51 protein-coding genes and 1 tRNA gene (1 of these 52 only partly in view) are annotated in these 55,768 nt (G+C 68.3%); 32 read left to right on the forward strand and 20 right to left on the reverse strand.

Going from position 1 to position 55,768, the window contains the following annotated elements; translation table 11 throughout:
• Positions 1-632 carry the final stretch of a TonB-dependent receptor gene (locus tag FB547_RS19620; protein WP_261380342.1) on the forward strand. The gene continues 1,666 nt to the left of window position 1, outside the view, so only the last 632 of its 2,298 coding nucleotides appear in the window; the start codon falls outside the window, past its left edge; it ends in the stop codon at positions 630-632.
• Between the two features lie 18 nt (positions 633-650).
• On the opposite strand, the gene FB547_RS19625 is transcribed toward FB547_RS19620, so the two are convergent.
• Positions 651-1,628, reverse strand: a complete 978-nt coding sequence (locus FB547_RS19625) for a LysR family transcriptional regulator (RefSeq protein WP_145745100.1) — start codon at positions 1,626-1,628, stop codon at positions 651-653.
• A gap of 120 nt (positions 1,629-1,748) precedes the next feature.
• Between FB547_RS19625 and FB547_RS19630 the strand changes: the two genes are divergently transcribed.
• From FB547_RS19630 to fba, 10 genes are read left to right on the forward strand one after another with little or no spacing between them, the layout of a single operon-like run.
• Positions 1,749-3,215, forward strand: coding sequence for a form I ribulose bisphosphate carboxylase large subunit (locus FB547_RS19630; protein ID WP_145745102.1), 1,467 nt, complete (start codon positions 1,749-1,751; stop codon positions 3,213-3,215).
• Positions 3,216-3,245: 30 nt separating this feature from the next.
• On the forward strand, positions 3,246-3,665 hold the full coding sequence (locus tag FB547_RS19635) for a ribulose bisphosphate carboxylase small subunit (protein WP_145745104.1): 420 nt from the start codon (positions 3,246-3,248) through the stop codon (positions 3,663-3,665).
• 36 nt (positions 3,666-3,701) lie between these two features.
• Positions 3,702-4,625: a CbbX protein gene (gene cbbX / locus FB547_RS19640; RefSeq protein WP_145745106.1), complete on the forward strand. Its 924-nt coding sequence runs from the start codon at positions 3,702-3,704 to the stop codon at positions 4,623-4,625.
• On the forward strand, positions 4,622-5,425 hold the full coding sequence (locus tag FB547_RS19645; protein ID WP_145745108.1) for an HAD-IA family hydrolase: 804 nt from the start codon (positions 4,622-4,624) through the stop codon (positions 5,423-5,425). Before cbbX ends, FB547_RS19645 begins: the two co-directional genes overlap by 4 nt.
• The gene (rpe, locus tag FB547_RS19650) at positions 5,426-6,133 is read left to right on the forward strand and encodes a ribulose-phosphate 3-epimerase (RefSeq protein WP_145745109.1); all 708 of its coding nucleotides are present in this window, start codon (positions 5,426-5,428) and stop codon (positions 6,131-6,133) included.
• A complete protein-coding gene (locus FB547_RS19655; protein WP_145745111.1) occupies positions 6,130-6,861 on the forward strand; it encodes an HAD-IA family hydrolase in 732 nt (243 codons plus the stop codon). Before rpe ends, FB547_RS19655 begins: the two co-directional genes overlap by 4 nt.
• Before the next feature lie 18 nt (positions 6,862-6,879).
• On the forward strand, positions 6,880-7,953 hold the full coding sequence (locus FB547_RS19660; protein WP_145745112.1) for a class 1 fructose-bisphosphatase: 1,074 nt from the start codon (positions 6,880-6,882) through the stop codon (positions 7,951-7,953).
• A gap of 47 nt (positions 7,954-8,000) precedes the next feature.
• Positions 8,001-8,879, forward strand: coding sequence for a phosphoribulokinase (locus FB547_RS19665; RefSeq protein WP_145745114.1), 879 nt, complete (start codon positions 8,001-8,003; stop codon positions 8,877-8,879).
• Between the two features lie 55 nt (positions 8,880-8,934).
• Complete coding sequence (gene tkt, locus FB547_RS19670) at positions 8,935-10,974, forward strand: transketolase (protein WP_145745116.1); 2,040 nt, start codon at positions 8,935-8,937, stop codon at positions 10,972-10,974.
• Positions 10,975-11,029: 55 nt separating this feature from the next.
• Positions 11,030-12,046 carry a class II fructose-bisphosphate aldolase gene (fba, locus tag FB547_RS19675; RefSeq protein ID WP_145745118.1) on the forward strand — a complete coding sequence of 339 codons (1,017 nt, stop codon included), beginning with the start codon at positions 11,030-11,032 and terminating at the stop codon, positions 12,044-12,046.
• 5 nt (positions 12,047-12,051) lie between these two features.
• Here the strand turns inward: fba and FB547_RS19680 are convergent, their stop codons facing one another.
• Genes FB547_RS19680 through FB547_RS19700 form a run of 5 tightly spaced genes read right to left on the reverse strand, consistent with a single transcriptional unit; the run spans position 12,052 to position 18,040 of the window.
• On the reverse strand, positions 12,052-12,276 hold the full coding sequence (locus FB547_RS19680; RefSeq protein ID WP_145745121.1) for a formate dehydrogenase subunit delta: 225 nt from the start codon (positions 12,274-12,276) through the stop codon (positions 12,052-12,054).
• Between the two features lie 11 nt (positions 12,277-12,287).
• Positions 12,288-13,124: a formate dehydrogenase accessory sulfurtransferase FdhD gene (fdhD, locus tag FB547_RS19685; RefSeq protein WP_145745123.1), complete on the reverse strand. Its 837-nt coding sequence runs from the start codon at positions 13,122-13,124 to the stop codon at positions 12,288-12,290.
• Positions 13,121-15,994 carry a formate dehydrogenase subunit alpha gene (gene fdhF / locus FB547_RS19690; RefSeq protein WP_145745126.1) on the reverse strand — a complete coding sequence of 958 codons (2,874 nt, stop codon included), beginning with the start codon at positions 15,992-15,994 and terminating at the stop codon, positions 13,121-13,123. The genes fdhD and fdhF overlap by 4 nt, the downstream gene beginning before the upstream one ends.
• 28 nt (positions 15,995-16,022) lie before the next feature.
• On the reverse strand, positions 16,023-17,579 hold the full coding sequence (locus tag FB547_RS19695) for a formate dehydrogenase beta subunit (RefSeq protein WP_145745128.1): 1,557 nt from the start codon (positions 17,577-17,579) through the stop codon (positions 16,023-16,025).
• Positions 17,576-18,040 (reverse strand): formate dehydrogenase subunit gamma, encoded by a 465-nt coding sequence (locus FB547_RS19700; RefSeq protein ID WP_145745130.1) that lies wholly within the window; start codon positions 18,038-18,040, stop codon positions 17,576-17,578. The genes FB547_RS19695 and FB547_RS19700 overlap by 4 nt, the downstream gene beginning before the upstream one ends.
• Positions 18,041-18,162: 122 nt before the next feature.
• Between FB547_RS19700 and FB547_RS19705 the strand changes: the two genes are divergently transcribed.
• Complete coding sequence (locus FB547_RS19705) at positions 18,163-19,278, forward strand: substrate-binding domain-containing protein (protein ID WP_145745132.1); 1,116 nt, start codon at positions 18,163-18,165, stop codon at positions 19,276-19,278.
• Positions 19,279-19,413: 135 nt separating this feature from the next.
• The gene (locus tag FB547_RS19710) at positions 19,414-20,085 is read left to right on the forward strand and encodes a hypothetical protein (RefSeq protein WP_145745135.1); all 672 of its coding nucleotides are present in this window, start codon (positions 19,414-19,416) and stop codon (positions 20,083-20,085) included.
• A gap of 15 nt (positions 20,086-20,100) precedes the next feature.
• On the opposite strand, the gene FB547_RS19715 is transcribed toward FB547_RS19710, so the two are convergent.
• Genes FB547_RS19715 through FB547_RS19730 form a run of 4 tightly spaced genes read right to left on the reverse strand, consistent with a single transcriptional unit; the run spans position 20,101 to position 23,494 of the window.
• Positions 20,101-20,907 carry a PPK2 family polyphosphate kinase gene (locus FB547_RS19715; RefSeq protein ID WP_145745136.1) on the reverse strand — a complete coding sequence of 269 codons (807 nt, stop codon included), beginning with the start codon at positions 20,905-20,907 and terminating at the stop codon, positions 20,101-20,103.
• A gap of 49 nt (positions 20,908-20,956) precedes the next feature.
• Positions 20,957-21,391 carry an RNA-binding S4 domain-containing protein gene (locus FB547_RS19720; protein ID WP_186454205.1) on the reverse strand — a complete coding sequence of 145 codons (435 nt, stop codon included), beginning with the start codon at positions 21,389-21,391 and terminating at the stop codon, positions 20,957-20,959.
• 4 nt (positions 21,392-21,395) lie between these two features.
• Entirely contained in the window at positions 21,396-22,817 is a 1,422-nt protein-coding gene (locus FB547_RS19725; protein ID WP_145745138.1) for a sensor histidine kinase, read from the reverse strand.
• Positions 22,814-23,494: a response regulator transcription factor gene (locus tag FB547_RS19730; RefSeq protein WP_145745140.1), complete on the reverse strand. Its 681-nt coding sequence runs from the start codon at positions 23,492-23,494 to the stop codon at positions 22,814-22,816. The genes FB547_RS19725 and FB547_RS19730 overlap by 4 nt, the downstream gene beginning before the upstream one ends.
• Positions 23,495-23,621: 127 nt before the next feature.
• On the opposite strand from FB547_RS19730, the gene FB547_RS19735 reads away from it, so the two are divergent.
• From FB547_RS19735 to FB547_RS19745, 3 genes are all read left to right on the forward strand, one after another.
• Entirely contained in the window at positions 23,622-24,581 is a 960-nt protein-coding gene (locus tag FB547_RS19735; RefSeq protein WP_145745141.1) for a tripartite tricarboxylate transporter substrate binding protein, read from the forward strand.
• Between the two features lie 97 nt (positions 24,582-24,678).
• Positions 24,679-25,215: a tripartite tricarboxylate transporter TctB family protein gene (locus tag FB547_RS19740; protein ID WP_145745143.1), complete on the forward strand. Its 537-nt coding sequence runs from the start codon at positions 24,679-24,681 to the stop codon at positions 25,213-25,215.
• Positions 25,216-25,304: 89 nt separating this feature from the next.
• Positions 25,305-26,819, forward strand: a complete 1,515-nt coding sequence (locus FB547_RS19745; RefSeq protein WP_145745145.1) for a tripartite tricarboxylate transporter permease — start codon at positions 25,305-25,307, stop codon at positions 26,817-26,819.
• Between the two features lie 151 nt (positions 26,820-26,970).
• On the opposite strand, the gene FB547_RS19750 is transcribed toward FB547_RS19745, so the two are convergent.
• The 4 genes from FB547_RS19750 to FB547_RS19765 are packed head-to-tail and all read right to left on the reverse strand — an operon-like array spanning position 26,971 to position 33,519.
• Positions 26,971-30,081 (reverse strand): efflux RND transporter permease subunit, encoded by a 3,111-nt coding sequence (locus FB547_RS19750; protein ID WP_145745147.1) that lies wholly within the window; start codon positions 30,079-30,081, stop codon positions 26,971-26,973.
• Positions 30,078-31,307, reverse strand: a complete 1,230-nt coding sequence (locus FB547_RS19755) for an efflux RND transporter periplasmic adaptor subunit (RefSeq protein ID WP_145745149.1) — start codon at positions 31,305-31,307, stop codon at positions 30,078-30,080. The genes FB547_RS19750 and FB547_RS19755 overlap by 4 nt, the downstream gene beginning before the upstream one ends.
• Positions 31,304-32,800, reverse strand: coding sequence for an efflux transporter outer membrane subunit (locus FB547_RS19760; RefSeq protein ID WP_145745151.1), 1,497 nt, complete (start codon positions 32,798-32,800; stop codon positions 31,304-31,306). The genes FB547_RS19755 and FB547_RS19760 overlap by 4 nt, the downstream gene beginning before the upstream one ends.
• Positions 32,797-33,519, reverse strand: a complete 723-nt coding sequence (locus FB547_RS19765) for a CerR family C-terminal domain-containing protein (RefSeq protein ID WP_145745153.1) — start codon at positions 33,517-33,519, stop codon at positions 32,797-32,799. Before FB547_RS19765 ends, FB547_RS19760 begins: the two co-directional genes overlap by 4 nt.
• A gap of 15 nt (positions 33,520-33,534) precedes the next feature.
• On the opposite strand from FB547_RS19765, the gene FB547_RS33630 reads away from it, so the two are divergent.
• The 11 genes from FB547_RS33630 to FB547_RS19815 all read left to right on the forward strand — a co-directional run bounded on the left by FB547_RS33630 (position 33,535) and on the right by FB547_RS19815 (position 43,686).
• On the forward strand, positions 33,535-33,669 hold the full coding sequence (locus FB547_RS33630) for a hypothetical protein (RefSeq protein ID WP_261380343.1): 135 nt from the start codon (positions 33,535-33,537) through the stop codon (positions 33,667-33,669).
• A 19-nt stretch (positions 33,670-33,688) separates the two neighbouring features.
• Positions 33,689-35,233 (forward strand): sigma-54 interaction domain-containing protein, encoded by a 1,545-nt coding sequence (locus FB547_RS19770; RefSeq protein WP_145745154.1) that lies wholly within the window; start codon positions 33,689-33,691, stop codon positions 35,231-35,233.
• Positions 35,234-35,279: 46 nt separating this feature from the next.
• A complete protein-coding gene (locus FB547_RS19775; RefSeq protein ID WP_145745155.1) occupies positions 35,280-35,555 on the forward strand; it encodes a hypothetical protein in 276 nt (91 codons plus the stop codon).
• A 144-nt stretch (positions 35,556-35,699) separates the two neighbouring features.
• Positions 35,700-36,887: a substrate-binding domain-containing protein gene (locus FB547_RS19780; protein WP_145745156.1), complete on the forward strand. Its 1,188-nt coding sequence runs from the start codon at positions 35,700-35,702 to the stop codon at positions 36,885-36,887.
• A gap of 165 nt (positions 36,888-37,052) precedes the next feature.
• A complete protein-coding gene (locus FB547_RS19785; RefSeq protein ID WP_145745157.1) occupies positions 37,053-38,510 on the forward strand; it encodes a PHB depolymerase family esterase in 1,458 nt (485 codons plus the stop codon).
• Between the two features lie 38 nt (positions 38,511-38,548).
• Complete coding sequence (locus FB547_RS19790) at positions 38,549-39,316, forward strand: ABC transporter ATP-binding protein (RefSeq protein ID WP_145745158.1); 768 nt, start codon at positions 38,549-38,551, stop codon at positions 39,314-39,316.
• A gap of 139 nt (positions 39,317-39,455) precedes the next feature.
• Complete coding sequence (locus tag FB547_RS19795) at positions 39,456-40,184, forward strand: ABC transporter ATP-binding protein (protein ID WP_145745159.1); 729 nt, start codon at positions 39,456-39,458, stop codon at positions 40,182-40,184.
• Positions 40,181-41,161, forward strand: coding sequence for a branched-chain amino acid ABC transporter permease (locus FB547_RS19800; RefSeq protein ID WP_145745160.1), 981 nt, complete (start codon positions 40,181-40,183; stop codon positions 41,159-41,161). The genes FB547_RS19795 and FB547_RS19800 overlap by 4 nt, the downstream gene beginning before the upstream one ends.
• 13 nt (positions 41,162-41,174) lie before the next feature.
• On the forward strand, positions 41,175-42,242 hold the full coding sequence (locus FB547_RS19805; protein WP_145745161.1) for a branched-chain amino acid ABC transporter permease: 1,068 nt from the start codon (positions 41,175-41,177) through the stop codon (positions 42,240-42,242).
• On the forward strand, positions 42,239-43,126 hold the full coding sequence (locus tag FB547_RS19810; protein WP_145745162.1) for an alpha/beta fold hydrolase: 888 nt from the start codon (positions 42,239-42,241) through the stop codon (positions 43,124-43,126). Before FB547_RS19805 ends, FB547_RS19810 begins: the two co-directional genes overlap by 4 nt.
• A 53-nt stretch (positions 43,127-43,179) precedes the next feature.
• Positions 43,180-43,686, forward strand: coding sequence for a DUF1993 family protein (locus FB547_RS19815; RefSeq protein ID WP_145745163.1), 507 nt, complete (start codon positions 43,180-43,182; stop codon positions 43,684-43,686).
• On the opposite strand, the gene hemH is transcribed toward FB547_RS19815, so the two are convergent.
• On the reverse strand, positions 43,668-44,732 hold the full coding sequence (gene hemH / locus FB547_RS19820; RefSeq protein ID WP_145745164.1) for a ferrochelatase: 1,065 nt from the start codon (positions 44,730-44,732) through the stop codon (positions 43,668-43,670). The genes FB547_RS19815 and hemH overlap by 19 nt on opposite strands.
• A gap of 15 nt (positions 44,733-44,747) precedes the next feature.
• On the opposite strand from hemH, the gene FB547_RS19825 reads away from it, so the two are divergent.
• On the forward strand, positions 44,748-45,479 hold the full coding sequence (locus tag FB547_RS19825; RefSeq protein WP_145745165.1) for an HAD family hydrolase: 732 nt from the start codon (positions 44,748-44,750) through the stop codon (positions 45,477-45,479).
• Position 45,480: 1 nt separating this feature from the next.
• Here the strand turns inward: FB547_RS19825 and FB547_RS19830 are convergent, their stop codons facing one another.
• From FB547_RS19830 to hpnC, 5 genes are read right to left on the reverse strand one after another with little or no spacing between them, the layout of a single operon-like run.
• Entirely contained in the window at positions 45,481-45,786 is a 306-nt protein-coding gene (locus FB547_RS19830) for an NIPSNAP family protein (RefSeq protein WP_145745235.1), read from the reverse strand.
• A gap of 29 nt (positions 45,787-45,815) precedes the next feature.
• Entirely contained in the window at positions 45,816-46,118 is a 303-nt protein-coding gene (locus FB547_RS19835; protein WP_145745166.1) for a hypothetical protein, read from the reverse strand.
• Complete coding sequence (gene hpnE / locus FB547_RS19840) at positions 46,115-47,374, reverse strand: hydroxysqualene dehydroxylase HpnE (protein WP_261380344.1); 1,260 nt, start codon at positions 47,372-47,374, stop codon at positions 46,115-46,117. Before hpnE ends, FB547_RS19835 begins: the two co-directional genes overlap by 4 nt.
• Complete coding sequence (gene hpnD, locus FB547_RS19845) at positions 47,371-48,210, reverse strand: presqualene diphosphate synthase HpnD (RefSeq protein ID WP_145745168.1); 840 nt, start codon at positions 48,208-48,210, stop codon at positions 47,371-47,373. Before hpnD ends, hpnE begins: the two co-directional genes overlap by 4 nt.
• Complete coding sequence (gene hpnC, locus FB547_RS19850; protein ID WP_145745170.1) at positions 48,207-49,118, reverse strand: squalene synthase HpnC; 912 nt, start codon at positions 49,116-49,118, stop codon at positions 48,207-48,209. Before hpnC ends, hpnD begins: the two co-directional genes overlap by 4 nt.
• Before the next feature lie 73 nt (positions 49,119-49,191).
• Here hpnC and FB547_RS19855 point away from each other — a divergent pair, with 73 nt between their 5' ends.
• The 4 genes from FB547_RS19855 to FB547_RS19870 all read left to right on the forward strand — a co-directional run bounded on the left by FB547_RS19855 (position 49,192) and on the right by FB547_RS19870 (position 55,760).
• Complete coding sequence (locus tag FB547_RS19855; RefSeq protein ID WP_410000807.1) at positions 49,192-51,114, forward strand: potassium transporter Kup; 1,923 nt, start codon at positions 49,192-49,194, stop codon at positions 51,112-51,114.
• 96 nt (positions 51,115-51,210) lie between these two features.
• A complete protein-coding gene (locus tag FB547_RS19860) occupies positions 51,211-52,404 on the forward strand; it encodes an efflux RND transporter periplasmic adaptor subunit (protein WP_145745171.1) in 1,194 nt (397 codons plus the stop codon).
• Positions 52,401-55,559 (forward strand): efflux RND transporter permease subunit, encoded by a 3,159-nt coding sequence (locus FB547_RS19865; protein WP_145745172.1) that lies wholly within the window; start codon positions 52,401-52,403, stop codon positions 55,557-55,559. The genes FB547_RS19860 and FB547_RS19865 overlap by 4 nt, the downstream gene beginning before the upstream one ends.
• 114 nt (positions 55,560-55,673) lie before the next feature.
• Positions 55,674-55,760: transfer RNA gene (locus tag FB547_RS19870), tRNA-Leu, on the forward strand.
• Positions 55,761-55,768: the final 8 nt, after the last annotated feature.

Genomic DNA, 55,768 nt, shown 5'->3' on the forward strand with positions numbered 1-55,768 from the left:
GGCTCTCGCGCGGCTACTTCAGCAACTTCGGGCGCACCCTGCGCCAGGGCGTGGAACTCGGCCTTTCGCAGCACACGGACCGCGTCGACTGGTCGCTGTCGTACAGCTACCTGCGCGCGAGGTACGACTCGCCGGCCTGCCTCGTGGCCGAAGCGAACAGCAGCGCCGAGACCAGCCCCGCCTGCACCGGCGAGGGCGAGATCGCGGTGCGCCGCGGCGACCGCCTGCCGGGGCTGCCGGCGCATTCGCTCAAGCTCAATGTCGACTGGCGCGTGACCCCCGAGTGGACGCTGGGCGCGCAGTACCGCGTGTACTCGAAGCAGACGGTGCGCGGCAACGAGAACGGCCTGCACGCACCCGACGGGGCCGATTTCAGCGGCAGCGGCCGCATCGGCGGCTACGCGCTGCTCGACCTCACGACGCGCTGGAAGCTCGGGCGCAACCTCGAACTCTTTGCCAAGGTGGCGAACGTGTTCAACCGCCGCTATGCCACGGCGGGCCAGCTGGGCCGCAACGGCTTCGATGCGAGCGGCGCGGTGGCGGCGCCCGATGCATGGCGCAATGCGCAGTTCGTGGCGCCGGGCGCGCCGCGCGCGGTGTGGATCGGCATGCGGGTGCAACTGGGCGTCTGAGACCGCGCGCCGAAAAGCTCAGGGCGCGCGCCGCACGCTGCGCTTCCTCGCAGCGGTGCGAGGTGCCGGCAGCGTGCCGAGCTGCTGCTGGATCTGCGCCTGGCCATGTGTGCGCAGGTAGTCCTCGAAGGCCAGCGCCACCTGCGGCAATTGGCGCGACGCCAGGTGCATCACGTACCAGTCGCGCACCACCGGATTGCCCGGCACCGGCAGCACGCCCAGCAGGCCCGCGTTCATCTCGAGCACGCAGGTGTGCATCGACAAAAACGCAATACCGAAGCCCGCGGCGCACATCTGCTTGATGGCCTCGTTGCTCGACAGCTCGGAGCCGATGCGCAGCGGCAGGCCGTGGTCCTTGAAGAAGCGTTCGACCGTGGTGCGCGTGCCCGAGCCGCGCTCGCGCACCAGCATGCGCGTGTCCGAGAGCAGGGCGATGCTCGGCTTGGCCGCAGACATCAGCGGATGCGAGGGCGCCGCGAGAAAGGCCATCGGGTGCTTGGCGAAGGCGCTGGAGTCGGTCTTCAGCTCCGCGGGCGGGCGGCCCATGATGGCGATGTCGATCTCCTGGCCCGCGAGCATGCGCACGATCTCGTCGCGGTTGCCGACCTGCAGCTTGACCTTCACCTTCGGGTGCTCCTTGGCGAAGTTCACGAGGATGGGCGGCAGCAGGTACTCGGCCGTGGTGATGGCGCCCACGCGCAAGGTGCCCGAGAACACCCCCTGCAGCATGGCCATTTCGTCGCCGGCCTCGCGCCACAGGTCGAGGATGCGGCCGGCATAGCCCGCGAGCAATTCGCCTGCCTCGGTCAGCCGGATGCCGCGGCCCGTGCGCTGCAAGAGCGGCGTGCCGGCCGACTCCTCGAGTGTGCCGATCTGTATCGACACCGCGGGTTGCGTCAGATGCATTTCGTCTGCAGCAAGCGAAACGCTGCCGAGCCGCGCCACGGCGTGGAAGGTGGCGAGCTGGCGAAAGCTCGCGTGCTTGGAAAGAGGCATGAAGTGATATTAGGTTCGGCAAATGTGAATGTCAAAAGATTTAATTTTTCTTTATCTTTCACGAGGCCTACATTCACTTCACCAGACAGCACCAAACCCCTTCTTTTCGAGAGGCACTCCATGGGCAACATGAACGAAGCAATCCAGATCACCGACGCCAAGAAGCGCTACTCGGCCGGTGTGCTCAAGTACGCGCAGATGGGCTACTGGGACGGCGACTACGTGCCCAAGGACACCGACATCCTCGCGCTCTTCCGCATCACGCCCCAGGAGGGCGTGGACGCCATCGAGGCCGCCGCTGCGGTGGCGGGCGAATCGTCCACCGCCACCTGGACCGTGGTGTGGACCGACCGCCTCACGGCCTGCGACATGTACCGCGCCAAGGCCTACAAGGTCGAGCCGGTGCCCAACAACCCGGGCCAGTACTTCTGCTACGTGGCCTACGACCTCTCGCTGTTCGAGGAAGGCTCGATCACCAACGTGACGGCTTCCATCATCGGCAACGTCTTCAGCTTCAAGCCGCTGAAGGCCGCGCGGCTGGAAGACATGAAGTTCCCGGTGGCCTACGTCAAGACCTTTCCCGGCCCGCCGACCGGCATCGTGGTGGAGCGCGAGCGGCTCGACAAGTTCGGCCGGCCCCTGCTCGGCGCGACCACCAAGCCGAAGCTCGGACTCTCGGGCCGCAACTACGGCCGCGTGGTGTACGAGGGCCTGCGCGGCGGGCTCGACTTCATGAAGGACGACGAGAACATCAACTCGCAGCCCTTCATGCACTGGCGCGACCGCTTCCTGTTCGTGATGGACGCGGTCAACAAGGCCAGCGCCGCCACCGGCGAGGTCAAGGGCAGCTACCTGAACGTCACGGCCGGCACCATGGAAGAGATGTACCGCCGCGCACAGTTCGCCAAGGAGCTCGGCTCGGTGATCGTGATGATCGACCTGGTCGTCGGCTACACGGCCATCCAGTCGATGAGCCACTGGTGCCGCCAGAACGACATGATCCTGCACCTGCACCGCGCGGGCCACGGCACCTACACGCGCCAGAAGAACCACGGCGTGAGCTTCCGCGTGATCGCCAAGTGGATGCGCCTGGCGGGCGTGGACCACATCCACGCGGGCACGGCCGTCGGCAAGCTCGAAGGCGACCCGATGACGGTGCAGGGCTACTACAACGTCTGCCGCGACACGCGCACCAAGGTCGACCTGCCGCGCGGCATCTACTTCGACCAGGACTGGGGCGCGCTGCGCAAGGTGATGCCGGTGGCCTCGGGGGGCATCCATGCCGGCCAGATGCACCAGCTGCTCGACCTGTTCGGCGACGACGTGGTGCTGCAGTTCGGCGGCGGCACCATCGGCCATCCGCAGGGCATCCAGGCCGGGGCCACGGCCAACCGCGTGGCGCTCGAAGCCATGGTGCTGGCACGCAACGAGGGCCGCGACATCGCCAACGAGGGCCCGCAGATCCTGCGCGACGCGGCCAAGTGGTGCACGCCGCTGGCGGCCGCGCTCGACACATGGGGCGAGATCTCCTTCAACTACGCCTCCACCGATACCTCCGACTACGTGCCGACGCCATCGGTGGCCTGAACCCGCTTTCCAGTTCCAGGAGCAACAGACATGCGAATCACACAAGGCACCTTTTCCTTCCTGCCCGACCTGAGCGACGAGCAGATCAGCCGCCAGGTCGACTACTGCCTCGACAAGGGCTGGGCCATCGGCCTCGAATACACCGACGACCCCCATCCGCGCAACACCTTCTGGGAGATGTTCGGCAACCCGATGTTCGACATCAAGGATGCGGCCGGCGTCATGCTCGAACTCGCGGCCTGCCGCAAGACCTTCCCGCAGCAGTACATCCGCGTGACGGCTTTCGATTCGACGCACGGCACCGAGTCGGTCGTGATGTCCTTCATCGTCAACCGGCCGTCGAACGAACCGGGCTTCCGCCTGATCCGCACCGAGGAGCCGGGCCGCACGATCCGCTACAGCATCGAGAGCTATGCGGCGCAGGCGCGGCCCGAAGGCAGCCGCTACTGATCGAACCCTTTCGCACGCGCATTGCAAGAGGCACGCATGGACGCCACCGAATCCCCCGCCGCAACGGCCACGGCGCCGAGGCAGCTCTTCGAGTCTTCGGGCGTGAAGGCGCTGCTCGACCAGCTCGACGCCGAGCTGATCGGGCTGGCGCCGGTCAAGGGCCGCATCCGCGACATCGCGGCGCTGCTCTTGATCGACAAGCTGCGCCAGGCGCAGGGGCTGCAGTCGCAGCCGCCTTCACTGCACATGTCGTTCACGGGCAACCCGGGCACCGGAAAGACCACGGTGGCGATGCGCATGGCCGAGGTGCTCAAGCAGCTGGGCTATGTGCGCAAGGGCCACCTGGTGGCGGTGACGCGCGACGACCTGGTGGGCCAGTTCATCGGCCACACGGCGCCCAAGACCAAGGAAGTGATCAAGAAGGCGATGGGCGGCGTGCTGTTCATCGACGAGGCCTACTACCTCTACCGGCCCGAGAATGAACGCGACTACGGGCAGGAGGCCATCGAGATCCTGCTGCAGGTGATGGAGAACCAGCGCGACGACCTGGTGGTGATCCTCGCAGGCTACAAGGACCGCATGGAGACCTTCTTCGGCAGCAACCCGGGCATGGCCTCGCGCATTGCGCACCACATCGACTTTCCGGACTACAGCGAGGCCGAGCTGATGCAGATCGCGCAGCTCATGCTGGGGCGGCTGAACTACAGCTTCGACGACGGCGCGGCCTCCACCTTCTCGCGCTACGTGAGCCTGCGCCGGGGCCAGCCGCACTTTGCCAATGCGCGATCGATCCGCAACGCGCTCGACCGCATCCGGCTGCGCCACGCCACGCGCCTGTTCGGCAGCGACGAGGCCCTGACGCGCGAGCAGCTCTGCACGCTGCAGGCGCAGGACATCCTGGCCAGCCGTGTCTTCAATGCGCCGGCGGACGGCCCGCAGGCCGAAGGAGAAAAGAGATGAGCATCGAAGCCCTGGTCTTCGACGTCGACGGCACCCTGGCCGACACCGAGGAAGTGCACCGCATGGCCTTCAACCTGGCTTTCGAGCAGCTCGGGCTCGGCTGGCACTGGAGCCAGGCCGAATACCGCGCGCTGCTGGCGGTCACGGGCGGCAAGGAGCGCATGAAGGCCTACATCGATTCGCTGCCGCTGGGTGCATCCGAGAAGAAGCGGCTGCATGAACGCGTGCCGGCCATCCATGTGGCCAAGACGCAGCACTACACCGACATCGCGCGGCGCGGCGGCATCGAGCTGCGCACCGGCGTGCTGCGGTTTCTGGAGGAGGCTCAGCGCGCCGGCCTGCGCCTGGCGATTGCCAGCACCACCACCGCCGTCAACATCGACGCGCTGCTGCAGGCCACGCTCGGCCCGCGCGGCCTCACGATGTTCGACGTGATCGCCTGCGGCGACCAGGTGCGCGCGAAGAAGCCGGCGTCCGACATCTACCTGCTGGCGCTCGACACGCTGGGCGTGCCGCCCGAACGCGCCATCGCCATCGAGGACTCGCCCAACGGGCTGCGCTCGGCGCTGGGCGCCGGTCTCTGGACGCTGGTCACGCCGACCTTCTGGACCGAGGGCAGCGACTTCAGCGGCGCCGGCCTGGTGCTGCCGAGCCTGGGTGATCCTGCCCAGCCGCTGGCCGGCGAGCCCGGCGGGCGCCTTGCATCCGCGGCATGGCTCGGCATCGACGAACTGTTGCGGATGGCCACCGTGGCCCCGCCATTGAATGCCGTGCAGGCGCTCTACCGCGAGGACTCCTAGATGCAGAACCAGGAAAGAAACACCATGCGGATCGCGCCCAGCCTGCTGTCGGCGAACTTCGCACGGCTCGGCGAGGAGGTCACGGCGGTCATCGAAGCCGGTGCCGACCTGATCCATTTCGATGTCATGGACAACCACTATGTTCCAAATCTGACAATCGGTCCGCTGGTCTGCGAGGCCATCAAGCCCTATGCGACGGTGCCGATCGACGTGCACCTGATGGTCAAGCCGGTCGATGCGCTGATCCCGATGTTCGCGCAGGCCGGCGCCTCGATCATTTCGTTTCATCCCGAGGCCAGCGAGCACATCGACCGCACGATCCGGTTGATCAGGGACAGCGGCTGCAGGGCCGGCCTGGTGCTCAACCCCGCCACGCCGCTTGCGGTGCTCGACCATGTGCTGGACCAGCTCGACCTGGTGCTGCTGATGTCGGTCAATCCCGGCTTCGGCGGCCAGAGCTTCATCGAGAGCGTGCTGCCGAAGATCGAGGCGGTGCGCCGCCGCATCGATGCCAGCGGGCGCGATATCTGGCTGGAGGTCGATGGCGGCGTGAAGCCCGGCAACGCCGCGCGCATCGGCGCCGCGGGTGCCGACACCCTGGTGGCGGGCTCGGCCGTGTTCAACGGTGGCCGCTACCGCGAGGCCATCGGCGCCATCCGCGCGCAGGCGCTGCAGGGCCGGCATTCAATGGAAGGGCGTCCCGCATGACGAAAGAAGAGTTGCACGGCATCGATGCGATCGCCTTCGACCTCGACGGCACGCTGGTCGACAGCGCGCCCGACATCCGGCATGCGCTGAACTGCGCGCTCGAGGAGGGCGGACTGGCGTGCTTCGAGCTGGACACCGTGCGCGCATGGATCGGCGACGGCCCCGACGCGCTGATCCTGCAGGCGCTGCGCGAGCACGGGCTCGGCGGCAGCGAGGCGCTGCGCGGCCGGCTGCGCAAGTCCTTCGATGCCGCCACGCTGGCGGCGCCATTGAAGTTCGGCAGCGTGTTCGAGGGCATTGCCGCACTCGTCTCCGGCCTGCGCCGCACGCTGCCGATGGTGGTGGTCACGAACAAGCCGACGCCGCTGGCACGCGCCGTGCTGGATGCAGCAGGTCTGCTGCCGGCGATGGCGGGGGTTCACGGCGCCGACACCGCGGCGCAGCGCAAGCCCGCGCCGCTCCTGCTGCAGGCCGCGGCGCGCCAGCTGGGCGTGGAACCCGCGAGGCTGCTGATGGTGGGCGACGGCCCGGCCGACCTGCTCGCGGCACAGGCAGCGGGCTGTCCGGCCGCGCTGGTGGCCTGGGGCTATGGCGGCCATGCGGCGGCGAATGCGGGCGAAGCGGCGCGCGCATGGCGCGTCTCGACGCCGCAGCAACTGCTGCTGAGGGCATGCGAGTCGCGCGCTGCGGGCCGCCGAGACGAAGAAATGACGACCCGGATTTTTTGATTCAACCAGGAGACGATCATGCCCATTGCAGGCAAGGCCACGCTGACCCAGTACATCATCGAGGAGCGCCGCCGCCACCCCGGTGCCACGGGCGCGCTCAACGCGCTCATCACCGACGTCTCCCTTGCCTGCAAGGCGATCTCGCGCAAGGTGGCGCTCGGCGCCCTCGGCGACGTGCTCGGCAGCGCGAGCACGCAGAACGTGCAGGGCGAGGAACAGAAGACGCTCGACGTGCTGAGCAACGACATGTTCCTGCGCGCCAACGAGTGGGGCGGCCACGTGGCGGGCATGGTCTCGGAAGAGATGGAAGAGCCCTACCTGCCGCCGCAGCAGTACCCGCGCGGCAAGTACCTGCTGCTGTTCGACCCGCTCGACGGCTCGTCGAACATCGACGTCAACGTGGCGGTGGGCAGCATCTTCTCGATCCTGCGCGCGCCCACGCCCGAGGCCGACGCCAGGCCCGAAGACTTCCTGCAGCCCGGCACCGAACAGGTCGGTGCCGGCTACGCGATCTACGGCCCTTCGACCATGCTGGTGCTGACGCTGGGCAACGGCACGCATGCCTTCACGCTCGATCCGCAGCTGGGCGAATGGGTGCTGAGCCATCCGAACCTGAGCATTCCGCGGCAGACCAGCGAGTTCGCGATCAACGCCTCGAACAGCCGCTTCTGGGAGCCGGCCGTGAAGCGCTACGTCGACGAATGCCTGGCCGGCAGGGAAGGCCCGCGCGGCATCGATTTCAACATGCGGTGGATCGCCTCGCTGGTGGCCGAAACGCACCGCATCCTGATGCGCGGCGGCGTCTTCATGTATCCGCGCGACAGCAAGGAATCGGGCCGCGACGGCCGCCTGCGGCTGCTCTACGAAGCCAATCCGATCTCGTTCTTGATCGAGCAGGCCGGCGGCATGGCCAGCACGGGGCGGCGCCGCCTGATGGCGGTCGAGCCGGAGTCGATCCACCAGCGCATCGGCTTCGTCTTCGGCTCGTCCGACGAGGTGGCGCGCGTGGAGGCCTACCACAGCGAGGAGCCGCAGGACACCTACCAGGCGCCGCTGTTCGGCAAGCGCGGCCTCTTTGCAACCGCCGCCTGAACGAGACCCCGCCGCCCGCACGAATTCTTCATCTCCCCGAGGCCACCATGTCAGCCAAACATCCCATCGTTGCCATCACCGGCTCGTCCGGCGCGGGCACCACGTCCGTCACGCGGACTTTCGAGAACATCTTCCGCCGCGAGAGCGTCAAGGCGGCCATCGTGGAGGGCGACAGCTTCCACCGCTACGACCGCAATTCCATGAAGGTGGCCATGGCCGAGGCCGAGGCCGCCGGCAACCGCAACTTCAGCCACTTCGGCGAGGACGCCAATCTGTTCGCCGAACTCGAGGCGCTGTTCCGCGACTACGGCGAGGCGGGCGTCGGCCAGAGCCGCAAGTACCTGCACGATGCGCAGGAGGCCGCGCCCTACAAGCAGGAGCCCGGCACTTTCACGCCGTGGGAAACGCTGCCCGACAGCGAGCTGCTGTTCTATGAGGGCCTGCATGGCGGCGTGACCACCGGGAAGGTCGACATCGCGCGCCACGTCGATCTGCTGATCGGCGTGGTGCCGGTGATCAACCTCGAGTGGATCCAGAAGCTGCACCGCGACAAGAACACGCGCGGCTATTCGACCGAGGCCGTGACCGACGTGATCCTGCGCCGGATGAACGAGTACGTGCACTACATCTGCCCGCAGTTCACGCGCACGCACATCAACTTTCAGCGCGTGCCGGTGGTGGACACCTCCGACCCGTTCATTGCGCGCACCATCCCGAGCCCGGACGAGAGCCTGGTCGTGATCCGCTTCGCCAACCCCACGGGCTTCGACTTTCCCTATCTGCTGAGCATGCTGCACGACTCCTTCATGTCGCGGGCCAACACGCTGGTGGTGCCGGGCGGAAAGATGGAGCTCGCGATGCAGCTGATCTTCACGCCGATGATCCTGCGCCTCATGGAGCGCCGCAAGAAGGCCTATGCGATCTAGCGCGCGCCCGCCGCGGCCGAACACCTCACGCACAACGAACCCACCGGAACCTCGCATGACGACTGACAACCTCGCCTTGCGCACGCAGTGCGCCAACGCCATCCGCGCGCTGGCCATGGACGCGGTGCAAGCCGCCAACTCGGGCCACCCGGGCATGCCGATGGGCATGGCCGACATCGCCGAAGCCCTGTGGCGGCATCGCCTGCGGCACGATCCCGCCGATCCGCGCTGGATGAATCGCGACCGCTTCGTCGTTTCCAACGGGCACGGCTCGATGCTGCTGTATGCGCTGCTGCACCTGAGCGGCTATGCGCTGCCGATGGAGGAGCTGCGGCGCTTCCGCCAGCTGCATTCGCGCACGCCGGGCCACCCCGAGGCCGGCGTCACGCCCGGCGTGGAAACCACCACCGGGCCGCTGGGGCAGGGCATCAGCAATGCGGTGGGCATGGCGCTGGCCGAGAAGCTGCTGGCCGAGGAATTCAACCGCCCCGGCCACGAGGTGATCGACCACCGCACCTACGTGTTCCTGGGGGACGGCTGCCTGATGGAAGGCATCAGCCACGAGGCCTGTTCGCTCGCGGGCACCTGGCGCCTGCGCAAGCTGGTGGCGTTCTACGACGACAACGGCATCTCGATCGACGGCGAGGTCGGCGGCTGGTTCAGCGACGACACGCCGGGCCGCTTCGAAGCCTACGGCTGGACCGTGCTGCGCGACGTCGACGGCCATGACGCCGAGGCGCTCGACGCAGCCATTGAAAGCGCCACGGCCGCGGACCGCCCGGTGCTCGTGTGCTGCAAGACGCGCATCGGCCAGGGTTCGCCGAACCGCGCCGGCACCGCGAAGGCGCATGGCGAGGCATTGGGCGAGGCCGAGATCGCGTTGACGCGGCAGGCGCTCGGCTGGAGCGCCGCGCCCTTCGAAGTGCCGGCGGCCATTGCAGAGGCGTGGTCGGCGCGCGAATCGGGCGCCGCGCTGCACAAAGCCTGGCAGGAGCGCTTTGCCGCCTACGCACAGGAGCATCCGGCGCTGGCGCGCAAGTTGCTGCGACGCCATCGCACCGACGCGCCGCTCACTGCAAAAGCCGAGGCAGCCCTGGCTGCGGCCGCGTCGGGCGCCGAGCAGCGCAAGGCATCGGTCGCCACGCGAAAGGCCTCGCAGCAGGTGCTCGACGAAGTCGGCCCGGCGATGCCCGAACTGATCGGCGGTTCGGCCGACCTCACGGGTTCGAACCTCACCGACTGGAAGGGCCACCGCGCGCTCAAGGGCACGGGCACCGGCAACCACGTGCACTACGGCGTGCGCGAGTTCGGCATGGCGGCCATCATGAACGGGCTCGCGCTGCACGGCGGCTTCCGTCCCTTCGGCGGCACCTTCCTGACTTTTTCCGACTACGCGCGCAACGGCGTGCGCATGTCGGCGCTGATGAAGCTGCCGGTCATCTATGTCTTCACGCACGACTCGATCGGGCTCGGCGAGGACGGCCCGACGCACCAGCCGGTGGAGCATGCCTCGAGCCTGCGGCTGATTCCCGATGTCGACGTGTGGCGCCCGGCCGATGCCACCGAGACGGCCGTGGCCTGGCGCCAGGCCCTGCGCCGCGTCGACGGGCCGAGCTGCCTGCTGCTGACGCGCCAGGCGCTGCCGCATGCCGGCGACGCCGGCGAGCGCATCGAATCCATTGCGCGCGGCGCCTATGTGCTGCGCCGTCCGGAGGCGGAGTGCGTCTGCCTGCTGGCAAGCGGCTCCGAGGTGAGCGTGGCGCTGGCCGCCGCGGCCCTGCTGGCGCAGGACGGCATCGAGGCGCGCGTGGTGTCCGTGCCGTGCATGGACGTGTTCGAACGGCAGGACAAGGATTGGCGCCACGCGGTCATTCCGCGCCACCTGCCGCGCGTGGCGGTGGAGGCCGGCAGCACCGGCCTGTGGTGGAAGTTCGTCGGCGAATACGGCGACGTGGTCGGGCTCGACCGCTTCGGCGAATCGGCGCCGGCTGGCGAGCTCTTCAAGCTGTTCGGACTGACCGCCGAAGTGGTGGCCGAGCGCGCCCGCCGCCTGCTTGCGAACGCCGCGCCGGCCGGCCTGAAAGAGGCCGCATGAGCTTCGAAACGCGCGACCTGCCCACGCCCATTTCCAACTTCACAGGAGAGCTCCCATGGCCATGATTTCGCTGCGCCAATTGCTGGACCACGCCGCCGAGCACCAGTACGGCGTGCCGGCGTTCAACGTCAACAACCTGGAGCAGATCCAGGCCATCATGCAGGCCGCGCGCAAGACCGACAGCCCGGTCATCCTGCAGGCTTCGGCCGGCGCTCGCAAATACGCGGGCGAACCCTTCCTGCGCAAGATGGTCGAGGCGGCGGCCGAGATGTACCCCGGGATCCCGATCGTGATGCACCAGGACCACGGCGCCAGCCCGTCGATGTGCATGCAGGCCATCCGTTCGGGCTTCACCAGCGTGATGATGGACGGCTCGCTGATGGAAGACGCGAAGACGCCCGCGAGCTATGACTACAACGTGGGCGTGACCAGCCGCGTGGTGGAGATGGCGCATGCGGTCGGCGTCTCGGTCGAGGGCGAGCTGGGCTGCCTCGGGTCGCTCGAGTCGGGCATGGCCGGCGAGGAAGACGGCAGCGGGGCCGAGGGCGTGCTGTCGCACGACCAACTGCTGACCGATCCGCAGCAGGCGGTCGATTTCGTGTCGCGCACCGGCGTGGATGCGCTGGCCATTGCCATCGGCACTTCGCATGGCGCCTACAAGTTCAGCCGCAGGCCGACCGGCGACATCCTTGCGATCGACCGCATCAAGGAGATCCATGCGCGCATTCCGAAGACGCACCTCGTGATGCACGGCTCTTCGTCGGTGCCGCAGGAATGGCTGGCCGTGATCCGCGAGTTCGGCGGCGACATCAAGGAGACCTACGGCGTGCCGGTGGAGGAGATCCAGGAAGGCATCCGCCATGGCGTGCGCAAGGTCAACATCGACACCGACATCCGGCTGGCGATGACCGGCGCGATGCGCCGCGCCATGGGCCAGGACCGCAGCGAATTCGATCCGCGCAAGTTCCTGAAGGAGGCGACCGCGGCCGCGCGCGATGTCTGCATCGACCGCTTCCAGGCCTTCGGCACCGCGGGCATGGCGTCGCGGATCAAGCCGGCGCCGCTGCAGTAGCGCTGCTATTCGAGCAGCGCCCGGTGGACGCGGATCGCCTCGGCCGACACGGGGTTCAGTTCCCCCGGTCCGCCGGTGTCCAGGTGCGCCAGCAGCTCGCGCCGCATGCGCGGTTCCCAGAAGCGTTTCAGGTGCAGCGCCAGGTCATGCAGGGCTTCGCTGCGGTCGGGCATGGCTTCGAAGAAGCTGCCCATCTGGTTCACCATGCGGATCAGCTGGTCGACGTGCATTGCAGGAAACCTCAGGCGTTGGAGGGCAGGCCGTTCAGCCGCCACGGGTGGGTGTAGATGACCAGGTCGTCGCCGCGCACGAAGCCTGCCAGCGTCAGGCCCGCGTCCTGCGCAACCGCCGTGGCCAGCGAGGTCGAGGCCGATACCGCGGCCAGCAGCGGCACGCCGGCGGCAACGGTCTTCTGCACCATCTCGAAACTCGCCCGGCTGGTCACCGCGATGAAGCCGGTGGAGGCGGGCACGCTGCTTCTTGCGAGCGCGCCGACGAGCTTGTCGAGCGCGTTGTGGCGGCCGACGTCCTCGCGCACCAGCAGGGCTTCGCCCTCGACGCTGCACCAGGCAGCCGCATGCACGGCACCCGTCACCTTCTGCAGCACCTGCAGCGAGGCCAGCTCCCGCATGCCGCGCGCGACGGCGCGGGTCGAGAGCGCCGGGCCCTCGGGCAGGGGCGGCAGCGCGCGCGTGACATGCGCCAGGCTCTCGGTGCCGCACAGGCCGCAGCCCGTGCGCCCGGCCATCGAGCGGCGGCGCGCCTTCAGCCGCGCGAAGGCCGCGCTCGCCACCTCGAGCTTGAGCGTGATGCCTTCGGGGGCGTACGCTTCCTCCACGCCGTAGAGCTCGCCGCGTCCGAGCAGGATGCCCTCGCTGAGCGCGAAGCCCAGCGCGAAGTCGGCCAGGTCGGTGGGCGTCGCAAGCATCACAGCGTGCGCAATGCCGTTGAACTCCAGCGCGACCGGCACCTCCACGGCCACCCAGTCGCGGTTGTCGAAGGCCCGGCGGGCGCGCACGCCGCGCACGGGCAGAAGTTCCGCGCTTCCGGGACGCAGTGGGACGTCGGACAGGTTCACTTGGCGGCCGCCGTTTCTTCGATGCGCCTGCTCAGCAGCTCTTCCTGCAGAGCGTTGAACCGGCTGTACTCCTGCTGCCATTCGGAAGGCTGCATCACCGGCATCACCTGCACCGCGGTCACCTTGAACTCGGGGCAGTTGGTGGCCCAGTCGGAGTTGTCGGTGGTGATCACGTTGGCGCCCGATTCGGGGAAGTGGAAGGTGGTGTAGACCACGCCCGGCTGCACGCGCTCGGTGATGGTGGCCCGCAGCACGGTTTCGCCGGCGCGGCTGCGGATGCCGACCCAGTCGCCCTCGGCGATGCCGCGGTCCTCGGCGTCGGCCGGGTGGATCTCGAGGCGGTCCTCGCTGTGCCACTGGTTGTTGTCGGTGCGGCGGGTCTGCGCGCCCACGTTGTACTGCGACAGGATGCGCCCGGTGGTCAGGATCAGCGGGTACATGCGCGTGACCTTCTCGTCCGTTGGCACGTACTGCGTGATGATGAACTTGCCCTTGCCGCGCACGAACTCGCCGACGTGCATGGTCGGTGTGCCTTCGGGCGCAGCCTCGTTGCAGGGCCACTGCACGCTGCCGAGCTTCGCGAGCTTGGCGTAGCTCACGCCCGCGAAGGTGGGCGTGAGTGCGGCGATTTCGTTCATGATCTCTTCGGCGCTCGCATAGTTCATGGGATAGCCCAGCGCGTTGGAGAGCAGCTGCGTCACCTCCCAGTCGGCATAGCCGGCCTTGGGTGGCATGACCTTGGTGACGCGCGAGATGCGGCGCTCGGCGTTGGTGAAGGTACCGTCCTTCTCCAGGAACGACGCGCCCGGCAGGAACACGTGGGCGTACTTGGCGGTTTCGTTCAGGAACAGGTCCTGCACCACGATGCATTCCATCGCCATCAGGGCCTCGGCCACGTGCTGCGTGTTCGGGTCCGACTGGACCACGTCCTCGCCCTCGCAGTACAGGCCCTTGAAGCTGCCGGTGATGGCGGCATCGAACATGTTGGGAATGCGCAGCCCCGGCTCGGCGCGCAGCGCCACGCCCCAGGCGTCTTCGAAGCTGCCGCGCGCGGTGCTGTCCGACACATGGCGGTAGCCCGGCAGCTCGTGCGGGAACGAGCCCATGTCGCAGGAGCCCTGCACGTTGTTCTGGCCGCGCAGCGGATTCACGCCCACGCCTTCGCGGCCCACGTTGCCGGTGGCCATGGCGAGGTTGGCGATGCCCATCACCATGGTCGAGCCCTGGCTGTGCTCCGTCACGCCCAGGCCGTAGTAGATGGCGGCATTGCGCTTGCCGCCGTGGCCCTTGGCAAACAGCCGCGCGGCGGCGCGCAGCTCGGCCGCCGGCACGCCGGTCACTGCTTCCATGGCCTCGGGCGAGTTGGCCGGGCGCGCAACGAACTCCCGCCACTCGTTGAACGACTTGGGCTCGCAGCGCTCGGCCACGAAGGCTTCGTCGACCAGGCCTTCGGTCACGATCACATGCGCCATGGCGCTGATCACCGCCACGTTGGTGCCGGGCTTGAGCTTGAGATGATGGTCGGCCTTGACGTGGGGCGACTTCACCAGGTCGATGGTGCGCGGGTCGATCACGATCAGCCGTGCACCGGCGCGCAGGCGGCGCTTCATGCGCGACGCGAACACCGGGTGGCCGTCGGACGGGTTGGCGCCGATCACCATGATCACGTCCGACTTCTCGACCGACTTGAAAGTCTGCGTGCCGGCCGATTCGCCCATCGTCTGCTTCAGGCCATAGCCGGTGGGCGAGTGGCACACGCGCGCGCAGGTGTCGACGTTGTTGTTGCCGAAGGCCGCGCGCACCAGCTTCTGGACCAGGTAGCCCTCTTCGTTGGTGCAGCGCGAGGACACCAGCCCGCCGATGGAATCGGTGCCGTACTTCGCCTGGATGCGGCGGAACTCGCTGGCGGCGTGGTTGACGGCTTCGTCCCAGCTCACCTCGCGCCACGGATCGGTGATCCTGCTGCGGATCATGGGCTTGAGCACGCGGTCCTTGTGGGTGGCGTAGCCCCAGGCAAAGCGGCCCTTCACGCACGAGTGGCCTTCGTTGGCCTTGCCGTCCTTCCAGGGCACCATGCGCACCACTTCGTTGCCCTTCATCTCGGCCTTGAAGCCGCAGCCCACGCCGCAATAGGCGCAGGTGGTGATGGCGCTGTGCTCGGCCTGGCCCAGCCAGATCACCGATTTTTCCTGCAGCGTGGCCGTGGGGCAGGCCTGCACGCAGGCGCCGCAGCTCACGCATTCGGATTCCATGAAGGGCTGGTCCTGGCCCGCCGATACGCGCGACTCGAAGCCGCGGCCGCTGATGGTGAGCGCGAAGGTGCCCTGCGTTTCTTCGCAGGCGCGCACGCAGCGGTTGCAGACAATGCACTTGGCCGGGTCGTAGGTGAAGTAGGGGTTGGACTCGTCCTTGGCGCTCTTCAGATGGTTGGCGCCGTCATACCCGTAGCGCACGTTGCGCAGCCCGGTGACGCCCGCCATGTCCTGCAGTTCGCAGTCGCCGTTGGCGGCGCAGGTGAGGCAGTCGAGCGGATGGTCGGAGATGTAGAGCTCCATCACGCCCTTGCGCAGCTCCTGCAGCCTCGGGCTCTGCGTGCGCACCTTCATGCCGGCCTCGGCCGGCGTGGTGCACGACGCCGGATAGCCCTTGCGTCCGTCGATCTCCACCAGGCAGAGCCGGCAGGAGCCGAAGGGCTCCAGGCTGTCGGTCGCGCACAGCTTGGGCACCTGCACGCCCGCATCGACCGCGGCGCGCATCAGCGAGGTGCCCTTGGCCACCGTCACCGGCATGCCGTCGATCTCGAGCGTGACTTCCTCGGTGGATTCGCGCCTGGGCGTGCCGTGGTCGATGTCTTGCGATGGGTTCAGCATGGGATGTCTCCTCTGTTCGTCTCGTCGGTCAGGCTGCGGCGCGGTCGGGGGCTTCGATGCCGAAGTCCTCGGGGTAGTGATTGATGGCCGACAGCACGGGGTAGGGCGTCATGCCGCCCATGGCGCAGAGCGAGCCGTGCAGCATGGTGTCGCACAGGTCGCGCAGGAGAACGACCTGCTGCGGCCGGTTCTGGTTGCTGGTGATCTTGTCGATCACTTCCACGCCGCGCGTGGAGCCGATGCGGCAGGGCGTGCACTTGCCGCAGGACTCGATCGCGCAGAATTCCATCGCGTAGCGGGCCAGCTGCGACATGTCGGCCGTGTCGTCGTGCACCACGATGCCGCCGTGCCCGACCACCGCGCCCACGGCGGCATAGGCCTCGTAGTCCAGCGGCAGGTCCCACTGCGATTCGGGCACGTAGGCGCCCAGCGGACCGCCCACCTGCACCGCCTTGATCGGCCGGCCGCTCGCGCTGCCGCCGCCGAAGTCGTAGAGCAGTTCGCGCAGGCTCAGGCCGAAGGCCTTCTCGACCAGGCCGCCATGCCTGATGTTGCCGGCCAGCTGGAACGGCAGCGTGCCGCGGGAGCGGCCCATGCCGTAGTGCTTGTAGAAGTCCGCGCCGCGCGCCAGGATGAGGGGCACCGAGGCCAGCGTGATCACGTTGTTGATCACGGTCGGCTGGCCGAACAGGCCCTGCAGCGCCGGCAGCGGCGGCTTGGCGCGCACGATGCCGCGGCGGCCTTCCAGGCTTTCGAGCAGCGCGGTTTCCTCGCCGCACACATAGGCGCCGGCCGCCTTGCGCACGGTCAGGCGGAAGCTGCGGCCCGAGCCCAGGATGTCGTCGCCCACGAAGCCGGCTTGCTCGGCATGGCGGATGGCCTCGTTGATGGTGGCAATGGCATGCGGGTATTCCGAGCGCACATAGACGTAGCCCTCGGTCGCGCCGGTCGCAAGGCCCGCGATGGCCATGCCTTCCACCAGCATCAGCGGATCGCCTTCCATCGTCATGCGGTCCGAGAAGGTGCCCGAGTCGCCTTCGTCCGCATTGCAGACGATGTATTTCTGCGGCGCCTCCGCGGCCAGCACCGTCTTCCACTTGATCCCGGCCGGGAATGCGGCGCCGCCGCGGCCGCGCAGGCCGGAGTCCAGCACCTGCTGAACGATCTCGGCCGGAGCGAGGGTGAGCGCGCGGCGCAGCCCCGCGAAGCCTTCGTGCGCCTCGTAGTCGGCCACGGACACCGGATCGGTCACGCCCATGCGGGCGAAGGTCAGGCGCTCCTGTTTCTTCAGGTACGGAATCTCTTCGGTCAGGCCCAGGTTCAGCGCATGCGCGCCGCCCGAAAGAAAGCTGGCGTCGAACAGGCCGGCGACGTCGGCACCCGTGACCGGGCCGTAGGCCACGCGGCCTTGCGGCGTGGCCACTTCGACCAGCGTCTCCAGCCAGAACAGGCCGCGCGAACCGTTGCGCACGATGCGCACATCGGCGTTGCGTGCACGGGCTTGCGCCGCGATCTGCCGGGCCACCCGGTCGGCGCCGACCGCCAGCGCCGCGGAGTCGCGGGGGACATAGACGGTGGTGGTCATGAGGCGCTCCGCGCTTCCTCGACGATGCCGTCGAACCGTGCCGGCGTGATGCGCGCATGCACCTCATCGTTCACCGCGATGGCGGGCGACGAGGCGCACAGGCCGAGGCAGAACACCGGCTCCAGCGAGTACTGGCCGTCCGCCGACGTGCCGTGCACACCGCAGCCCAGGCGTTGCTCGGCATGCGCGAGCAGCGCATCCGCACCCATGGCCTTGCAGGCCTCTGCTCGGCAGACCTGCACCAGCAGCCGGCCTGCCGGGGCCGAGCGGAAGTGGTGGTAGTAGCTGACCACGCCATGCACCTCGGCACGCGACAGGTTGAACTGCTCGGCGATGAGGGGGACGGCGTCGGGCGGAACATGCCCCAGCGCGTCCTGGATGCCGTGCAGCGCAGGAAGCAGCCCGCCCGGGGTGTCCTTGTGCGCAGCGGCGATGGATGCCGCGATGCCCAGATTGTTCATATGCTTTGAATCTCCTAATGTTGGAGCTGCAATACCGTGGTGGCGCGAGTCTATGGAGAGGCATCGAATGCCACAATATGAGGCGTTCAGCCCAATAAATATGCTTTGGAAAGCCGAAACTCATGCATGAAGTGCACATCAGGCCGCAATGGACCATCCGCCAGGCCGACGGCGCGGCGCTGGCGCCGCGGGTGATCGAACTGCTGGTGCAGGTGCTGGAGCACGGCAGCCTGTCCAGCGCCTGCACCGTTTCCGGTGTGTCCTACCGCCACGCCTGGGAGCTGATCCGGCAGGGCGAAGCCATGTTCGGCCAGCCGCTGGTGGCGATGCAGCGCGGCAAGGGTTCCAGCCTCACGCCACTGGGTGAAAAGCTGGTGTGGGCCGACCGCCGCATCACCGCGCGCCTGTCGCCGCTCCTGGATTCGCTGGCCTCCGAACTGGGCGCGGAAATCGAGAAGCTGATTCCCACCGCGCCCACGCTGCTGCGCATCCACGCGAGCCATGGCTTCGCCATCGAGGCGCTGCATGGCTTCCTGGCCGCGGCGCAGGTGCCGGGCGACCTGCGCTACTGCGGCAGCGAGGAAGCCGTGGCCTCGCTGCACCACGGCAGCTGCGACGTGGCGGGCTTCCATGTGCCGCTGGGCGCGTTCGAGGCCGAAGCCGTCGCGCACTACGGTTCCTGGCTCAACGCCGATACGCAGAAAGTCATCGGCATGGCGACGCGGCACCAGGGCCTGATGGTGGCGCCCGGCAACCCGAAGAAGATCTACACGCTGGCCGACCTGGCGCGCCCCGATGTCCGCTTCATCAACCGGCAGGCGGGCTCGGGCACACGCTATCTGTTCGACCTCCAGTTGCGCGAGCAGGGCATCGCGCCCGAAGCCATCAAGGGCTACGAGCAGTGCGAGTTCACGCACGCGGCCGTCGCGGCCTTCGTGGCCAGCGGCATGGCCGACGCGGGCTACGGCGTGGAAACGCCGGCGCGCCAGTTCAAGCTCGACTTCATCTCCAACCAGGTGGAGCGCTATTTCCTGCTGTGCGAGGAGCGCTCGCTTGCCGCGCCGATCGTGCGGCGGATGCTGGACATCCTGCAGAGCGAGGCCTACCAGAGCGCCGTGAACCGCCTGCCGGGCTACCAGGCGGTGAACTGCGGCCGCGTGCTGTCGCTGGCGGAGGCCTTCGAGTCGCTTCGCCCCGCGGCGGCCGGCAAGCGCCGCACGGCCACGCGATCCAGGTAGAAGAGGCGCTCTTCCGCTGTCAGCAGAAAGCACTCAGCAACTCGTTCGTCGCAACTTCGCGACAAAGCAGGCTCAAAAGTAACCATCTGTATGGTTAAATCGCCCGAACTATCGCGAAGAGGACGAGGGATCTCCATGAAGCTGCTGCTGAGCATCGTGTGCGCCGTTGTTGCGTTGGCAGGGTGCGCCAGCACGCCGCCCACGCCGACCCAACCCGGCACCGGAACCGGGCTGTCTTACGTGCCCATGGTCGCCATGGAAGGCGTGGACCGGGCCCGCTACGACAGCGACGTGGCCGATTGCCGCACGGCCGCGATGCGGATCACCGCGCGCAGCGAAACCGGCGACGCCATGTGGCTTGCGCTGGGCCTGGGATTGATCACCGTGCATGGACAGGGCATCGTGGCTGCGGCCTCGTACACCGGCATTTCGGCTGCGGTGATCGACATGTCCTACCGGCCCAGCGCGGAGCTGGTTGCCGAGCACCAGCAGATCGCCGTGGTGCACTGCATGGCCAAGCGCGGCTACCGCAACCTCGACCCGAACGTGCGCGACACCTTCTACGGACATGCCTTCAACCCGGAAGTGGTGCTCGCGCCGCGCAGGACCGGGGTCGACACCTACAACGCCGAAGTGCTTGCCAAGGCCGGGCAGTGCAGCATCCAGCCGCGCGCCGAGCTCACGGCCAAGGGCCCGGGCTACGAGTCGTACAGCGTGCCCTGCTCGAACGGCACGGCCTGGGCCGTGCGCTGCGAATTCGGCAAGTGCCGCGTGCTGGGCCAGTCGGCCGTCCGGCGCTCCTCCTGACGGCGCGGGCGCTCGTCACTTGATGAGCATGCCCTTGAGCGCGGGGTCGGCGGGCGGCGCCTTGAGCTTCATCTGCCGCAGGATCTTCATCAGGAGCCGCGCGATCATCAGGTTGCGGTGCCGCTTGTTGTTGGCCGGTATCACGTACCAGGGCGCGTGCTCGGTCGAGGTGGCCCGCAGTGCCTTGTCGTAGGCCTGCTGGTAGGCGCTCCACTTGGTGCGCACCTCGAGGTCGCCCACATTGAACTTCCATTGCTTGCCGGGCGTGTCGATGCGCGCCTGCAGGCGTTCGCGCTGCGTGTCCTTGTCGATGTGCAGCATGCACTTGACGATCACCGTGCCGGTCTCGACGAGCAGGCGCTCGAAATCGTTGATCTGCGCATAGCGCCGCTGGGTCTCGGCCTTGTCGATCCAGCCTTCGACCACGGGCACCAGCACGTCCTCGTAATGACTGCGGTTCCAGACCGCGATCTCGCCGCTGCGCGGCACCACTGCATGGCAGCGCCAGAGGTAGTCGTGCGCGCGCTCGTCGTCGCTGGGTGCCTTGAAGGCGGTGACGCGCACACCCAGCGGGGAGGTGCGCGAGAACACCCAGCGAACGGTGCCGTCCTTGCCGCTGGTGTCCATGCCCTGCAGCACCAGCAGGACCTTGCGGCGGCCCTCGGCATGCAGCAGGTTCTGCATCTCGTCGAGCTCGATGGCCAGGGCGTCGATCTCGGCGAGCTGGGCGGCTTCGTTGCCGTCCAGGAACGGAGATTCGCCGGGGTCCACCTGCGAGAGTTTGAACTTGCTGTCGACGCGGTATTTCTTGAAGCTGGCCATCAATCCGGACTCCGTGCAAAAGCACGCAGCGTACGCGATCGGCACCCGGTCAGCGGTCGCTGTCGTCCGGATCGATGGAAGCGCTCCAGCGGCTGTCCCATTCGGCATGCCGAGCGGCGCCGTCGAGCTCGCGCCGGTCGCGCTTGGTGGGCCGGCCCTGCTCGATGGCCAGCGCCGGCTCGCTGCCCATGCGGCGCTGCTCGCGCAGGGCCGCCTGCGCGGCAATGCTTTCGGGCGTTTCTTCGTAGAGCTGCTGCGCCACCGGCGCCGGCCCGCGCTGGCCGCTCAGGCCGCGCACCGTGACGGTTCGCGTCACGGCGCCCAGGCGGATGGCCACCGTGTCTCCCGGCTTGACCTCGCGCGAGGCCTTGGCGATGTCGCCGTTGACCTGCACCCGGTTCTTGCCGATTTCGTCCGCAGCCAGCGAGCGCGTCTTGAAGAAGCGGGCGGCCCAGAGCCATTTGTCGATGCGCAGGCGATCCATAGGTTCAGGAATTGTGGCGGTAGACGGGCAGGCGCACGACAGCATCGAGGCCGACCGTGTGTGCGGAATTTTCCTGCGCGCCGCGGTTGTCGAGGCTGATGCGTCCGCCGAGCGCAAGCACGATCTCGCGGCAGATGGCCAGGCCCAGCCCCGAGCCGCTGGCCGTGTCGCCGGCGGAAAACGGCGCGAACAGGCGCTGGCGCAGTTCGGCTGCAATGCCCGGCCCCTGGTCGCGCACCGTCAGCACGGCTTCCGGGCCGTCCGAGCGAACCATCACCGAAAGGGCGCCGCCGCGCGGGCTCTGCTTGATGGCGTTGTGCAGCAGGTTGCGCGTGAGCTCCTGCAGCATCCATCGGTGCGCGCGCACCGTCACGGGCGCGTCGATGGCCAGTTCGAAGTCGAGCGCCTTGTCGGCGATCAGCGGCGACAGGTCCAGCGCAATCTGGCGCACCACCTCGCCAAGCTCCAGCGGCATTGATTCAGGCTGTTGGCGCAGCTGCTCGACCTTGGCGAGCGACAGCATCTGGTTGGCGAGCGTGGTGGCGCGCTCCACGGTCTGGCTGATCTCGCCCAGCGCCTGCTCGGGCGGCACGTCGCCGCGCCGCGCCGACTGCACCTGCGCCTTGAGCACCGCGAGCGGCGTGCGCAACTGATGGGCGCTGTCGCGCACGAAGCGCTTCTGGTGGTCGAGCAGGCGCTGCAGCCGGCCCATGACCTCGGTGGTGGCGTCGACCAGCGGGCGCAGCTCGCGCGGCGCATCGGGCGCGTCGATGGGGGAAAGGTCGTCGGCGGCGCGCTTCTCGATGGCTTCGCCGAGCTCACGCACCGGCCGCGTGGCGCGCTGCACCACCAGCACGGTGACCAGCGCGATCACGCCCATCAGCAGCAACTGGCGCCACAGCATGTCCACCAGCAGTTTGCGCACCAGGGTTTCGCGCAGTTCCAGCGTCTCGGCCACCTGCACCACGGCCATGCCGCGGCCGTGCCCACTGGCCACGGGCTGCAGCAACACCGCCATGCGCACCGGCTGGTTGCGAAAGCGCGCGTCGTAGAAATCGACCAGCGCCGCATAGGCGCCGCGGTCCGGGATGCGGCCGCGCCAGAACGGCAGTTCGGCAAAGCCCGAGACCATCTCGCCGTCGAGCGCCGACACGCGGTAGAAAAGGCGGCTGCGGTTGTCGGCCTCGAAGGCTTCGAGCGCGGAATAGGGCACGATCGCGCGCAGCCGCGCATGCTCGTCGTAGCCTTCCACGTCGAGCTGCTCGCCGATGGTCTTGGCCGAGGCGAGCAGGGTGCGGTCGTAGGCCGTGGTGGCCGCGGCCAGGCTCTGGCGGTACAGGCTCACGCTGTTGATCACGATGAACAGCGCCACCGGCGCGAGAATGCCCAGCAGCAGCCTCGCGCGCAGCGACAAGGCGGCCTTCATGGCTCGGCGCGCAGCAGGTAGCCCAGCCCGCGCAGCGTCATCAGCGCCGCCCCGGTGCCTGCGAGCTTCTTGCGCAGCCGATACACCACCACTTCGATGGCCTCGTACTGCACATCGGTCTCGCCCGGGAACACGAGTTCGAAGAGCCGCTCCTTGCTCACCGCATGGCCGGGTTTCATCATCAGCGCCTTGAGCAGCGCCAGTTCGCGCGGCGTGAGCTCCAGGATGCCGCTCTTGTGATAGATGGCGCCGCTCTCGGGCTCGAAGCGCAGCCCGCCCACTTCCTGCGGGTTCGGGCCCGCATCGGCGCCGGCATTCTGGTGGCGACGGCGCAGTGCGCGGATGCGCGCTTCCAGCTCATCGAGGTCGAAGGGCTTGGGCAGGTAGTCGTCGGCGCCGGCGTTCAGGCCCATGATGCGGTCGCCCACCGTGCCGCGGGCCGTGAGCAGCAGCACGGGCGTGCGCAGGCCCGCGGCGCGCGCCTGGGCCAGCACCTGCAGGCCGTCGAGGTTGGGCAGGCTCAGGTCGAGCGCCACCACGTCGGGCTCCAGCTCTCGCCACTGCTGGACGGCCAGCGCGCCGTCGCCGCAGATGCGCACGTCGATCCTGCTGCGGGCGAGGGCGCGCTGCAGGGTGACCTGCATCGAGGGATCGTCTTCGACCAGCAGCAGCTTCATGGGGTGTGGTGGGGGAATGGTACTTCGGTGTTTTCCCCAGTCCGGTGGACAGCCAACTGACAGCAGGGCGGCGCATGATAGCGGCTCAGGTTCAAGTCAGGTTTTCTTTAGTTCTCAGGAGACAACGATGCGTCGCGACACCTTTTTGAAGTCATTGGCCGCGCTGGCCGCCGCCGGAGCCCTGCCGTTGTCGGCACGCGCCGCTGCCAACGTCAAGATGATGATCCCGGCCAACCCGGGTGGGGGCTGGGACACCACGGGCCGCGCGCTGGGCAAGGCCATGACCGAAGCTAAGGTGGCCGACACGGTCACCTACGACAACAAGGGCGGTGCCGCCGGCGCACTGGGCCTGGCCCAGTTCGTGAACGGCTCCAAGGGCGATCCGAACGCGCTCATGGTGATGGGCTCCGTCATGCTGGGCGGCATCATCACCGGCAAGCCGCCGGTCAATCTCTCGCAGGCCACGCCGATCGCGCGCCTGACCACCGAATACAACGTGTTCGTGCTGCCGGCCAACTCGCCCTTCAAGTCCATGAAGGACGTGGTCGAGCAGCTCAAGAAGGATCCGGGCAGCGTCAAGTGGGGCGGCGGTTCGCGCGGCTCCACCGAGCACATCGCCGCGGCCATGATCGCGCAGAAGGTCGGTGCCGATCCGTCCAAGATCAACTACGTGGCCTTCCGCGGCGGCGGCGAGGCCACCGCGGCCATCCTGGGCGGCAACGTCACGATCGGCGGCAGTGGCTACAGCGAGTTCGCCGAGTACATTGCCGCCGGCAAGATGAAGGCCATTGCGGTCACGTCGGCCCAGCGCCTGCCCGGCATCAACGTGCCCACGCTCAAGGAGCAGGGCATCGACGTGGAGATCGGCAACTGGCGCGGCGTATACGGCGCCCCAGGCATCAGCGCCGAGCAGCGCAAGGCGCTGACCGACATGGTGCTGGCCGCCATGAAGAGTCCGTCGTGGGCCGAGTCGCTCAAGAAGAACGACTGGACGCCGGCCGTGCTTTCGGGCGAGGCCTTTGCCAAGTTCGTCGACGACGACTTCGCGAGCCTGCGCGCCATCATGGCCAAGTCCGGCATGGTCTGAACCCGGCGCGCACCACTGGCCGCCACACGGCGCGCTGTCCTCGAAAGAGACGACAGCGTGCCGTTTTCAAATCCAGTTCCACATCCCGAGAGAAAAAATGACAACTCCAGACTCCTCGGCCGCGCCGCCACCGACGGCCATCTGGCCCCAAACGCTGGTCGGCATCGGCGTGTTCCTGACCGGCCTGGCGCTGGCTTTCGGCGCCATCGGCATTTCCTCCGAGGCCGGCTACGGCGGCGTCGGCCCCAACTTCCTGCCCTGGCTGGTGTCGGGCGTGCTCACGCTGTGCGGCGGCTGGATTCTCTGGGAGGCGCGCACCGGCGGCTTTCGCGAGCTCGATGCACCCTCGGGCGCGGAGCACGCCTACTGGCCGGGCTTCGTCTGGGTGTCGGCCGGCCTGCTGCTCAATGCGGCGCTGATCACCACGCTGGGCTTCATCCTGAGCTGCACGCTGTGCTACGTGCTGGCGGTGCAGGGCCTGCGCCGCGCGAGCGGCCAGCCCTCGGCCAACCAGCCGCGCACCTGGGCCATCGACCTGCTGACCGGCGCGCTCATCTCGGCGCCCGTGTTCTGGATGTTCACCAAGTTCCTGGCCATCAACCTGCCGGGCCTCACGACCACCGGCTGGATCTGACATGAACCCCCACGCTCATCACTTCGTGTATTCGCTGCCCCCCGAGGGGGCGCAGGCCTGCCTTGGGGCGGCCCGGCGGGAGGCCTGACATGGACATTTTCAACGCACTCATGACGGGTTTCGCCGCGGCGATCACCCCTGTCAATCTTCTCTGGTGCCTGGTGGGCTGCGCGCTGGGCACGGCCGTGGGCGTGCTGCCGGGCATCGGCCCGGCGGTGGCGGTGGCCATGCTGCTGCCCATCACCGGCAAGGTCGACATCACGGCCTCGATGATCTTCTTCTCGGGCATCTACTACGGCGCCATGTACGGCGGCTCGACCACGTCCATCCTGCTCAACACGCCCGGCGAAACGGCCAGCATGGTGACGGCGATGGAAGGCAACAAGATGGCCAAGAGCGGCAGGGCGGGCGCGGCGCTTGCCACCGCCGCCATCGGCTCCTTCGTGGCCGGCACCATCGCCACCGTGATCGTCACGCTGTTCGCGCCGTTCGTGGCCGAGTTCGCCGTGAAGCTCGGCCCGCCCGAGTATTTCCTGCTGATGCTGCTGGCCTTCACCACGGTGAGCGCGGTGCTCGGCAAGAGCACGCTGCGCGGCATGACGGCGCTGTTCATCGGCCTGGCGGCCGGCTGCGTCGGCCTGGACCAGATCTCGGGCCAGGGCCGCTACACCGGCGGCATTCCCGAACTGCTCGACGGCATCGAGATCGTGCTGGTGGCCGTGGGCCTGTTCGCGGTGGCCGAGGTGCTGTACGCCGTGCTCTACGAGGGCAAGGTGGTCGAGGACCAGAACAAGCTGACCCGCGTTCACATGACGGCGCGCGACTGGAAGCGCTCGATTCCGGCATGGCTGCGCGGCACCGCCATCGGCACGCCGTTCGGCTGCATTCCGGCCGGCGGCACCGAGATTCCGACCTTCCTGAGCTATGCGACGGAAAAAAAGCTGGCCAAGGACGCGGACGCCAGGGCCGAGTTCGGCACCAAGGGCGCCATCGAGGGCGTGGCCGGCCCCGAAGCCGCCAACAACGCCACGGTGACGGCGGCGCTGATCCCGCTGCTCACGCTTGGCATCCCCACCTCGAACACCACCGCCATCCTGCTCGGCGCGTTCCAGAACTACGGTATCCAGCCGGGGCCGCAGCTGTTCACCACGTCGGCTGCGCTGGTGTGGGCGCTGATCGCTTCGCTCTACATCGGCAACGTGATGCTGCTGGTGCTGAACCTGCCGATGGTGGGCCTGTGGGTCAAGCTGCTGAAGATTCCCAAGCCGCAGCTCTACGCCGGCATCCTGATCTTTGCGACGGTGGGGGCCTACGGCATGCGCCAGAGTGCATTCGACCTGTTCCTGCTCTACGGCATCGGCCTGCTCGGCGTGGCGATGCGGCGCTTCGACTTTCCGACCGCTCCCGTGGTGGTGGGCATGATCCTCGGGCCGCTGGCCGAGGCGCAGCTGCGCAACGCGATGTCCATCGGGGAGGGCAGTGCCTCGGTGTTCTTCCAGCGGCCGATGTCGATCACGCTGGTGGTCGTCATCGTGGCTGTGCTGGTGCTGCCGCGCGTTGCCAAGCGGATGAGTGAACGCAAGCTGGCGAGGCTGGCGGCCTGAGATTGCTGTTTTTTCCCGGGGCCGGGTCTCGCCCCGGCGGGCGACTTACTTTCTTTTGGCGAAGCAAAAGAAAGTAAGTCCGCCGCCGGGCGGATATCCCGGCCTCGGGAAGCAAACGCCGGTCAGCGTCACAAAGAGCGAGAGAACAGAATCAACCAGCCGGCCTCTCCACCAGATCATCATCGATATGCGGATCGGCCGGCTGCCCCCGCAGCTTGCGCACGGTCCGCCGCATCCAGTGCTCGATGTCGTCCACGTAGGTGAACACCGCCGGCACCACCAGGAGGCTCAGCACGGTCGAAGTGATCAATCCGCCGATCACCGCCATCGCCATCGGCGAGCGGAAGCTCGAATCGGCAGTGCCCAGGCCCACGGCAATCGGCAGCATGCCGGCGCCCATCGCGAGCGTGGTCATGATGATGGGCCGTGCCCGCTTGTGGCAGGCGTCGCGCAGCGCGTCCCAGCGGCTCATGCCGTGGTCGCGGCGCGCCACGATGGCGTATTCCACCAGCAGGATCGAGTTCTTGGTGGCGATGCCCATCAGCATGATCAGGCCGATCAGCGACGGCATCGACAGCGCCTTCTGCCCGATCAGCAAACCCACGAAGGCACCGCCGAGCGCCAGCGGCAGCGCGCAGAGGATCGTCACCGGATGCAGGAAGTCCTTGAACAGCAGCACCAGCACGATGTAGATGCACAGCACGCCCGTGAGCATCGCAAGGCCGAAGCTGTTGAACAGCTCCGTCATCACTTCCGCGTCGCCCACCTCGGTCACGCGCACGCCGGGCGGCAGCTTCTGGATCGAGGGCAGCGCGGTGACGGCGGTCTTGGCGTCGCCCAGGCCCACGCCCGAGAGTTCGATCTCGAAGTTGACGTTGCGCGAGCGGTCGTAGCGGTCGATGACAGCCGGGCCGCCTTCCATCGTGAGCGAGGCCACCTGGCTCAGCATGACCGGGCCGCGCGCGCCGGGCACCGAGAGGCGGCCGAGCAGTTCGAGGTTCTGCCGCGCCGAGTCCTCGAGCTTCACCACGATGGGCACCTGCCGCTGCGCGAGGTTGAGCTTGGCCAGCGCCTGGTCGTAGTCGCCCAGCGTGGCCACGCGCAGCGTCTCGGCGATGGCCGAGCTGGTCACGCCCAGGTCGGCGGCGCGCGCGAAGTCGGGGCGCACGGCGATCTCGGGGCGGATCAGGCTCGCGGTGGAAGTGATGTTGCCGAGGCCGGGCACCGTACGCAGGTCTTTCTCGACCGCGCTGGCGGCGCTGGCCAGCGCCGCGGGGTCTTCACCCGTGAGCGCGAGGATGTATTTTTCGCCCGAGCCGCCCAGGCCCACGGTGCTGCGCACGCCGGGCAGCGTTTCGAGCGCGGCGCGGATCTGGTTCTCGATCACCTGCTTGCGCGGACGGTCGCCACGCTCGTCGAGCTTGATGGTGAGCGTGGCCTTGCGCGTTTCGGGCGTGCCGAAGTTGGCGAACGGATCGCCGCCCGCGCTGCCGCCGGCCACGGTGGTGTAGACGCTGCGCACATGATCGATCTTCATCACGCGATTGCGCGTTTCCTCCGCGGCCGCGGTGGTCTGCGCGAGCGTGGAGCCGGGCGCCAGGGAGAGATAGATCTGCGTCTGCGAGTTGTCGTCAGGCGGAATGAAGCCGGTCTTCAGCAGCGGAATCATCGCCAGCGAACCGAAGAAGAAGAGGGTGGCGAGCACCATCGTCTTGAAGCGGTGGTGCGTGCTCCATTCCACCGCGCGCATGTAGGCCGTGAGCCAGCGCGGCTCCTTTTCGGCACCCACCACCGGCTTCAGGATGTAGGCCGCCATCATGGGCGTGAGCATCCGTGCCACCACCAGCGACGCGAACACCGCGAGCGAGGCGGTCCAGCCGAACTGCTTGAAGAACTTGCCGGCCACGCCGCTCATGAAGGCGGTGGGCAGGAACACCGCGATCAGCGTGAAGGTGGTGGCGATCACCGCCAGCCCGATCTCGTCGGCCGCTTCCATGGCCGCCTCGTAGGGCGACTTGCCCATGCGCAGATGGCGCACGATGTTCTCCACCTCCACGATGGCGTCGTCCACCAATATGCCCACCACCAGCGAGAGCGCGAGCAGCGAGATCACGTTGACCGAAAAGCCCAGCAGGTGCATGCCGATGAAGGCCGGAATCACCGACATCGGCAGCGCCACGGCCGAGACGAAGGTGGCGCGCCAGTCGCGCAGGAACAGCCACACCACGATCACGGCCAGGATTGCGCCCTCGTACAGCAGGTGCAGCGAGCCCTCGTACTCTTCTTCCACCGGCTCGACGAAATTGAAGGCCTCGGTCAGCTCGATGTCGGGGCGCTGCGCGCGCAGTTCGGCCAGCGCCTTCTGGATCGCGCGGCCCACCTCGACCTCGCTCGCGCCGCGGCTGCGCGCCACTTCGAAGCCGACCACCGGCTTGCCGTTGAGCAGCGCCGCGGCGCGCGGCTCGGCAATGGTGTCGCTGATGCGCGCCACCTGGTCGAGCCGGATGCGGCGGCCGTCGGAAAGCGCAATCTGCATGTCGGCCAGCTGGTCGGCCGACTGCACGGTGGCCAGTGTGCGCACCGGCTGCTCGCTGCCGCCCAGGTCGATGCGGCCGCCCGCGCTTTCGGTCTGCACCTGGCGCAACTGGCGCGAGATGTCGGCCGCTGAAGCCCCCAATGCCTGCAGCTTGGCCGGGTCGAGGTCAACGTGCACCTGGCGCGTGACGCCGCCCACGCGGTTCACCGCGCCCACGCCGGGCAGCGCGAGCAGCTTCTTGGTGATGTCGTTGTCCACGAACCAGCTCAGCGCCTCGGCATCCATGCGCGACGAGGCGATGGTGAAGGCCAGCACCGGCTGGGCTGCGAAGTCGAGCTTGGTGACCACCGGGTCGCGCACGTCGGCAGGCAGGTCGGCGCGCACGCGCTGCACCGCGGAGCGCACGTCGTCCACGGCTTCCTGCACCGGCTTCTCGAGGCGGAACTCGACGATCAGCGTGGCGGCGCCGTCCTGCACCTTGGTGGTGATGTGCTTGAGGCCCTGCACCGTGGCAATGGAGTTCTCGAGCTTGCGTGCGACGTCGGTCTCCAGCTGCGAAGGCGCCGCGCCGGGCAGCGATGCCGAGACCGTCACGGTCGGCAGGTCGATGTCCGGAAAGTTCTGCACCTTCATGGCGTTGAAGGACAGCAGCCCCCCGAAGGTGAGCAGCACGAACAGCATCACCGCCGGAATCGGGTTGCGGATGGACCATGCGGAGACGTTCATGGGCGTGCCCTCGCTTCGCCGTTGCCCTGGCCGCCCGCGGCGGCCGAGGCCGGCGCTGCGGCAGGCCGGGCGCCCGCGGCCGCAGGGGCCGGCGGCGCCACCACGCGCACCAGGTCGCCGTCGTTCAGGAAGCCGGCGCCCTGCACCACGATCTGTGCGCCTTCGGGCAATGCGCTGGTGATTTCCACGCGCTCGCCGACGCGGCGGCCGGTCTGCACCTTGAGCTGCACCACGCGGTTGTCGGGCTGCAGCACGAAGACGTTGTTGAAGCCGTCGCGCGGAACAATGGAACTCTGCGGCACGGTGGGCGCGGAGCTGCGCCCCAACTCGAAGTCGCCGCGCGCGAACATGCCGGCCTTGATGCCGGTGTTCTGCTGCACGTTCGGCAGGTCGACATAGACCAGCGCCGCGCGGGTCTGCGGATCGACGGTGGGAGCGATGCTGCGCACCTTGCCGCGCACCTGCGCGCCGCTCGCGCTGACCACGAAGGCGGTGGTGCCCACGGTAATGCGGCTGAGCTCGGCCGAGGTGACTTCGGCACGCCATTCGAGCCGGCCCTGGCGGATCAGGCGGAACAGCTCGGTGCCGGCGGGCACCACGCTGCCGACCGTGGCGGTGCGCGAGGAGATCACGCCGTCGTCGGGCGCCAGCACCTGCGTGTTGCGGCCGCGCACTTCCTGCGCTGCGAGCACGGCTTCGGCGGCCTCGACGCGCGCCTTGGCGGTCTGCTCGGCCGTCTGGTACTGGTTGATCTGCTGTTGGCTCAGTGCGCCGGTGGCCTGCAGCGTGCGTGCGCGCGCCGCGTTGCCCGCGGCGTCGGCCGCGGTGGCCCTGGCCTCGGCGAGCGAGGCGCGCGATTGCGCGATGTCCGCGCGCACCGTCTCGGGCGAGAACACGGCCAGCAGCTGGCCCCTCTTCACCACGTCGCCCACGTTCACGCGCACTTCGGCGAGCTTGAGGCCGCTGGATTCGGAGCCCACGCTGGCCTCCTGCCAGGCCGCCACATTGCCGTTGGCCGCAAGCGTGAGCGCGAGTTCGGTGGGCTCGGCCTTGGCGACGGTGACCGTCAGCGTCGGGCGAGCGGCCGGCGCACCCGCCTTGCCCTTGGTGGCGGCCGGCGTGCCGGCTTCGTTCGCGGGCTTGCGGGTCAGCCACACGGCCGCGGCGACGATGACGACCAGCGCCAGCAGCGCGATGGCAAGGGTGGAGCGTTTGATTCTTTTCATGGCGACGTCGCGACCTTGGCGGCCGGGTTGGAAGTCATTGAGGGCGATTCGGGGCGGGCCCAGCCGCCGCCCATCGAGCGGTAGAGCGCCACCCAGGCTTCGGTGCGTTCGCGCTGCAGCGAGACGCGGGCGGTCTGCGCGGCGAAGAGCGTGCGGCGCGAATCCTCGAGCTCGAACAGGCTGGCCAGGCCGCTCTGGTAGCGCGCCTGGGTGGCATCGAACGAGGCCTGGTAGTTGCTCACCGCGGCGTCGGCATCGGCCGCGCGCGCGTCGGTGGCGTCGAGGTTGACCAGCGCTTCCTCCACCTCGCGTACCGCCTGCCGAACGTTCGCGCGGTAGAGCGACACGGCTTCGGTGTAGCGCGCCTTGGCCGCGTCGCTGTTGGCCGCGCGGGCGCCGCCGTCGAGCAGCGGCACCGTGAGCGAGACCGGGCCGATGGTCCAGGTGTCGAGCGATTCGCGGAAGCCGCTGGTGCGGATCTGCATGCGGCCGATCGAGCCCGAGATGCTGAGCTTGGGATAGCGCTCGGCCTCGGCGGAGCCCACATCGGCGCTGGCCGACGCCACGCCGAGCTCAGCCGCGTACACGTCGGGCCGCTGCGAGATCGCCTCGGCCGGCACGCTGGCGATGCTGCCGACCGCGGGCAGCGTGCGCTGCGCGGGCGAGGCGGCGAGCTTGCGTTCGAGCGTGGGCTCATCGATGCCGCTGAGCGCCACCAGCGCCTTGCGCTGAACCGCGCATTGGGCGCGCTGCTGGGTCAGGCGACCCGAGGCGTCCGAGGCACTGGCGCGCGCGAGCGCTGCATCGGCCGGCGCGGTGAAGCCGGCGCGCGCCGACAGGTCGGTGAGGCGCGCGGTTTCGCCGCGCGATCTGGCATCGGACTCGGCCACGCGCAGCTGCTGCTGGCAGGCGCGTTCGGCGAAGTAGGCGTTGGCCGTTTCGGCCGCGACGGCCACGCGCGCGTCGTGCCACTTGGCAGTGGCGCTGTTGAACTTCTGCTCGGCCGAATCGCGGTCGGCGCGCAGGCGGCCGAACAGGTCGATTTCCCATTTGGACTGCAGGCCGGCCTGCAGCGTGGTCAGCGGCGCGACGGCGGCCGTACTGCTGCTGGACGAGGAAGCCGCGCCGCCGGCGCCGAAGGAGGAGCCCGAGACGCCGCGGCTCGCCGAGGCCGTGGCGTCCAGGTTGGGCAGCAGCGCCGCGCCGGCCTGCACGCGCGTGGAACGCGCCTCGGCCACACGCGCCGCGGCGCTTGCGAGAGTGGGGCTTGCGGCCTCGGCCGCGGCAATGAGCTCGACCAGCAGCGGATCGTCGAGCTGGCGCCACCAGTCGGCCAGCGACGCCAGCGAACCGCCGTGCGGCAGCGGCGCGTGCCATTGCGCGGGGAAGGGCGCCTCGACCGTGGCTGGCGGACGCGTCAGGCCGCAGCCCGCAAGGCCGAGACCAAGGCCCAGTGTCAGGCAGAGGGCGGCAATCGATCGGAGTCGTCTCATGTCTTCTTTCTCCCTGAACGGGCAGGCGCGGCCGCGGGCCTGGCGGCGGTTTGGCGGCGCAGGGCTTCGGCCTCGACCAGCGCGATGGCATAGCCCGTGAGGCGCTGGGCCCAGGTGTCCACGCTGCGCGGCGTGTTCAGCAGGGAGGGGCGTATCGCCTCGACAAGGTCCTGGCTCACGAAAAGCTGCATCGCCAGGCCGGTGATGGCAAAGCTCAGCCGGTGCACGTCGTCGTCGGGCCGCGCGAGGCCCAGGCGCCGGCACAGCACCCGGGCAATGGCATTGTGCGGGCCCTTGATGTCGCGCTCCATCTCCTCGGCCCACTGGCTGGTCGGCTCGAGCATTTCGCGCAGGTGCAGCTGGATGCACTGGCGCACGATCTCTCCCTGCTTGAGGGGCTCGATCATGCGCGTGAAGAAGATCCGCAGCGCCTCTTCCAGCGGCAGCTCGGGCGCGGCATAGAGCGAGATGAAATCGCCCGCGTTGCCGCCCATCGGCTCGCCGAAGGTGGCGGCATACAAGCCGGCCTTGTCGCCGAAGTAATAGCTGATGGCCGAGATGTTCACGCCCGCGGCGCGCGCGATCTCGCGGGTCGAGGTCTTGGCGTAGCCGTTGGCGGCGAACAGCGCCAGGGCGGCGTAGAGCAGGCGCTGGCGTGCTTCGACGCCGTCGCTGCGCGGCGCGCGGGCGGAAAGTGCTTGCAGGGCGGAGGCGCTCATGCAGGCGATTAGATCATGCAGCAAATCAAACGTTTGATTTACTTATGGCGCGATGAGGGCTTTCTTCGCATTGGCGGCGAATGCGCTTTTGGCGCATTTCCGCCGGCTGCATCGATGCCACCGCAAGCGGCCCGGCGAGCGGCCGAATGAGGCGCGCTACGATCCGCCCATGTCCGCCGTTCCGCCCGCCACCGCATCGCCCGCCTTGCCTCTGGATGCCGAAGGCATCCTCGCGCTGGCCGCGCGCTCGATGTTCCATCTGTTCTCGAGCATCAGCCAGGGCATGTTCCTGGTGGACCGCAGCGGGCGCATCGTGTGGGTCAACGAAGGCTATCGCCGCTTCCTGCCGGCACTGGGCTTTTCGTCGATCGACCAGTTCATGGGCCACATGGTCGAGGACGTCATTCCCAACACGCAGATGCGGCGCGTGCTCGAGACCGGCGAGCCGATCCTGGTCGACCTGCTCAACAACAAGGCGGGTACCTTCGTGGTCAGCCGCATTCCGCTGCGCGCCGAGAGCGGCGGGCGCGAGGGCGAGGCGGGAGAAGTCATCGGTGCCATCGGCATCGTGCTGTTCGACCAGCCCGAGACCACGCTGCAGCCGCTCATCAGCAAGTTCGCGCTGCTGCAGCGCGACCTCGACGATGCACGTCGCGAGCTTGCAAGCCAGCGCAACAATCCGCTCTACCAGCATGCGGCCGACGGGCAGCGCCGCTCCAAGTACACCTTTGCCAGCTTCATCGGCAGCAGCCCGGCCGCGGTGGAGGTGAAGCGCCATGCGCGCCGCGCCGCGCAGTCCGCGAGCCCGGTGCTGCTGCTGGGCGAAACCGGCACCGGCAAGGAACTGCTTGCGCATGCGATCCATGCGGCCTCGGCGCGGGCCAAGGGGCAGTTCGTCAGCGTCAACATTGCGGCCGTGCCCGACACATTGCTGGAGGCCGAGTTCTTCGGCTTCGCGCCCGGTGCCTTCACGGGCGCCGACAGGCGAGGGCGCGAAGGCAAATTCAAGCTGGCCGACGGCGGCAGCCTCTTTCTCGACGAGATCGGCGACATGCCGCTCGGCCTGCAGGCCAAGCTGCTGCGCGCATTGCAGGAGGGCGAGATCGAGCCGCTGGGCTCCAACAAGCTGGTGCCCTTCGATGCGCGCGTGATCGCCGCCACCTCGCGCGACCTGCCCGAACTGGTGCGCCGCGGCCAGTTCCGCGAAGACCTCTACTACCGCCTCAACGTGCTGCCGCTGCGCGTGCCGCCGTTGCGCGAGCGGCGCAGCGACATTCCGGCGCTGGTCGAGGCGCTGGGGGAGGACATGGCGCTGCGCAGCGGCGAGGCGCCGCCCGAGATCACGCCCGATGCGCTCGCGCTGCTGGCCGGCCAGCACTGGCGCGGCAACATCCGCGAACTGCGCAACGTGCTGGAGCAGGTCACGATGCGCAGCGACTCGCAGCGCATCGATGCCGCGCAACTCGAACGCATCCTACGCGAAGCGGGGCTGGAGCAGATCGAGCTGCCCGCCACCCTGCAGAGCGCGCACGATGCCGACGAAGAGGCGCTGCTGCTGCGGCCGCTCGCGCAGCAGGTCGCCGAACTGGAGCGCAAGGCGATCGCCGCGGCGCTTGCGGCCACCGGTGGCAACAAGCTGGCGACGTCGAGGCTGCTCGGCATTTCACGTGCCACGCTCTACGAGCGCATGACGAACCAGGAGCGGCCGGCGTGAAGCCTTCGAGCCTCGCCCGCTGCATCGGCCTGAAGCGAGCGAGCCCATGAGCGTGCGCGCCCTGCGTTCCACCTTCGGCCCCAATTGCCATTGGTGCGGCCTGGCCATGGACTTCGACGAGCCGCACGGCAGGCCCGAGTCCGCGACCATCGAACACCTGATCGATTCGACGCTGGGCGGCGTGCGCTCGCAGAAGCACCGCCGGCTTGCGCACGCCGCCTGCAACCACGCGCGCAACGAGTTCCGCATGCAGGCCGAGCGCCAGTTCCAGCGCTGGATCGCCGAGCGCCAAATCTCCGAGAAAACCCTGACCGACAAGTAGACAGTTGATTGAAATTCAGACACATCAAGTGTTCTGAATTCAGTCGACTTGCGCTTCCTCCGAATGAAGAAGCGTTTGGTATCAAGGGGTTAGCAGATGGCACGAAGTGTGCAATATTCAGTCACCTATTTCAGGAGACAAAGAATGAACCGTCGCCACCTCGTCGCCCTGGCCGCACTCGCCGCCTGTGTCACCGCTGCACCCGCCTGGGCCCAGTCCAACGAAATCCGCATCGCCCACATCTACAGCAAGACCGGGCCGCTCGAGGCCTACGGCAAGCAGACCCAGACCGGCCTGATGATGGGACTGGACTACGCCACCGGCGGCACGATGATGGTCAATGGCAAGAAGCTGGTGGTCATCGAGAAGGACGACCAGGGCAAGCCCGACCTCGGCAAGTCGCTGCTGGCCGCCGCGTACTCCGACGACAAGGCCGCGCTGGCGGTGGGCCCCACGGCTTCGGGCGTGGCCCTGGCCATGCTGCCGGTGGCCGAGGAGTACAAGAAGATCCTGATCGTGGAGCCGGCCGTCGCCGATTCGATCACCGGCGACAAGTGGAACAAGTACATCTTCCGCACCGGCCGCAATTCGAGCCAGGATGCGATCTCGAATGCGGTGGCCATCGACAAGGCCGGCGTGACGGTCGCCACGCTCGCGCAGGACAACGCCTTCGGCCGCGACGGCGTGAAGGCCTTCGGCGCCGCGCTCAAGAAAGCGAAGCTGGTGCACGAGGAATATCTGCCGCCCGCCACCACCGACTTCACGGCGGGTGCGCAGCGCCTGATCGACAAGCTCAAGGACCAGCCGGGCCGCAAGATCATCTGGATCGTCTGGGCCGGCGCGGGCAATCCGTTCAAGATCGTCGACCTCGACCTCAAGCGCTACGGCATCGAGATCGCCACCGGCGGCAACATCCTGCCGGCCATGGCGGCCTACAAGAACCTGCCCGGCATGGAAGGTGCGGCGTACTACTACTTCGGCATCCCGAAGAACCCGGTCAACGAGGCGCTGGTGTCGGCCCACTACAAGCAGTTCAAGGCACCGCCGGACTTCTTCACGGCCGGCGGTTTCTCGGCCGCCATGGCAGTGGTCACCGCGCTCAAGAAGACGGGCGGCGACACCGGCACCAACAAACTCATCGGCGCCATGGAAGGCATGAGCTTCGATACACCCAAGGGCAAGATGACCTTCCGCAAGGAAGACCACCAGGCGATGCAGTCGATGTACCACTTCAAGATCAAGGCCGACCCGGCATTCGCCTGGGGCGTGCCGGAGCTGGTGCGCGAGATCAAGCCCGAAGAGATGGACATCCCCATCAAAAACAAGCGCTGAGCGCCAATCCACAGCCGCGGCCCTGAGGCCGCACTCCCTTCGCCCCGGAGTGGCCGCCGGGCGAGGCGCCAGCCTGCGCCGCCGAGGCCCGGGCGGTGCAACCAACGGCCGATTCGTCAGCAATCCAGCAAGCGTTCGATACACCTACAACAGAAGGAGACAGCGATGGCAGCGATGCGATGGAAAAACTGGAAGGGATGGGCCGCGCTTGCGGCGATCACGATGGCGGCGGGGCAGGCCGCGACAGCGGCAGTGCCGCTGCCGGCATTGGGCGCCAATCCGGCGGAGGTGAGTGTGTCCGGCCTCTCGGCGGGCGGCTTCATGGCCGTGCAATTGCACGTGGCCTATTCGGCCACCTTCAAGCGCGGCGCCGGCGTGGTGGCCGGCGGGCCGTACTACTGCGCCGAGGGCTCGGTGCTCAATGCCACCGGGCGCTGCATGGCGCACGGCAGCAGCATTCCGGTGTCGACGCTCGTGAGCACCACCAACAGCTGGGCCGCCAGCGGTGCGATCGACCCGGTGTCGAACATGAGCAACTCCAAGGTGTACATGTTCTCGGGCACCTCGGACAACACCGTCAAGCCCGCGGTGATGGACGACCTCAAGACCTACTACCAGAGCTTCGTGCCTGCGGCCAACACGGTCTACAGGAACAACATCGGCGCCGGCCATGCGATGGTCACCGACGACTACGGCGGCGCCTGCAGCACCACGGCCGCGCCCTACATCAACAACTGCGGCTTCGACCTGGCGGGAGAGATCCTGCAGCAGCTCTACGGGCCGCTGAACCCGCGCAACAACGGCACGCTGGGCGGCAGCTTCACCGAGTTCAACCAGTCGGAATTCATCACCGGCCACGGCGTGGCCGCCACCGGCTGGATCTACGTGCCGCAGGCCTGCACCACGGCATCGTGCCGCGTGCACCTGGTGCTGCACGGCTGCAAGCAGAACTACACCGACGTGGCCGACCAGTACGTGAAGAAGACCGGCTACAACCGCTGGGCCGACACCAACAACATCGTGCTGATCTACCCGCAGACCAGCACCGCAGCCACCAACAGCTGCTGGGACTGGTGGGGCTACGACAACGCGAACTACGCGAAGAAGTCGGGCCCGCAGATGGCGGCGCTCAAGGCCATGGTCGACCGCGTGACCGGCGCCGGCGGCGGCTCGTCGCTGCCGGCGCCCACCGGCGTGGGCACCTCGGGCGCGACCAGCAGCAGCATGGTGGTCGGCTGGGCGGGCGTCTCGGGTGCGAGCGGCTACAACGTCTACCGCGGCGGCAGCAAGGTCAACGCCGCGCCGGTGGCCGGCACCAACTACACCGACACCGGCCTGGCCCCTTCCACCACCTACAGCTGGACCGTGGCGGCGCTGGACGCAGGCAATGCGCAAGGCGCGATGTCGGCCGCGGCCACGGGCACCACCCTCGCCGGCAGCGGTGGCGGCGGCACCTGCTACACCGCCAGCAACTATGCGCACACCGTGGCGGGGCGTGCCTACGCGCTGTGGGGCCTCACCTATGCCTACGGCTCGGGCCAGTCGATGGGCCTGTGGAACGTCTACGTCACCACCACGCTCAAGCAGACCGGGCCCAATTACTACGTGATCGGCACCTGCTGAGGCCGATCTGCACCTTTTCCTGTTTGCAATGACACACGATGCTTGAGACGCAAGACCTGACCATCCGCTTCGGCGGGCACGTGGCCGTCAACGGCGTGAGCTGCGCGTTTGCGCCGGGCACGCTGACGGCCATCGTCGGCCCCAACGGCGCGGGCAAGACCACCTACTTCAACCTGATCTCGGGCCAGCTCAAGGCGAGCGCGGGCACGGTGTCGCTCGACGGGCAATCGCTCTCGGGCCTGGCGCCGTCGGCGCGCACGCATGCGGGGCTGGGGCGGGCCTTCCAGCTCACCAACCTGTTCCCGAACCTCACGGTGCTGGAGAACGTGCGCCTGGCGGTGCAGGCCACGCGCGAGGGCGCGCACCGGCGGGGGCTCAACCTCTGGAGCATCTGGAGCGACCACAAGGGGCTGACCGAGCGCGCCGACCAGATCCTGGCCGACGTGGCGCTGAAGTCGCGCGAGCACGCGACGGTCGCCAGCCTGCCGCACGGCGACCAGCGCAAGCTCGAGGTGGCGCTGCTCATGGCGCTCGAACCCAAGGTCTTCATGTTCGACGAACCCACGGCCGGCATGAACGCGGCCGAGGCGCCGGTCATCCTCGACCTGATCCGCAAGCTCAAGCAGGACAAGACCAAGACCATCCTCCTGGTCGAACACAAGATGGACGTGGTGCGCGAGCTCGCGGACCGCATCATCGTGCTGCACAACGGCACGCTGGTGGCGGATGGCGAACCGGCCGAGGTGATTGCCTCGCCGGTGGTGCAGGAGGCGTACCTGGGCATCGCGAAGGAGGGGGCCACATGAAGGCGTTGATGATGAGTTTCTCCCTCCCCCGCCGGGGGAGGGCAGGGGTGGGGGCTCGCGGCCCTCTAACCGCGGCAGCCTTTCAGGCGCCGTCTGCCCCCATCCCAACCTTCCCCCGGAAGGGGAAGGAGCAAGACCGATGAGCACTCAGAATCTCCTGACCCTCGAAGGCGTGCACACGCACATCGGGGCGTACCACATCCTCCACGGCGTCGACCTGGCCGTGCCGCGGGGCCAGCTCACCATGCTGCTGGGCCGCAATGGCGCGGGCAAGACGACCACGCTGCGGACCATCATGGGCCTGTGGCATGCGTCGCAGGGCAGGGTGCGCTTCGGTGACACCGACATCACCGTGATGCAGACACCCCAGATCGCCGGCCGCGGCATCGCCTACGTGCCCGAGAGCATGGGCATCTTCTCCGACCTGACGGTGAAGGAGAACATGCTGCTGGCCGCGCGCGGCGCCAGGAACGCGGCAGAGATCGACGACACGCGCCTCAAGTGGATCTTCAAGCTCTTTCCCGCGGTCGAGAAGTTCTGGAACCATCCGGCCGGCAAGCTCTCGGGCGGGCAGAAGCAGATGCTGGCGGTGTCGCGCGCCATCGTCGAGCCGCGCGAGCTGCTGCTGATCGACGAGCCCAGCAAGGGCCTTGCGCCCGTGATGATCAACAACATGATCGACGCCTTCGCCGAACTCAAGGCCAGCGGCGTGACGATCCTGCTGGTGGAGCAGAACATCAACTTCGCCCAGCGCCTGGGCGACTCCGTCGCGGTGATGGACAACGGCCGCGTGGTGCACAGCGGCTCGATGGCGGCGTTCTCCGCCGACGCGCAACTGCAGCAATCGCTGCTTGGATTGGCTCTATGAAATTCGACTTCGACTGGAAGCCGCTGCTGCTGGCCCCGATCCTCGCGCTGGCCGCGCTGCCGTTCACGGGCTCGTTCTCGACCTGGCTCACGCTCACGGTCGCGGGGCTGGCAATGGGCATGATCATCTTCATCATCGCCTCGGGCCTCACGCTGGTGTTCGGCCTGATGGACGTGCTCAACTTCGGCCACGGCGTGTTCATTGCCCTGGGCGCCTTCGTCGCCAGCAGCGTGCTCGGCCTGATGGGCGACTGGACGGGCTCGGGCGACCTGTGGCGCAACCTCGTGGCCGTGTTCCCTGCGATGCTGGTCGCCATGGCGGTGGCCGGCGCGGTCGGCCTCGCGTTCGAGCGCTTCATCGTGCGGCCGGTGTATGGGCAGCACCTGAAGCAGATCCTGATCACCATGGGCGGCATGATCATCGGCGAGGAGCTCATCAAGGTGATCTGGGGCCCGGCACAGATTCCGCTGCCGCTGCCCGAGGCGCTGCGCGGCTCGCTGTTCGTGGCCGACGCGGCCATCAGCAAGTACCGGCTGCTCGCGGTGGCGGTGGGCGCGGTGGTGTTCGGCCTGCTCGCATGGACGCTCGCGCGCACCAAGATCGGCCTCTTGATCCGCGCCGGCGTGCAGGACCGCGAGATGGTCGAGTCGCTCGGCTACCGCATCGGCCGGCTGTTCGTCGGCGTGTTCGTGGTCGGCAGCGCGCTGGCCGGCCTGGGCGGAGTGATGTGGGGGCTGTTCCAGCAGAACCTGGTGCCGCAGATGGGCGCGCAGGTCAACGTGCTGATCTTCATCGTGATCATCATCGGCGGGCTCGGCTCGACGGGCGGTGCGCTGATCGGTGCGCTGCTGGTGGGGCTCATGACCAACTACATCGGTTTCCTGCTGCCCACGCTCACGCAGTTCGCGAGCATCCTGCTGATGGTGGCGGTGCTGCTGTGGCGGCCGCAGGGCGTGTACCCGGTGGCGAATCGTTGAGAAAGAAGCTGCCATGTTCCTGAAACGACTTCTCTCCAACGACATGCCCCGCAGCCGCCTGCTGGCGCTGCTGCTGCTGGCGCTGTTCATCGCACTGGCGTTCGCACCGTTCATCTTCCCGGGCGTCAAGGCGCTCAGCGTGGCCGCCAAGATCCTGGTGTTCGTGGTGCTGGTCGCGAGCTTCGACCTGCTGCTGGGCTACACCGGCATCGTGAGCTTCGCGCACACCATGTTCTTCGGTATCGGCGCCTACGGCATCGCCATCTCGGCGTCGCGGCTCGGACCCAGCTGGGGCGCGGTGCTGCTCGGGCTCGCGGCGTCGCTCGCGGTCTCGCTGGTGCTTTCCTTTGCGATCGGGCTGTTCTCGCTCAGAGTGCGCGCGATCTTCTTCGCGATGATCACGCTGGCGGTGGCCTCGGCCTTCCAGACGCTGGCCTCGCAGCTGTCGGACTTCACCGGCGGCGAGGACGGCCTGACCTTCAAGCTGCCCGAGCTGATATCGCCGAGCTTCGAGTTTGCCGAGGAGCCTTTCCTCGGCGTCTCGCTCGACGGACGGCTGCTGTGCTATTACCTCCTCTTCGTGGCGGCGGTGGTGCTGATGCTCGCGCTGCTGCGCATCGTGAATTCGCCCTTCGGCCGCGTGCTGCAGGCCATCCGCGAGAACGAGTTCCGCGCCGAGGCCATCGGCTACCGCGTGGTGGTGTACCGCACCACGGCGGCCGTGCTGTCGGCGCTCTTCGCCACACTGGCCGGCGCCATGCTCGCGATCTGGCTGCGCTACAACGGGCCGGACACTTCGCTGAGCTTCGAGATCATGATCGACGTGCTGCTGATCGTGGTGATCGGCGGCATGGGCACGATCTACGGCGCGGCGATTGGCGCGGTGCTGTTCGTGGTGGCGCAAAGCTACCTGCAGGACCTGCTGCGCGTCGGCAGCGAGGCCGCGAGCGGGCTGCCGTGGCTCGCGGCGCTGTTGTCGCCCGACCGCTGGCTGCTGTGGCTGGGCGTGCTGTTCGTGCTCTCGGTCTATTACTTTCCCACCGGCATCGTCGGCAAGCTCAGGGCGAGGGCTGCACGATGAGCAACGATCTCCTCGTTCCGTCTTCCCGCTACGCGCAGCTCGCGGGCCGCGAAATCCATTGGCTCGACTGGGGCGCACCCGATGCGCCGGTGGTCATTGCCTGGCACGGCCTCGCGCGCACCTGCCGCGACATGGACGAACTGGCGCAGCACTTTGCAGCGCGCGGCTTCCGCGTGGTCTGCCCCGACACCCTCGGCCGGGGCCTGAGCCAGTGGAGCCCGCTGCCCGACGAGGAATACCAGCTCTCGTTCTATGCGCGCCTGGCCGGCGCGCTGTGCGACGAACTGCACCTGGACCGCGTGCACTGGGTCGGCACGTCGATGGGCGGCGCCATCGGCACGGTCTGCGCGTCGGGCCTGTTCGAGCCGCGCATGAAGGCGCGCATCGCGAGCCTCACGCTCAACGACAACGCGCCGCAGCTCGCGCAGGCGGCCATCGAGCGCATCCGCGCCTATGCCGGCGAGCCGCCCGCGTTCGGCACGGTGGCCGAGCTGGAGGCATTCTTCCGCACCGTCTACAAGCCCTATGGCTGGCTCAGCGATGCGCAGTGGCGCCGCCTGACCGAGAGCTCCACGCGCCGCCTGCCCGATGGCCGCGTGACGCCGCACTACGACCCGGCAATGGTCCGGCAGTTCAGCGCGCACGACAACGACTACCTGATCTGGCCGCACTACGACGTGATCGAGGCGCCGGTGCTGTGCCTGCGCGGCGCCGAGTCGGACCTGGTGCTGCCCGAGGTGACGCAGCAGATGCAGCAGCGGGGGCCGGGCGCCGCCGGCTTGCTGAAGGTCGTCGAAATCCAGGGGTGCGGCCACGCGCCCGCGCTCAACGTGCCCGAACAACTGCAGCTGATCGAAGGGTTTATCCGGGCCGCCGGCCGCTAGGCGCGTGTCGGCGAGACAATCGCCGCCGACTTCCAACCACAAGGATCCACGCCATGGCGCTTTCGATGTACGACCTCTCCGTGCCGGTCTTCTCCCGCGGACTCGGCCAGCTCACCCACCTGCTCGAGAAGAGCCTGGCGCACGCCCGGGCCAACGACATCGATCCGGCAACGCTGGTGGACGCGAGGCTCGCGCCGGACATGCTCACGCTGGCCGGCCAGATCCAGCGCGCGAGCGATGCCTCGAAGCTCGGCGTGGCGCGCATCGCGGGCATCGCGGCGCCGAGCTTTCCCGACGAGGAAAAGACCTACGACGATCTGCTGGCCCGCATCGCGAAGACGCAGGACTTCCTCGCGTCCGTGGACCGCGCGCTGGTCGACGGCCAGGAGGAGCGCCCCGTGACTATCAAGACGCGCGAAGGCGAGGCGCATTTCACGGCGCAGCGCTACCTGCTGCAGTTCGCGCTGCCCAATTTCTATTTCCACGTGGTCACGGCCTACGATGTGCTGCGCCACAAGGGCATGCCCATCGGCAAGATGGACTATCTGGGCAAGTTCTGAGCGTTGGCGGCGGGCCGGGTGGGCCAGCCCGCGAGGTTGCGCTCGGCAATGCCCGCCAGCGCGGTGATCCACGCCGAGCTGTCGTTGAGGCAGGGGATGTAGCTGAAGGCTTCGCCGCCCGCATGCAGGAAGGCTTCGCGGCCTTCCATGGCAATTTCCTCCAGCGTCTCGAGGCAGTCGGCCGGAAAGCCCGGGCATGCCACGTCGACGCGCTTCACGCCGCTCGCGCCGAGCTCGCGCAGGGTCGGCTCGGTGTAGGGTTCGAGCCATTTGGCGCGGCCGAAGCGCGACTGGAAGGTCACGCGGTATCCGGTGTCCGCAAGGCCCAGCCGCGCCGCGAGCAGGCGCGCGGTTTCGAGGCACTGGGCCTGGTAGGGATCGCCGAGCGCGATGTTGCGCAGCGGAATGCCGTGGAAGCTCATCAGCAGCAGCTCGCCGCGGCCTTCGCGCTTCCAGTGCGCTTCGATGCCGAGTGCCAGCGCCTCGATGTAGGCGGGGTCGTCGTGGTACTGGTTGACGAAGCGGAACTCCGGTATGCGGCGCTGGCGGCGGCTCCAGTCGTTCACCGCGTCGATCACGCTGGCCGTGGTGGTGGCCGAATACTGCGGATAGGCCTGCAGCACCAGCACGCGCGTGGCGCCTTCGGCCTGCAGCGCATCGAGGCGCGAAGCGATCGACGGACTGGCGTAGCGCATGGCGTCGTGCACCGCCACGCGGTGGCCGCGCTCGCCGAGCCAACCGGCGAGCAGCGTGGCCTGCTTGCGGGTCCACACCTTCAGCGGCGAACCCTCGGCCATCCAGATGCTCGCGTACTTGGCGGCCGATCTGGCGGGCCGCACGCGCAGGATGATGCCGTAAAGGATCAGCGCCCAGAGCAGCCTGGGAATCTCGACCACGCGCGGGTCGCCCAGGAACTCCGCCAGGTAGGGCCGCACGGCGGCCGCGGTGGGGGCATCGGGCGAGCCCAGGTTGCACCAGAGGATGGCGGTGCGTTCGATGGCGCGTTCGGGGGCGATGGAACCATGGTTCCCATTGTCTTGAGGCATGCGATATTCTCGGGCATGACCTCCGCTTCCACGGCGCCGGCAAGCGCCGCGCCCCTCGACATCAAGCGCATCTCGGCGATCTCGCTCGACCTGGACGACACCCTCTGGCCGATCTGGCCGACCATCGAGCGCGCCGAGACCGTGCTGCAGCAATGGCTGCTGCGCGAGGCACCCAAGACCGCCTCGCTGCTGCTCACGCCGGGCGTTCTGCGCGAACTGCGCGAAGCCACCGCCAAGGAGCGCTCCGACCTCGCGCACGACCTGAGCGCGCTGCGCCGCGAGTCGATCCGCGCGGCACTGAAGCACGCGGGCGAAGACCCGGCGCTGGCCGATCCGGCCTTCGACGCCTTCTTTGCCGAACGCCAGCGCGTGACGCTCTACGAAGACGCGCTGCCGGCCCTCAAGTGGCTCAGCGAGCGCTATCCGCTGGTGGCGGTTTCCAACGGCAATGCGGACATCCACCAGACCGGGGTCGGCCGCTGGTTCCGCACCGCATTCAGCGCGCGCGCCTTCGGCAGCGGCAAGCCGCATGCGCCGATCTTCCGTGCTGCGGCCGCATCGGTCGGCCTGCTGCCCAAGGACGTGCTGCACGTGGGCGACGACGCGGAGCTCGACGTGGTCGGTGCGCTCAACGCCGGCATGCAGGCAGCCTGGCTGGTGCGCGACGAGCGCCCGTGGGTGCATGGCGCGCGGCCGCAGCTGATCGTGCCGAACCTGCACGCGCTGTGCGTGGCGCTCGGCGCCTGAGCTACGAGAAAACCGGCCTGAAGAAGCTGCGCTCGTAGCTCAGGATGCAGCGGGTGTCCTCGGCGTACCTGAAGGCGGCCTGGCATTCGGGGTCCTGCATCGAATCGCAGCGGTACTGCTCGTACGCGGCCAGGCTCGGAAAGCTGAACATCGCCAGCGCCACGTTGTTCGCGCCTTCCGACGGCAGGAAATAGCCGTGGTGCTGGCCGCCGAACTTCCGGACCAGCGGAATCCACAGCTTGCCGTAGTGCTCGAATTCCTTGAGCTTGTAGGGATCGACGATGTAGCGCAGGTAGCAGGTGACCATGGTTCTTTCCGTCATGAGCAGAGCGGCCGTCAGTCCAGGCCGAAGTGCGCGCGCAGCGCTGTGCAGAAATCTTGCGTGCCGCTGAGCGAGAAGGTCACCGTGTCCAGCTCCGGCGCTTCGCGGGCCTGCTGCAGATCGAAGTCCCAGGCTGCCCCGTCGTCGAGCGCGCCGCGCGCATCGGGAAAGGTGGCATCGGCCCAGGCCAGCACCTGGGCGATCTCGGCAAGCACTTCGTGTGTTCTTGCAGGCACGGTCGAGGCCATGGCATCGAAGGTTCCGTGGCCCTCGGTGTCTTCGCTGTAGTCGAAATCCAGGTAGCGCAGTTCGGTCATGGTGTTGTCGATGCCTTGGCAGCGGCCAGTCCGCTCAGGACCGCGCCTTCGAGTGTCGCAGGGTAGGGGCCTTCGGTGTAGTCGCCGCAGGCTTGCAGGCCGGGTGCGATGCGCATCGGCGGCCGTGCGAGCGCGGGCACGCAGGCGAAGGTGGCGCGCTTTTCGACCACGGTCTGCACGATCTGCAGCGACGTCTGGCCGAGCTGCGCGGCGGCTTGCGCAAGCGCCTGCTGCTCCAGCGTTTCGCGCGGCGTCTCGTTCGCGCTCACCACCAGGGCAAGCACGCCTTCCGGCCCGCCCAGCTGGCCGCGATCGAACACGAATTGCGCCGGTGCAGTGGCGGGATGGCTGCGCAGCGCCAGCATCGGCTGCGCAAGCGGCGAGGCGCCGCGCACGTAGATGGTGGCAATGGCCTCGAAGCGCAGGGCTTCGGTGGTTTCGCGCCAGCGCTGCGCCGCCGCGCCGGACGCGCGCACGAGCCGCGCCGCGTCCCAGGGCGCGCACGCCAGAACGACGTGGTCGAAATGCTCGCCGTCGACCCGCCATGCCGCGCCTTCGGGCGAGATGGCGTGCACGCGCGTGCCGATGCGCAGCGTTGTGCCGTGCTGCGCGAGCCACGCCAGGGCCGCATCGGGAAAGAGCGCGCCCAGGTCGACGCGCGGCAGCAGCAGGTCGGCGCCGCCGCTGCCGCTGAAGAGGGCGTCGTGCAGCACCCGCAGGAACACCTCGCCGCTCGACTGATCGATCGGCGTGTTGAGCGCGGAAACGCACAGCGGCTCGATCAGCTCTTCCATCACGCGCGGCGTGAGGCCGGTGCAGAGCGCGGCCACGGTGGTGCCGGCGGCGCAGCGGAATCCGGCGAGGCGCCATTGCACGGCGGTGCGCAGCAGCGTGGACTTGTCCCGCCATGACCAGCCGCGCGCCGTGAAGATGCCCGCCAGCAGGTCGAGCGGCGCGGGCAGCCGGGGCAGCTTCAGGCCGCCGCCATCGGCAAAGCGCAGCGAGAGCGGCAGCCGCAGCAGGGCCCGGTCGACATCGACGCCCACTTCGCGCATCAGCCTGAGCGTTGCGGTGTAGGCGCCGATCAGGATGTGCTGCCCGTTGTCGAGCACCAGCCCATGCATGTGGTCGACCCGCCGCGCGCGCCCGCCCGCCATGTGCGCCGCTTCATAAAGCGTCACGGCATGGCCGAGGCGCCTGGCTTCGACGGCGCAGGCGAGGCCGGCCCAGCCGGCGCCGACGACGGCTGTTCTCAAATGCGCCCCAACGCTTGGACCTTCCATGCGAGCCAGAACTTGCGCACCGGCGTCAGGCTTACGCGCTGGTTCAGCACCTGGAAGTCGTCGCGCTCGATCTCGCGCAGCAGCGTGCGGTAGATGCTGGCCATCATGAGGCCGGGCTTCTGTGCGCGGCGGTCCGCGGCGGGCAGCAGGGCGAGGGCTTCGTCATACGCCGCATGCGCGCGCTCGGCCTGGAACTTCATGAGCGCCACGAAGCGCTCCGAATGCACCCGGTTGAGAATCTCGTGCGCCTTGACGTCGAATTTCTGCAGCTCGTTCACTGGCAGGTAGATGCGGCCGCGCAGGGCGTCCTCGCCCACGTCGCGGATGATGTTGGTGAGCTGCAGCGCCAGGCCGAGCTTGTGCGCATAGGCGGTGGTCTGCGGATCGGTCTGGCCGAAGATGCGCGCCGCGACTTCGCCCACCACGCCGGCCACCAGGTGGCAGTAGCGCGCGAGGCCGGGAAAGTCGAGGTAGCGGGTCTGCTCGAGGTCCATCTGGCAGCCGTCGATCACCTCGTTGAGCTGGCCGGGCTCGATGCCGTAGGTGGCGGCATGCGGCACCAGCGCCTGCATCACGGGATGGCGCGGCGGGCCCGCAAAGGATTGCGCCACCTCGGTGCGCCACCAGGCCAGCTTGGTCGCGGCCACGCCGGGGTCGCTGACCTCGTCGACCACGTCGTCGATCTCGCGGCAGAAGGCATAGAAGGCCGTGATCGCGGCGCGCCGCGGCTTGGGAAGGAACAGAAACGCGTAATAGAAACTGCTGCCCGAGGCGGCGGCCTTGTCTTGTACGTATTGCTCGGGAGTCATCGGAGGGGCGCTTTCATGGGCCGCAATTGTCTCCGCATCCGCAGGGCCCGCCAGGCCAGCAGCGGCGCATCGGCCTTGCCGATTTTCGGGCGCTGCGAAAAGGTGTCGAAGCCCAGGTCCTCGATCTTGTCGAGAATGCGCAGGCCGCCCTGCACGACGAAGCGCAGCTCCCAGCCGGCGCGGCCGGGCAGGCGATGGACCAGCGGCGCGCCCTGCATCATCAGCTCCCGCGCCCAGGCGCTTTCGACGGCAATCAGGTTGATGGCTTCCTGCGGGGGCGGCGCCTCGGCCAGCGGCATGAAGACCTTGAAGCTCTCGCGCGCCAGGCCGCGCCGGGCGCAGTCGGCGAGCGGCGGATAGAAGCGGCCGCGCGGCAGGTCCACGCTCGGGTCCTGCCAGAAATTAATGAGTTGCAGCGCACTGCAGATGGCGTCGCTTTGCGCCAGCGCCTGCGGGTCGTTCACGCCGTACAGATGCAGCAGCAGGCGGCCGACCGGATTGGCGGAGCGGCGGCAGTAGTCGAGCAGTTCGGCGCGGTCGGCATAGCTTGCGCCGTCGCGGGTCTTCTCGATGTCCTGCATGAAGGCGCTCAGCAGGTCGGCGAGCAGTTCTTCGGGGAGCTTGAACTGCGCGATGGTGTGGGCGAGTGGGCCGAACACCTGCGGCCAGCGCGAGGAGCGCGTCGCTTGGCCGCGCGCGGCCGCCGCCAGCTCTTCGCGGTAGGCGCGAAGATCGGCCAGCCGCTCGCCGGGCGAGGCATCGCCCTCGTCCGCGATGTCGTCCGCGGTTCGAGCGAAATGGTAGATCGCGGCAATCGGCGCGCGCAGATGCGGCGGGCACAGCCAGGAGGCCACGGGGAAGTTCTCGTAATGCGCCGGCGGCGCGGCAATGTGGGGTGGTGCAGGCACGCCGCGATTGTCCGCGACACGCGGCGCAGACTATGCTCGCGGCGTTGCCGCCACCCCATTTCCCCATTTCTTCATGAATCCACCGACGAAGGCTCCCGCCGCCCCGATTCCAACGACAGGCGAGGCGCCCCATGCAGCCGGACCGGGCCTGATGATTGCCGCACTGGGGGTGGTGTTCGGCGACATCGGCACATCGCCGCTCTACGCCTTCAAGGAAACGCTGAACCCCGAGCACGGCGTGGCGTTCACGCCCGACGCGGTGCTGGGGCTGCTCTCGTTGATCTTCTGGGGACTGATGTTCGTGGTCACGCTCAAGTACGTGGTGTTCGTGCTGCGCGCCGACCACGACGGCGAGGGCGGCATTCTTGCCCTGCAGGCGCTTGCGCGCAATGCGGCTGGGGGCCCGCGGACGCGGCCCTGGTTATGGAACGCCATCGGGGTGCTCGGCCTCGTCGGCGCGGCCATGTTCTATGGCGACAGCCTCATCACGCCGGCCATCTCGGTGCTGTCGGCGGTCGAGGGGCTGGAGGTGCAGGCGCCGGTGCTGCAGCGGGTGGTGATCCCGATCACCATCCTGATCCTGCTCGGGCTCTTCGCGGTGCAGCGCAAGGGCACCGGTGCCGTGGGCAAGGTGTTCGGGCCGGTCATGCTGCTGTGGTTCCTGGTGCTGGCCGTCGCGGGCGGCTGGCAGGTGCTGCAGCATCCGCAGGTGCTGGCGGCGCTCGATCCGCGCCGGGCCATCGGCTTCCTTGTCGAGCACCGGCTGCAGTCGCTGGCGGTGCTGGGCGCGGTGTTTCTTGCCTTTACCGGCGGCGAGGCGCTGTATGCCGACATGGGGCACTTCGGCGCGCGCTCGATCCGGCTTGCCTGGCTCTTCATCGCGCTGCCCGGGCTGGTGCTGAACTACTTCGGGCAGGGCGCGCTGGTGCTGGCGGAGCCTGCGGCCGTCGACAACCCCTTCTTCCGGCTCTTTCCTTCGTGGGGCGTCGTGCCGATGGTGGCGCTGGCCGCGATGGCGACCGTCATCGCGTCGCAGGCCGTGATCTCCGGCGCCTTTTCCCTTACCGTCCACGCCATGCGCATGGGCTACCTGCCGCGCATGCGCGTGGTGCAGACCTCGGGCTCGGCCATCGGCCAGGTCTACGTGCCGGTGGTCAACTGGCTGCTGATGACGGGTGTGCTGCTGCTGGTGCTGGGCTTTCGCAGTTCGGGCGCGCTGTCGGCGGCCTACGGCATTGCGGTGTCGATCACGATGGTGGCCACCACGCTGCTGGCGGGCGTCGTGGCCTGGGGGCTCTGGCGCTGGAACAGGGTGGCGGTGGTGCTCGGGGTGGCGGCTTTCGCCGCGGTGGACCTGACCTTCGTGGTGGCCAACAGCCTCAAGGTCGCCGAAGGCGGCTGGCTCACGCTGGCCGTGGCGGCGGGCGTGATGCTGCTGTTCACCACCTGGGCCAAGGGCCGCCGGCTGGGCCTGGAGGCGGCCGCGGCCGAAAGCATGCCGCTGAAGTCCTTCGTCGAATCGCTGGCGCTCAACATGCCGCACCGCGTGCGCGGCACGGCCGTGTTCCTGAACGCCGATGCCACCGCCGTGCCCCATGCGCTGCTTCACAACCTCAAGCACAACCAGGTGCTGCACGAGCAGGTGATCGTGCTGCGGGTGCTGGCCTGCGACACGCCCCGCGTGGACGCGCGCCAGCGCATCGAGGCCGAGCAGCTGATGGATGGCATCTGGGTGGTCACGGCGCGCCACGGCTTCATGGAGCGGCCCGACGTGCCCGAATTCATCCGCATCCTCGCCTACCAGAAGACGCTGGCCATCGATTCGATGACCACTTCCTACTTCGTCTCGCGCGCCTCGGTGGGGGAGGAGAACCTGCCCGGCATGAACCCGGTGCGGCGCGCGCTCTTCGGCTGGCTGCAGCGCAACGCGGGCCGCGCGTCCGATTATTTCGAGCTGCCGGACAACCGGCTGGTCGAAATGGGGCAGAGGACCTGACGACCCCCGAATCGCGATTGACAGCCCCTGAGGTTTACCCTAAATTACTAACCAGTGGGTCAGTAATGACCGGGTTCGACCTTTCTAGGGTGTCTCATGACTGCCTCTTCCGGCTTTTCTCCTCTTGCCCGCGGTGCCGCCTGGCTGCTGCTTCCCGCCTTGTTCCTGGCCGGCTGTTCGCAGTCGAAGCCGGCCGAGGAACCTGTGCGCGCGGTCAAGCTGGTGACCGTGGGCACCAGCGATTTCGAGGCCCAGCCCGAGTTCTCGGCCGAAGTCCGGGCGCGCGTCGAATCCCGGCTGGGCTTCCGCGTGGCGGGCAAGATCACCAGGCGCCAGGCCGAGCTCGGCCAGCACGTGCAGGCCGGCCAGGTGCTGGCCCAGCTGGATCCGCAGGACTACCGGCTGGCCGCTGAAGCGGCGCGCGCGCAGCTGGCGGCGGCCCAGACCAACCGCGATCTCGCGGCGGCCGATCTCAAGCGCTATACCGAATTGCGTGCGCAGAACTTCATCAGCGGGGCCGAGCTGGAACGCCGCGAATCCACCTGGAAGGCCGCGCAGGCGCAGCTCGAGCAGGCACAGGCCCAGCTTTCCTCGCAGGGCAACCAGGCCAGCTACACCACGCTGGTGGCCGACGTGGCCGGCATCATCACCGCGATCGAAGCCGAGCCCGGGCAGGTGGTGCAGGCGGGAACGCCCGTCGTGCGCATTGCGCAGGATGGCGCGCGCGACGTGGTGTTCGCGGTGCCCGAAGACCGCGCCGCGCTGATCAAGCCCGGCTCGCCGGTCACGGTGCGCGGCTGGTCGGGCGGCAGCGAGCTGCAGGGCCAGGTGCGCGAGGTGGCGGCCAGCGCGGACGCGGTCACGCGCACCTACGCGGTCAAGGTGGCGATCGACGCCGCCACCTCGCCGGCGCTCGGCGCCACCGTGTACGCCCGCCCGCAGGCGCTGGCACGCACCGGCGGCGCGGTCATGAAGCTGCCGACCAGCGCATTGCGCCAGGAAGGCAAGGGCACCTCGGTCTGGGTGCTCGACAAGCCGACCATGACGGTGCGATCGCAGCCCGTGCAGGTGGTCACGGCCGACGGCAACGAGGCTGTGATCGGCGCCGGGCTCACGCCCGGCATGATGGTCGTGGCCGCGGGCGTGCACGTGCTCTCGCCGGGGCAGAAGGTCACCATCTACCAGTCGAAGGAGGCTGCAGCGGCAGCCGCCAACGCGAAGGAATCGGCGCAGCCGGTCGAGGCCGTGGCGGCCACGAAGAAGGAGATCGCTGCAGGTGCTTCCAAATGACGGAAGGCGCAGCAACCACCGCCACCAAGCCCGCCGGCTTCAATCTTTCCAAATGGGCGCTGGACCACGCGCCCCTCACGCGCTACCTGATGGTGGTGCTGATGGTGCTGGGCGCCTTCGCGTACTTCCAGCTCGGCCAGGACGAAGACCCGCCGTTCACCTTCCGGGCCATGGTGGTTCGCACCTACTGGCCCGGCGCCACCGCGCAGCAGGTGGCCGAGCAGGTCACCGACAAGCTCGAGCGCACGCTGCAGGAGGCGCCGTATGCCGACAAGATCCGCAGCTATTCGAAGCCGGGCGAGTCGCAGATCATCTTCCAGATCAAGGACTCGTCCAAGGCCGCCGACGTGGCCAACGTCTGGTACACGGTGCGCAAGAAGGTCGGCGACATGCGCAACACGCTGCCGCCGGGCGTGCAGGGCCCCTTCTTCAATGACGATTTCGGCGATGTCTACGGCGTGATCTACGCGCTGGAGAGCGAAGGCTTCAGCCCGGCCGAACTCAAGACCCTGGCCGACGAGGTGCGCCAGCAGCTGCTGCGCGTGAAGGACGTGGCCAAGGTCGACCAGTTCGGCGTGCAGGACCAGAAGGTCTACATCGAGATCTCGCAGAAGCGCGTCGCGCAGCTGGGGCTGGACTTCAACGCGGTGCTGGCCCAGCTCGGCTCGCAGAACGCGATCGAGAGCGCGGGCACGATCCAGTCGCCGCTCGACGTGGTGCAGGTGCGCGTGGGCGGGCAGTTCACCAGCGTCGAGCAATTGCGCGAGATGCCGATCCGCGGCAGCTCGGGCAACCAGCTCAGGCTCGGCGACATTGCCGAGATCCACCGCGGCTACATCGATCCGCCGGCCGTGAAGGTGCATCACCAGGGCAAGGAGGTCGTTGCGCTCGGCGTTTCCATGGCCAAGGGCGGCGACATCATCGCGCTGGGCAAGGCGCTGCGTGCCACCACCGCGCAGATCGACCAGCGCCTGCCGGCCGGCGTGAAGCTCGCGCAGGTGCAGGACCAGCCGGTGTCGGTGTCCAGCTCGGTCAATGAATTCGTCGGCGTGTTGATCGAGGCCGTGGCCATCGTGCTGGCCGTGAGCATCATCTCGCTGGGCCTGCACAAGGGCGGGCGCTTCGGCTGGTACATCGACATCCGCCCGGGGCTGGTGGTGGCCATCACGATCCCGCTGGTGCTGGCCGTGACCTTCCTGTCCATGAACTACTTCGGCATCGGGCTGCACAAGATATCGCTGGGGTCGCTGATCATCGCGCTCGGCCTGCTGGTGGACGACGCCATCATCGCGGTCGAGATGATGGTGCGAAAGATGGAGGAGGGCTACGACAAGGTGCGCGCCGCCACCTTCGCCTACGACGTGACGGCCAAGCCGATGCTGACCGGCACGCTCATCACCGCCGCGGGCTTCCTGCCGATCGGCATCGCCAAGTCGGTCACGGGCGAATACACCTTCGCGATCTTCGCGGTGACGGTGATTGCGCTGGTGCTGTCGTGGATCGTCTCCGTGTACTTCGTGCCCTACCTGGGCACGCTGCTGCTCAAGGTCAAGCCGCACGACCCCGATGCACCGCCGCACGAACTGTTCGACACGCCGTTCTACAACAACTTCCGCCGCGCCGTGAACTGGTGCGTGCAGCACCGCTGGCTGACCATCGGCGCCACGGTGCTGATCTTCGCGCTCGGCATCGTGGGCATGGGCAAGGTGCAGCAGCAGTTCTTCCCGGATTCGAGCCGGCCGGAGATCATGGTGGACATCTGGTTCCCCGAAGGCACCTCGTTCGCGGCCAACGAAGAGGTCGCCAAGCGCGTCGAGCAGCGCATCATGAAGGAAGAGGGCGTGAAGACGGTCAGCACCTGGATCGGCTCCGGCGTGCCGCGCTTCTACCTGCCGCTGGACCAGGTCTTTCCGCAGACCAACGTCTCGCAGCTCATCGTGCTGGCCAAGGACCTGAAGGTGCGGGAGACCTTGCGCATCAAGCTGCCGGCGCTGCTGGCGCAGGAATTCCCGGAGGTGCGCGGCCGCGTCAAGCTGCTGCCCAACGGGCCGCCGGTGCCGTACCCGGTGCAGTTCCGCGTGATCGGCACCGACCCCGCCCAGCTGCGCGCGCATGCCGACGAGGTCAAGGCCGTGCTGCGTGAGAACGCCAACATGCGCGGCGTGAACGACAACTGGAACGAATCGGTCAAGGTGATCCGGCTCGAGGTCGACCAGGCCAAGGCGCGCGCGCTCGGCGTCACCAGCCAGGCGATCGCCCAGGCGTCCAAGACGATGTTCTCCGGCACCACCGTGGGCCAGTACCGCGAGAACGACCTGCTGATCGACATCGTGCTGCGCCAGTCGGCCGACGAGCGCGAGGCCATCTCGGACATCGGCAATGCCTACCTGCCCACGACCTCGGGCCGCTCCATCCCGCTGACGCAGATTGCCCGGCCGGTGTTCAGCTGGGAGCCCGGCGTGATGTGGCGCGAGAACCGCGACTACGCCATCACGGTGCAGGGCGACGTGGTCGAAGGCCTGCAGGGCGCCACGGTGACCGAGCAGCTGCTGCCGAAGCTGCGCCAGCTCGAGGCCGGCTGGCACGCGGCCGGCGAGGGCGGCTACCGCATCGAGGTGGCCGGCGCGGTCGAGGAGAGCAGCAAGGGCTCGGCGTCCATCGTGGCGGGCGTGCCGATCATGCTGTTCCTGGTGTTCACGCTGCTGATGCTGCAGCTGCACAGCTTCAGCCGCTCGCTGCTGGTGTTCATCACCGGCCCGATGGGCATCGCCGGCGTGGCCGGTGCGCTGCTGCTGCTGAACCGGCCGTTCGGCTTCGTGGCGCTCCTGGGCGTGATCGCGCTGATGGGCATGATCCAGCGCAATGCGGTGATCCTGATCGACCAGATCGAGAGCGACCGCGAGGCCGGCGTGCCGGCCTGGGACGCGATCGTGGAATCGGCCGTGCGGCGCCTGCGGCCGATCGTGCTGACGGCCGCGGCGGCGGTGCTGGCGATGATTCCTCTCTCCCGCAGCGTGTTCTGGGGGCCGATGGCCGTGGCCATCATGGGCGGGCTGATCGTGGCCACCGTGTTGACCCTGCTGGCGCTGCCGGCAATGTACGCCGCTGCCTTCCGCGTCAAGCGGGAGCCGAAAGAGCTCCCGATTAGCGCTTAAAATACGCGGTTGACCGATTTCAGGCGGACGGTCTTTGGGCTTCGGGTGTCCGGCAATCGGATGCCCGCGGCACCAGGGCCGTCCGCCTTTGCATTCACCTGAAAAATTTGGCAAGCGCGGGTGGCGAAATTGGTAGACGCACCAGGTTTAGGTCCTGACGTTCGCAAGAACGTGCCGGTTCGAGTCCGGCCCCGCGCACCAGCCACACC

It is taken from the genome of Variovorax beijingensis (assembly GCF_007828835.1).
Taxonomy (GTDB): domain Bacteria; phylum Pseudomonadota; class Gammaproteobacteria; order Burkholderiales; family Burkholderiaceae_C; genus Variovorax; species Variovorax beijingensis_A.

What these genes read in the sequence shown, in the direction of transcription:
- FB547_RS19725 (WP_145745138.1), bottom strand. Translation starts at nt 22,817, where the DNA reads ATGAAGGCCGCCTTGTCGCTGCGCGCGAGGCTGCTGCTGGGCATTCTC.
- FB547_RS19865 (WP_145745172.1), top strand. Translation starts at nt 52,401, where the DNA reads ATGACGGAAGGCGCAGCAACCACCGCCACCAAGCCCGCCGGCTTCAAT.
- FB547_RS19730 (WP_145745140.1), bottom strand. Translation starts at nt 23,494, where the DNA reads ATGAAGCTGCTGCTGGTCGAAGACGATCCCTCGATGCAGGTCACCCTG.
- FB547_RS19700 (WP_145745130.1), bottom strand. Translation starts at nt 18,040, where the DNA reads ATGAACAATCTGGGCATCGCGGCATCCATCGCCGCTGCGCACAAGGAC.
- FB547_RS19660 (WP_145745112.1), top strand. Translation starts at nt 6,880, where the DNA reads ATGCCCATTGCAGGCAAGGCCACGCTGACCCAGTACATCATCGAGGAG.
- FB547_RS19770 (WP_145745154.1), top strand. Translation starts at nt 33,689, where the DNA reads ATGTCCGCCGTTCCGCCCGCCACCGCATCGCCCGCCTTGCCTCTGGAT.
- FB547_RS19790 (WP_145745158.1), top strand. Translation starts at nt 38,549, where the DNA reads ATGCTTGAGACGCAAGACCTGACCATCCGCTTCGGCGGGCACGTGGCC.
- FB547_RS19780 (WP_145745156.1), top strand. Translation starts at nt 35,700, where the DNA reads ATGAACCGTCGCCACCTCGTCGCCCTGGCCGCACTCGCCGCCTGTGTC.
- FB547_RS19655 (WP_145745111.1), top strand. Translation starts at nt 6,130, where the DNA reads ATGACGAAAGAAGAGTTGCACGGCATCGATGCGATCGCCTTCGACCTC.
- FB547_RS19775 (WP_145745155.1), top strand. Translation starts at nt 35,280, where the DNA reads ATGAGCGTGCGCGCCCTGCGTTCCACCTTCGGCCCCAATTGCCATTGG.
- hpnD (WP_145745168.1), bottom strand. Translation starts at nt 48,210, where the DNA reads ATGACTCCCGAGCAATACGTACAAGACAAGGCCGCCGCCTCGGGCAGC.
- FB547_RS19745 (WP_145745145.1), top strand. Translation starts at nt 25,305, where the DNA reads ATGGACATTTTCAACGCACTCATGACGGGTTTCGCCGCGGCGATCACC.
- FB547_RS19760 (WP_145745151.1), bottom strand. Translation starts at nt 32,800, where the DNA reads ATGAGACGACTCCGATCGATTGCCGCCCTCTGCCTGACACTGGGCCTT.
- FB547_RS19705 (WP_145745132.1), top strand. Translation starts at nt 18,163, where the DNA reads ATGCATGAAGTGCACATCAGGCCGCAATGGACCATCCGCCAGGCCGAC.
- FB547_RS19720 (WP_186454205.1), bottom strand. Translation starts at nt 21,391, where the DNA reads ATGGATCGCCTGCGCATCGACAAATGGCTCTGGGCCGCCCGCTTCTTC.
- FB547_RS19735 (WP_145745141.1), top strand. Translation starts at nt 23,622, where the DNA reads ATGCGTCGCGACACCTTTTTGAAGTCATTGGCCGCGCTGGCCGCCGCC.
- FB547_RS19815 (WP_145745163.1), top strand. Translation starts at nt 43,180, where the DNA reads ATGGCGCTTTCGATGTACGACCTCTCCGTGCCGGTCTTCTCCCGCGGA.
- FB547_RS19680 (WP_145745121.1), bottom strand. Translation starts at nt 12,276, where the DNA reads ATGCACGTCGACCAGCTGATCCGCATGGTGAACCAGATGGGCAGCTTC.
- cbbX (WP_145745106.1), top strand. Translation starts at nt 3,702, where the DNA reads ATGGACGCCACCGAATCCCCCGCCGCAACGGCCACGGCGCCGAGGCAG.
- FB547_RS19825 (WP_145745165.1), top strand. Translation starts at nt 44,748, where the DNA reads ATGACCTCCGCTTCCACGGCGCCGGCAAGCGCCGCGCCCCTCGACATC.
- FB547_RS19860 (WP_145745171.1), top strand. Translation starts at nt 51,211, where the DNA reads ATGACTGCCTCTTCCGGCTTTTCTCCTCTTGCCCGCGGTGCCGCCTGG.
- FB547_RS19645 (WP_145745108.1), top strand. Translation starts at nt 4,622, where the DNA reads ATGAGCATCGAAGCCCTGGTCTTCGACGTCGACGGCACCCTGGCCGAC.
- FB547_RS19855 (WP_410000807.1), top strand. Translation starts at nt 49,192, where the DNA reads ATGAATCCACCGACGAAGGCTCCCGCCGCCCCGATTCCAACGACAGGC.
- FB547_RS19630 (WP_145745102.1), top strand. Translation starts at nt 1,749, where the DNA reads ATGGGCAACATGAACGAAGCAATCCAGATCACCGACGCCAAGAAGCGC.
- FB547_RS19715 (WP_145745136.1), bottom strand. Translation starts at nt 20,907, where the DNA reads ATGGCCAGCTTCAAGAAATACCGCGTCGACAGCAAGTTCAAACTCTCG.
- hemH (WP_145745164.1), bottom strand. Translation starts at nt 44,732, where the DNA reads ATGCCTCAAGACAATGGGAACCATGGTTCCATCGCCCCCGAACGCGCC.
- FB547_RS19635 (WP_145745104.1), top strand. Translation starts at nt 3,246, where the DNA reads ATGCGAATCACACAAGGCACCTTTTCCTTCCTGCCCGACCTGAGCGAC.
- FB547_RS19785 (WP_145745157.1), top strand. Translation starts at nt 37,053, where the DNA reads ATGGCAGCGATGCGATGGAAAAACTGGAAGGGATGGGCCGCGCTTGCG.
- FB547_RS33630 (WP_261380343.1), top strand. Translation starts at nt 33,535, where the DNA reads ATGCAGCAAATCAAACGTTTGATTTACTTATGGCGCGATGAGGGCTTT.
- FB547_RS19740 (WP_145745143.1), top strand. Translation starts at nt 24,679, where the DNA reads ATGACAACTCCAGACTCCTCGGCCGCGCCGCCACCGACGGCCATCTGG.
- FB547_RS19830 (WP_145745235.1), bottom strand. Translation starts at nt 45,786, where the DNA reads ATGGTCACCTGCTACCTGCGCTACATCGTCGATCCCTACAAGCTCAAG.
- FB547_RS19810 (WP_145745162.1), top strand. Translation starts at nt 42,239, where the DNA reads ATGAGCAACGATCTCCTCGTTCCGTCTTCCCGCTACGCGCAGCTCGCG.
- FB547_RS19800 (WP_145745160.1), top strand. Translation starts at nt 40,181, where the DNA reads ATGAAATTCGACTTCGACTGGAAGCCGCTGCTGCTGGCCCCGATCCTC.
- FB547_RS19695 (WP_145745128.1), bottom strand. Translation starts at nt 17,579, where the DNA reads ATGACCACCACCGTCTATGTCCCCCGCGACTCCGCGGCGCTGGCGGTC.
- fba (WP_145745118.1), top strand. Translation starts at nt 11,030, where the DNA reads ATGGCCATGATTTCGCTGCGCCAATTGCTGGACCACGCCGCCGAGCAC.
- fdhF (WP_145745126.1), bottom strand. Translation starts at nt 15,994, where the DNA reads ATGCTGAACCCATCGCAAGACATCGACCACGGCACGCCCAGGCGCGAA.
- FB547_RS19835 (WP_145745166.1), bottom strand. Translation starts at nt 46,118, where the DNA reads ATGACCGAACTGCGCTACCTGGATTTCGACTACAGCGAAGACACCGAG.
- FB547_RS19665 (WP_145745114.1), top strand. Translation starts at nt 8,001, where the DNA reads ATGTCAGCCAAACATCCCATCGTTGCCATCACCGGCTCGTCCGGCGCG.
- rpe (WP_145745109.1), top strand. Translation starts at nt 5,426, where the DNA reads ATGCAGAACCAGGAAAGAAACACCATGCGGATCGCGCCCAGCCTGCTG.
- FB547_RS19710 (WP_145745135.1), top strand. Translation starts at nt 19,414, where the DNA reads ATGAAGCTGCTGCTGAGCATCGTGTGCGCCGTTGTTGCGTTGGCAGGG.
- FB547_RS19750 (WP_145745147.1), bottom strand. Translation starts at nt 30,081, where the DNA reads ATGAACGTCTCCGCATGGTCCATCCGCAACCCGATTCCGGCGGTGATG.
- FB547_RS19795 (WP_145745159.1), top strand. Translation starts at nt 39,456, where the DNA reads ATGAGCACTCAGAATCTCCTGACCCTCGAAGGCGTGCACACGCACATC.
- FB547_RS19805 (WP_145745161.1), top strand. Translation starts at nt 41,175, where the DNA reads ATGTTCCTGAAACGACTTCTCTCCAACGACATGCCCCGCAGCCGCCTG.
- FB547_RS19765 (WP_145745153.1), bottom strand. Translation starts at nt 33,519, where the DNA reads ATGAGCGCCTCCGCCCTGCAAGCACTTTCCGCCCGCGCGCCGCGCAGC.
- tkt (WP_145745116.1), top strand. Translation starts at nt 8,935, where the DNA reads ATGACGACTGACAACCTCGCCTTGCGCACGCAGTGCGCCAACGCCATC.
- FB547_RS19625 (WP_145745100.1), bottom strand. Translation starts at nt 1,628, where the DNA reads ATGCCTCTTTCCAAGCACGCGAGCTTTCGCCAGCTCGCCACCTTCCAC.
- FB547_RS19755 (WP_145745149.1), bottom strand. Translation starts at nt 31,307, where the DNA reads ATGAAAAGAATCAAACGCTCCACCCTTGCCATCGCGCTGCTGGCGCTG.